Genomic DNA, 57,553 nt, shown 5'->3' with positions numbered 1-57,553 from the left:
AGCATGCGGCCCGGAGACAGCGTGAGCAGTACCGACGCGGTCGGTTGCTTGCGTTCGCGAACAAACAGCGTTTGCTTGGGGATAGCCAAATGCACGCGCGTCGTCTCAACCGAGGTCATGGCTTCGATCGAGCGGGCCAGTTCGCCTTCGATGGCGCGTTGATAAGTCACCTGTTCGGCGAACTGGCTGGCGCCGAACTTCGGGCTTTCCATGAGCTCGAAGCCGACATTGCCACCCTGCGGCAGGCCTTGTTCGGCTAGCTTCATGCGCGCTTCATGCACTTTATCGGCCGGCACGAGTATCGCGCCGCCGTTGTCCGAGAACCGATGGGGGACCTGCAGTTTGTCCAGGGCGGATACGATCGCGCCTCCGTCCTTATCACCCAGGTTAGAGAACAGTACCTTATAGTCAGGCGAACTGAACGCGATCGCCGCGCCCACAAACAGGGCCACCAACGCCGACGCGCCGGCCAGCTGCACGGGCCGAGACAGCTCCGCCACCCGCTTGAGGACGGGAAAACGTTCAGTCAGTTCCTGGAAACGACTCATCGTGCGCTCCCGCGGCCGGGGGCGCCAATGGCCGAGTTCAAATTCTGGTTGGGGTCAGACATACTGCACAGCGGTGGTCAGTGAGCGGGCATTATGCGGTGGCGGTCTAATTTCCCAAGGCCGGAGTAAAGCGGCTTTTTAGTGCCTTTTCATGCCTTTCTCTCGCCATCGCTAAAATCGCCGCGGCGAGCGGATGAAGCGGATAAAAGCTGGAAGAAGGCGCACTTTCCCGGGCTGTTGAACGCAATGGAAAACACGCACCGGCAGTACAGTGCAGGCTGTCTCCGAACCGCTAAGTTGGATATGTCTGCTCCGATCGCCTCCATCCAGTCTGTCCTTTACCAGATGAATCAAGTGGCCTCCATGGCCGCGCCGCGCCCGCTATCCATGCAGCGCACCGACGATGTGACCGGCACCGCGGCACCGGGCTTTGCGGCCGAATTCAAACTGGCTGTCGAACGCGTGTCCGCCGCGCAGAATCACGCCACGACGCAAGCGCGCCACTTCGAGCTGGGTACGCCCGGCGTGACCTTGAACGACGTGATGATCGATATGCAAAAGGCCAGTCTGGGCTTTCAATCGCTGGTTCAGGTCAGAAACAAGTTGGTGTCGGCGTATCAGACGATCGCCAGTATGCCGCTGTAAGGCATCGCGTCCAATGTGACGCCCATGGCTTCTGGCATGGCCCGGGCTGATCGCGCCGGGGCGGCTCTGGCGGCCAGGCCGGTCGTTTAGTCGTCCTGCCGCTCTTGCTGGGCGTCGATGGCATAAACCCAGGCCAACAGCTCCGCGATGACGGCATAGAGCGATTCTGGTATTTGTTGGTCCAGATCCAGCTGCATCAGCAAACTGACCAATTCTGGCGACTGATGCACGAACACGCCGTTGTCGCGCGCAATGCGGATGATGCTTTCGGCCACGGCGCCGTTGCCTTTGGCGATGGCCTTGGGTGCGGCTTGTCCCGCTTCATATTGCAGGGCGACTGCTTTTCGTCGGTCAGGCGTCGTCATGATCCACGCGTTTCAGAGTAATGTCACCCGGGCGCATTCCCGCGGATTCCAGCGTTTCGCGCAGCGTAGAAAGACGCTCTGCGAGTATCGCACCCTCGTCGGTCACATCCAGATGAATATCTACGTGCGGGCCAGCGATTCGGATTCGGGCCGATACTGCGCCCAGCGTCGGCAACTCCAAATCGATACGGGTGCGGCACGTGCGTTCTTCTGTGTCCGGCTCCTGACGTTGAGTCTTGTCGTCGCGCTCGGTGGGCGGTACGAAAATTTCCCACCGCATGGTTGCGCCGGGCCAGACCTGTCCTTGCCATTGAATAGGCTGCCCGGCGAGCAGGTCGAGTTGTTGACGCACCAGCGGGCGCAACTCCTCACGTACCTCGAGGTCATCAGCCTCGGGTAATGGGTGTCGGTGCTGCGGCTCATCCTCTAGAGGCGTGAGATGGGTCGAGCCGGCTTGCAGCTGCTCTAACAGATGCGATTCGTAGAACAACCCCGACTGAACGATTTGCCCCTTCAGTACGACCATCAAGGCCTGAGTCAGCGCGGACGAAAGCGGCTTGAGAAAGCTCGCTTGGGCTGCATTGTCTATGGACGCCGGCATGATGAATGGGGCAGGCGTCTGGTTCGCGGGCGGTTTGCTCGCTTGCGTTTGCACCTCTGGCTCGACCACGGCGGTCGCAACCGCCTGCGCGCGCAAGGACAGCACGGCGGTGACGAATAAGGGTTGTGCCTGGGTCACAGGCCCCGCGCCATGCGGAAACCCGTCGATCAGCGGGAGCAGTGTGCGTCCCACCGTGCTCAAGTGCGTCTTGGCCGACTGCGTTTCGAGCGCAGACTGAGCGACATCGGCGGATGCCAGCTTTATAGAGGTGGGAGCGGGGGGGCGCATGATATGGGTCAGATAGCGCGCGGGAGCGTTGGCTTGCCCCGGCTGCTTGGCCACAATTGTTTGCGCAAAGGCAAGCTTCGCCGTGCTGGATTCGTTGGCAGGTACCGTAGAGGCGGCTGAGGCGGGCGGTATCGCGCGCCCGCGTCCGGCCTTCGCCAGCTGCGTATGTGCGGCTAGGGGAATGCCGAGCGCGGACTCAATACGCTGCACGAGCAAGGTATTGAGGCCGGATAGTTTCACTGCAGCATGCTTCCGGAAGGAGTACCGTAAGCCCGCAACATGCACTTTTGCTTATTTAGCTGGACCAGCATTTGGCCCAGTCGAGCCAAGCCTGGCATAGCCAGGTCGCGTACCGCGGCATCATTGTTCAGTATCTGCCGCAATAGTTGCGCGCGATCCTCCCGGTTTTGCAGAGTTGCGAGCTGTGCCGCCGGGATGCCGCGCAATGTTTCCACGGTGTTGTAATAGGCTTGACCCAGTTCTATCAGGTGGTCCCAATCCTGGTCTTGCGCAGCGATGCGCATCGCACCCGTGATGGTGACGATCTGTTGATAGATCGCGATGACGGAGCTTTCAGATAGGGAGGCGGAAGTGGTTGGCATAGGGGTCGGGGTGCGAGTCTCGGGGGCCTGACTTGGTTGTTGGTTCTTAATAGTCGGCCTTCGTTTTGATTATGTAGACGCTTTGATGCGTGCCTGATGTTGGGGTTATGCCTGCAGTTGGCCCGTCGCCGCGTTCCAGGCGCTAGACAGATCATCCAACATCGCGAGCACAGTATTGAGATGTTCCGCGTTGGCTTGCACATTCGCCAACAGCAGGTGATGGGCCATGAGGTCATAGCTGAGGATAAGGCTTCTGGCGACTTCACCTTGCGACTCGTCGACGCTTGCCTTCAGACCCTGCAGAATGATGTCCAGCGCTTTTGATATGGCTGCGCCTCGCTCGCCCACCTGCCCCGCCTCGAGGTGAAACCGGGCCTTGGTGACGGATGAGCGGGCTGCATCAAACAGCATGCTGATCAGTTTCACGGGCGAGGCGCTTCGGACGGACGTTTCCAACCCCACCGTAGCATACGATTGGGCTAACCGGCGTGAGCCGCGGAGCGGGGTCGTCATCATGATCCGCTAGTTCCGAGGAGAGAAAGTTGTTGAGTGAGATAGGAACTCGTTGTGTTCATCTGCGCGACCAGTGCGTCCATTGCCGCGAATTGCTTGCGATAGACTTCGACTTGCGCGTCAATGCGGGCCTGTGCACTGGTGTATTGGCGTTCCAGATCTTTCAGCTGCTTTGACGCGCCTTCCGAGGCGGTCACCAGCAGACCCGCCTTGGCGTCGGTAAAGGAATCGGCGACGTCTATCGCTCTGGCGGCCACACCGGATTCCCCGCGGAACAAGGCCTGCACGTCCGCCGGTTTTTCGAGCATCGCCTTATTAAGGACAGCGTCATCAATCTTAAGTTGCCCGGATGAAGGGTCGGTGCGGATTCCAATCTGCGACAACATGCTGAACGCACCCGCACTGGACGTATTGTTCAGAATGTCGCTCATGCGGCCTTGAATCTTGCGGGCAAGTGAGTCGCCAGTTAGCGCGCTCGTGGTCTGGCTCTCCACATCGTACGCTGTGACTTGCTTGATTTTCTTCAGTACGTCGTTATAGCGGTCAATAAAGGTCTTGATCGCGTCTTTAACGCCCTGGGCGTCGCCCGATACGCTCAGTGAGTTCGTGGTTTCGCTTGTACCTTTCAAGACAAGCGTGACCCCGTCCAAGACGTTCGTTACGGTATTGCTTTGCGATGAGATGTCCACCCCATTGATTTCCAGCGACGCATTGGAGGCGGCCGATTCCGTGACGGTAGAGCCCGCGGAGCCAAATTGCATCAACGCATCGAGTGCCGTGTTGCCGCTGACTGAAATGTTCGTCACTGCCGCGTCCGAGCCTGTTTTTGTGCTGGTAAGGATCAGCTGGTAGGGGGTGTCGGAACCGTTATTTAAGATCGTGGCCCGTACGCCCAGATTCTCCTGGCCGTTGATGGCCGCGACGATATCGTTTAGCGACGTGCCGGTGGCGGCCAAGTCGAGCTCCTTGCTCTGGCCATCTATTGTGAAACTGATTTTGCCGCCCGAGCCGATGGCTTCTGTACGGCTGGCTTGACCCGTCATCACCAGCGATTGCGCGGTGGCCAGGGCGTTTACCTTGATGCGATAGTCGCCAGCCAGCGCGCCGGTAGTCGCCGTAGCCGTGAAGTCCGAGCCGACGACGGTCGTCTTCATACTGTCGAAGGCGTCTGCCGACAGTGTCTTGGCCGCGGTGCTCATGTACGTCAGTTCGTTCTTCAACTGGCCATAAGCGGTAATTCTCGCGTTGACGCTATCTTGCCGGGTGGTGATCACGGTCAGTTTGGACTCCTCGCTGGTGCGCAAGTTGTCCAGCAGTTCCGCCAGAGGCAGATTCGAGCCCACGCCGATCGATGAAATAGCCATGAAGTTCTCCTAACAGTTGGAATTTTCTCGCGGGCGCATCAAGCATGATCGACACGAAAGCAGTCAATTAGCATGCCAATTCATAGATTCAGTTCGCGCGTATTCGGCGCTATTTCTTGATTACGGCATGGCTTTGGAAAAATTTAGCCCGGGCTATCCGGACAGTGGGTGTAATCGCGCGAATTGCCGGCCAATTAGGGCTTAGCTCTGCCAGAAAGCCCCCTGACACTCGCCCGATAATGCTCGCCGGTATACACGAGTCTCATCCAAGCATGACATCGCCCACCGAAGCGCTCATCCAGGAGCACGCGCCGCTTGTTCGTCGGCTCGCCCTGAAACTGGCGACCAAACTGCCCGCCAATGTCGAGCTCGACGATCTGATCCAGTCCGGCATGATGGGGCTGCTCGATGCCGCGAAAAAATACGAGAAGGGCAGGGGCGCGCAATTTACCAGTTATGCGATCACCCGCATCAATGGCTCGATGCTCGACGAGCTGCGCCGGCAGGACTGGCTGCCACGCAGCGCGCGGGCTCGCTCGCGGCAGATCGAAGCCGCGATGCAGTCACTCGAACAAGAGTTGGGGCGTAGCGCGACCGAGCAGGAGATCGCCGAGCATCTTGGGATCAACACCGAGGACTTTCATAGTCTGCTCGATGAGGCCCAAGGTATTCAGCTGGTGCATTACGAGGACCTCGCTGGCGGGCATACCGATTCGAGCATGGCGCATGGCGGCATGCTCGATAGTCTGGTCAGCGAAGATGCCACGCCGTTGGATGCGCTGCTAGGAGGGGAGTTCCGGCACTGCCTGGCACAGGCTATCGCGAGCCTGCCAGAAAAAGAAAAGCTGGTGCTGCATCTGGCCTACGAGCAAGATCTCAACTTCGCCGAAATCAGCGAGGTCTTGAACCTGAGCCGCGGGCGTATATCTCAGATAAAGACGCAGGCAGTATTGCGCCTGCGCGCCGCGTTAAACGAGATGCATTGGACTGCGATGCCAGAAGAGACGGCGCTCTCGCTGGTTTGTTGAGCGAAAAATAATTCAACGGTTCCCTAAACATTTTTTGGCTGCCGACGATAACCTCCTTGAAGCCTGAATCTTGAGGCTTTCGGATGTAGTCCAAAAATTTTTCTGGAGCCCACCATGGCCGTTATCAATACCAATATTCTGGCGCTGAACTCGCAGACCAACCTGAACCGCTCGGCTTCGGCATTGGGCAGCGCCATCGAGCGCTTGTCCTCGGGCCTGCGCATCAACAGCGCCAAGGATGACGCTGCGGGTCAAGCGATTGCGAACCGCATGACCGCGCAAGTCAAGGGCATGGCGCAAGCCGCTCGTAACGCAAACGATGGTATTTCGCTCGCGCAGACCGCTGAAGGTTCGCTGAACCAAATCACCGACAACTTGCAACGGATTCGTGAACTGACTGTGCAAGCACAGAACGGCACCAACACCGATGCGGATCTGCAGTCTATCCAGGACGAAGTCAACCAACGCTTGCAAGAAATCGATCGCGTGGCCGACACCACGTCGTTTAACGGCAAGAGCTTGCTCAAGAGCGACGCGACGCTGACCACCTATGATGCGGACACGGGTTTTGTCGATCAGGCTGGTACCGCCGCTACGGAAAAGTCCAAGTTCTCCATCCAAGTCGGCGCGAACGATACCGAGGTCATCTCCGTTGAGATCAGCGCTGCCGATACCGCCAGCCTGGGGATTGCCGGCTTCATCGTGGCCGATTTCGAGGACGCCGCCGGTACCGCGCAAACGGGTACTACCGACCCGCTCGCCACGCTTGACGCAGCGATCTCGAAGGTGGATGCCACGCGCAGCAACCTGGGTGCGGTACAGAACCGTTTCCAATCGACGATTTCTACGTTGAACAACACCGTCAACAACCTGTCCGCAGCTCGTTCGCGTATCGAAGACGCCGACTACGCCGTCGAAGTGTCGAACATGACGCGCGCTCAGATCCTGCAACAAGCGGGTACCTCGGTTCTGGCCCAGGCCAACCAAGTGCCGCAAGGCGTTCTGTCGCTGCTGCGTTAATCCCCTGCGGCGTGAAGGGCGTCATGCGCCCTTCCATAGAACGATTAGAACCGCCATCTCCGCCGGAGTGGCGGTTTTTGTTTCCTATCGTAGAAAATCCTTATGAACGCGCGGACTCGGCGCAAAACCGTCGCGGGGAACCCGTAATCCTTACGTTCATAAGGATTTTCTTGCATGATCCCACGCAATCAAGCAAAATCCTCACGAACGTGAGGATGCCATGCAGATAACGATCCCCAACGCCGCCACCATCGGCGCCATCATCCGCGCCACCCGCAAGGTGCAAAAAATTCGTCAGGATGACGCCGCAGGCAGTATAGGCGTCAGCGAAAACTTCCTCGGAAAAGTCGAGCGCGGCAGCGACTCGGTTCAATGGGGCAAGCTATTCCAGGTTCTCGAGGGCCTGGGCGTGCGGGTCATCGTCGACGTGCCCGACGCCGTCGCCGCAGAGCTAGACGGCGCGATTAACACCGGGAAACAACCGTGACGGCGCGATCGCTGATCGCCTCGATCGACCAGCACGAGGTCGGCACCCTGGAGGAAGTCAACGGCCTCTGGTCGTTTCGCTACGCCCGCGCATGGCTCGATGATCCCCGTCACTTCCCGTTAAGCCCGCACCTTCCTCTGTCGTTCGACGCCATCGTCGATGGCGCCTCCGTGCGTCCTGTGCAGTGGTACTTCGATAACCTGCTACCCGAGGAAGGACAGCGCATACTCCTCGCGCAAGACGCACGGCTGCAGGCGGCCGATGCGTTTGGACTACTGGCCTCGTACGGCGCCGAATCCGCGGGATCGCTGACCTTATTGCCGCCCGGACGCACGCAGGATGCTCCCGAACCCTTGCGCCCGCTATCGGATGATGCCCTGTACACCCGCATCCGCCATCTACCGAAAATCCCCTTGACCCAAGGCGCCGTCAAACGCATGTCACTCGCGGGCGCCCAGCACAAGCTGGCGGTGGTGCTTCGTGACGACGCGTTGTACGAACCTGCGGGTGCCACGCCATCAACGCATATCCTCAAGCCAGACCACCCGGACGAAGACTATGCGCATTCGGTCATTAACGAATGGTTCGTCATGCGTCTGGCCCGTCGCCTTGGTCTCGTCGTGCCCGACGTGCATCGGCGCTACGTGCCATCACCGGTGTATCTGATCGATCGGTTCGATCGCGTCGCGGACACACACGGCTGGCACCGGCGCCATGCGATCGACGCGTGCCAACTGCTGGGCTTGGACCGCAGCTTCAAGTATTCCGAAGGACGCGTGGAGAACCTCGCCGCTTTGGCCGCCGCATGTAGAAGTCCCGCCGTCGCGCGCGCCCGGCTCTATGGATGGCTGGTGTTCAATGTGCTGGTCGGCAATGCCGATGCCCACCTTAAGAACCTGAGCTTTCTCGTCTCGCACGATGGGGTGCAGCTGGCGCCGTTCTACGATCTGCTCAGCGTCGCCGCCTACGACACGCCGGCATTCGACAAGACCGGCTGGCCCGACACGACGCAGCTGGCATGGCCCCTGCTGGATGTCCGTCAGTTTGCACAGGTAGACCGAAAATTATTGTTGGAGGCCGGAGCGGCGTTGCATCTGAATCGAGGCACGGCGCAACGCATTATGGATAGTCTGGTGCGCAAGGTGCTGCCCGAAAGCGAAGCCCTCTACGCGGAGACGCAAGCCGAGAATACCCGCCTCATCGCGGCGCAACCCGAGCTCGCGGCGACGATGGCGGGCGAGGCTCGCTGCTTGCGGACCATCATTCATTCCGTCATTAAAACCATGGTGCAGCGCTTGGCGTGATCACATCGCGAGGCCGCAAGCCATTCCCTGTATCATTTCCCCGTCAATCAATGTTGGAGACACCATGGCGGCATCTCGCACCAAGAAACCGGAAGACCCCGAGATCGATCCGACCCAGTTGCTGGCCTATCGCGTGCTGACGCTGAGTCAGCTGCTGAATCGTGGCATCGAGGTGATTCTGGAATCGGACCTGGGCCTATCCGTTCGTCAATGGCGCGTGGTGCTCTGCATCGCCACGCGCGGGCCGCAATCGGTACAAGACATCGCCGATTTTTGCCGATATGACAAAAGCCAAGTCAGCCGCGCGGTGGCCGAGTTGCTCGAAAAGAAGCTCGTGGCCACCGGCGCCAGCCCGACCGACGGGCGCCGCGTACTGGTACGCCTGACCGCGGCAGGGCGGGAGAAATTCAAGCGCGGCATGCCGCTTAGCCTGGCCCGGCAAGAGCGCCTGGCCAGCTGCCTGAGCCGAACTCAGTTGCAAACCTTCGATAAAGCCCTGCAAACGCTGATTCAGCAGGCCGAGGTGATGCTGCAAGAAGCGCACGATCAGCGGGGCTGAGCCCGCTCATCGTACGCCGGCGTCAATCACCAGCCACCGGCGTGACCGTCCTTGCGGTGGTCCGACGCGCCCAGGTAGCCATCCACCAAACGGGCAATCGCCTGCGATCCGCCGAACTCGTCAGAGAAACGGGGCGCCACTTCGATTTTGTGGCCCTTTTCGCGCAGGGCGGCAACCACATCGCTCGGGAAGTTCCATTCCACCAGCACAGTGACGTTGTCTTCCAGAATGCGCCAGCGCGGCGCATCGATCACGGCTTGTGGGTTTTGGCCGTGTGCGATGCGCGCGGTCACCTGCATGTGACCTTGCGCCTGCAAGGATCCGCCCATCACGCCAAAGCTCATCAGCGGCTTGCCATCGCGCATCAAGAAGCCGGGGATGATGGTGTGGAACGGACGCTTGCGCGGGCCGACCTGGTTAGGATGACCAGGCAGCAGATTGAAGCCCCAGCCCCGATTATGCAGCGCGATACCCGTGCCGGGCACGACCAACCCCGAGCCGAAGCCTTTGAAGTTGGACTGAATGAACGACACCATCATGCCGCTGGCATCGGCCGTGGTCAGATAGGTGGTGCCGCCTTTTAATGGCAGCCCGGGACCGGGGTAGCGGGCTTGTGCCGGGTCGATTTCTTGCGCCCGCGACGCCAGATACGCCGGATTCAACAGCGCCTGGGCATCGACTTCATGCATATAGCGGGGGTCGGCGACATAACGATGCATGTCCGCCAACGCCAGCTTCATGGCTTCGATCTGCGCATGGAAGTACTCCGTGGAATCGACCGGCAGACCCGGTGCGCCGAAGGCGTCGAGCATGCCCAGCGCCATCAGCGCGCCAATGCCTTGGCCGTTGGGGCCGATTTCGTGTAGCTCGATGTCCTGATAACGCTGCGAGATCGGCTGCACCCAATCGACCTCATGCGCTTCCAGATCGGCACGGGTGAGGGCGCCGCCTGTTGCCTGGGCATAGGCCGCTATGCGGTCCGCCAAAGCGCCACGGTAGAACGACTCGCCTTCGCTGCGGGCGATTTCCTCCAGGGTAGCGGCCTGGCCGGGGCAGATGTAACGCTGGCCGGGGGCCGGTGCATGGCCGCCGGGCGCAAAGGCCTCGACGAATCCGGGAATGTGTTTGATATCGGCGATCTGGGTTTCCCACTGGCGGCTGGCGATCGGTGTCACGATGTAGCCATCCCGCGCATAGCGGATCGCGGCTTTGAACAAATCTGCGAAAGGCAACTTGCCAAATCGCTTGGATAGCGCCACCCAGCCCGAGACGGCGCCAGGCACCGTCACCGAATCCCACCCGCGCGACGGCATCTGATCGTATTTAGAAAAATACTCCGGCGTCCAAGCCTGCGGCGAGCGCCCGGAAGCATTCAGGCCGTGCAATTGTTCGCCATCCCAAATAATGGCGAACAAATCCCCACCGATGCCGTTCATGCACGGGGCGACCACTGTCATCGCGATGCCGGCGGCCACCGCGGCATCGACCGCGTTGCCGCCGGCAGCCAGGGCCTGCAGCGCGGCCTGCGTGGCTAAGGGCTGTTCCGTGCACGCGACGTTTTCAGCCAGCACCGGCATGCGTTGCGAGGTGTAGGGAAAGGCCCATTGCGAGCCGTTAAATGAAGCCATGCTGATTCCTGAAGTAAATATCGGCTTAGTTGGATGCGGTTCCCAGCTTTTTCGCGAGATTCGGCCACAGGGCGAATTCTTTCGCGAGCTGCGGGCGCAGTTCTTCGGGGGCGGTGAAGCGGGCCACAATGCCGTTGTTCTGCAAGGTGGCGATCACCTCGTCGTTGGCGACGGCTTGACGCACGGCGTCGGTCAGCACATTGAGGTTCGCGGGCGGGGTATTGGCCGGCGCCAGCAGCACGAAAGCGTTGTCGGCCTTCAGGTCATAGCCGAGCTCAGCCATGGTGGGGACGTCGGGCAACTGCGGCACGCGGTTGCTGGCCGCGGTGGCCAGGGGCACCAGCTTGCCGGCGCGAACATGGGGTAGCACCGACGAAACGCTGTCGAACATCATGCTTGTTTCACCGGTGATCAATCCGGGTATCGCTTCGGAACTGCCTTTGTACGGGACATGCGATGCCGACACGCCAGCGCCGTCCAGAAACACTGCTGACTCGATATGGGACAACGATCCGGCTCCCTGCGACGCGTAGTGATAGTGGCCGGGACGGCTTTTCAGCAGTTCCACCAGTTCTTTGACGGACTTCACGCCCAGCGACGGCGGGACGACCAGCATATGCGGTGCGTCGGCCATGCCGGCCACGGCCGAGAAATCGCGTTCGATATCCGGCAGGTCCTTATAGGTCACGCTGGCAATCGCCACGCCCGCCAGCGGGACCAGGCCGATGGTGTAGCCATCGGGCGCGGCATTCGCCAGATTCTTGTAGCCGATGGTCGTCGCCGCGCCGGGCTTGTTCTCGACGATGACTTGCTGATTCAGCGTCTGCGACATGTGTCGCGCAATCGCACGCGCCGAGGTGTCCCCCGCACCGCCGGGCGGGGCGGGGACGATCAGTTTTACGGGCTTGGCCGGAAAATCGGCCTGGGCGCCTGGCGCCTGGGCCATAGCCGGCGCCATACCGGCCGCCAGTCCAAAGCCCACCACACATTGAAGCAGTTTACGCAAAACAGGGGTAACGCCGGTCAGACTCGTCATCGATCGCTCCTGGGCAAAGGGCCCGGCGGCTGCAGGACTCGCGCCGCTTCTATGGTGGCCCGTGGAGCGGATCATATCGATGAGATAGTTGCTACGTCAACTAGATTGACGGCGAGGTGGCACGTTCTTTTCCGCACGTCGTCGTGTGGTGGCGCCGACCGGCAGGCGGCATTTCTGCTGCCACAGACGCACAATCAGCACCGATCCGTGCGGGGACGGGCGACGCCCGTCAGGGTTTGAGTATGTTTCCTTGCAGCGCGTCACGCGCGGCCGTGAGCCCGAGTGCGGCAAGATTGTTTAGTCTTGTCAAATTGGTGGCGTTAAAGGGGTTGGTTGCTAGTTCGAATACCACCGGATACGGATCCAGGCCCGCTTTCAACAGGAATTGCAACTTCGCGCTGACGTCGTCGCGAGGCGGGTTACCACTCAATTCCATTAAGGCATTCTTGCCCGCCTCCGGATGCTGACTCAGTAGCCGTCTTGTTGCTTCCTCCAGCCCCAAGTGGGCGGTCAGCAGCAGCGTCGCGGTGATGTTGGCACCGCGTAACATCAGGCAATCTTGAGCCAGTGCACGGACATAGGGCTCGGTGAGTGCCTTGTACGCCCGCAGCTGTGCATCATAAACCTTGTAGGGCATCCATGACATCAGCCGCGCGGCGGCTTCGTATCGTTTGGTTTGTAGCGCGATGAAAAACGCACGACAGATATCCGCGCCGATTTCATGCAACCGTTTCGCGCGCTCGGCGTCGTGCCTGAGGGCGGACTCCAGCAGCGCCCATGATCCGCAGGTCAGGTTGGGTATGAATTTCGCGGCCAGATCCCATTGGTCCCTCAGCGTCAACGCGAACAACACTTGGTTCTGAAGCGAGTGTCTTTCGGGATCGTCGGTGAGTAGATCGGCTTCAGACTCGTCTGGGTATCTAATGGCTTCACTGGCCTGAATCAAACCCTTGGCCTGCCACCAGTTCGGTTCCGCTACGCTCACTGTCGCTATGAGTGCCTCGGCGGCGTCCAGGCCGCATGTAATAAGCATCGCGGCCACACGTGGCCGCTCTAAGTCGACCAGAGTCTTGAGGGCCCTCACCGCCATATCCGTATTTTTCGGGTCGTGAATGAGCATGCTTAGTTCATCGGCAGCGCTTTCATTCGCAGCGTTAATCATCCGTCTGACGATGTCGTCGCCGCTCGACTGACTGACCCTCTGGATTAGCTTCCGAAAGCCTTGGCGCTGGTCATCGTCAAGCAAGTTGGCATCGGCTCCAGCGAGAACCAGGAGTCGCACCGCTTTGGCGTTGCTCAATCTCCGTGCGGGATCGGAGTCGTTCTGCAGCCGTTCCAGTAGTGCGGCGGTAGGTACGCCGGCTGCCACGAGTTTTTGTGCCAGTGCCAGATTGCCGTGATGGACCACGGTTTCCAGCGCATGTTCGGGCACTACGCCAAGTTTCTGGAGTTCTTTTATCGTGTGAACAGAGCACTGCGCGATATCGCGCAGACTCAGCGGGGTGCTAGGATTCCATTGACGCAATTTCCGTACAGCCGTAGACATACCGCGCTGGTCGAACCAAAACAGCGCTTCTCTTTCCCACCTTGGGGGCAATTTGGAATCTTCTCGACCTTTGCTAAGTGAAGCGAGGGCATAAGTCCTAGCCGAATCAGGTCCGTACCACCCGGGTTGGTTCGTGATCAGCTTCGTCAGTACGCTTGCGTAGTCCACGCCGCTTTGCAGCAAGAACTGCACGGTGCTTGAATCCAGCCTCTCGGCTGCTAGCATCAGCTGTTCGGACCAGTTGTGGCCCACGAGCGCCATCAACTCTACCGCCCGGTGCATACGCTGAGCGATCGCATATTGAAACATCAATGCATTGTCAATTCCCCGACTGCCTAGAAAGGTAACCGCTTCGTGCACATGCGCGCGGGACTGCATGGGTAGGTTGTATAGCCGGGCCATGGCATAGGATGGTTTTGCATCGGCCGCGATCAGTCGTTCACTGATCCGCTCATGGCTTGCTTGCATGACGCAATGCGCGAGCATTTCAGACAGGTCATCCTTGGCCCCGGCGCTTAATAAATTATCGATCAAGTCGACACTGATTCGCGAGGGCGCCTCCACGGCATATCGAAGCGGAGTTCTTCCATGAATATCCCGGTGATTGACTAAACTCGTTGCCCAGCCATTGTTGGGATCGAGCAAAAAGCGCGCGATGGCCATGTGTCCGCCGGCGATCGCCTTATGCAGGCAGTTTTCTTTGTGATCGAAGCGGAGTGCGGGGATACTGGACAATGTTCCCGTCGCGAAGCGCTGGAATTGTTCTGTCGCCCCTTTGGCAATCAAGTCGGCTGCCTGGTTTTCCTGGGCTTTCTGAGTGGTCAGGTTGTTAGGGGGCGAAGCCTGCTGGTCTTTCAGTGCCGGCCGAAAATTAGCAGGTTTCTTTACAAAGCGGCGGGGGATCATTGCGAGTTTCCAAAGAAGCGGGCGTAAAGCCTTGCGGGGCTCCAATACAACACGCCCACTACGCGACGTTTGGGGCCTTCGAAAGAATAGGACGAATGCCATTCGCCCGGTCAGCGAAATATCGGCGCCAGTATCAGGGCTTGAATATTTTTTGCTTTAACGCGTTACGCGCGGCCATCAGCCCGAGCGCATCCAAGTTGCGCAACCGGGTCATGTTCGCGATGTCCTCCCGGTCCCGAGCCAGTTCCTCTACCAGAGGGCTCGGGTCTAGGCCGGCGTCCAGCAGAAACTGCAGCGTCGCGCTCTCGGCGGGGCTGGATGCTCCACGGCTCAGCACCTCCAGGATGGTTATCCCGGCTTCTGGATGTTGTTGCAACAACTGTTTTGCGGTTTTTTCATCTTTCAGTCGGACAGCGTCCTGCAGCCTCAAGGTGAGATCGATGCCGCGCAGCATCAGGACGTCTTCAGCCAGTGCGATGTCATTAGGAAGCGTCAATGCATGCAATGCTCGCAGTCTTGCGTTATCCAGGCTAAAGGGCGCATATGCCATGACTCTGGCGGCGGCTTCGTATCGCTTGGTTTTGATCGCGATGATGAACGCGCCGATGATATCTGCCCCGGCATCGTGCAACCGTTTCACTCGCTCAGCGTCCTGCCTCAGCACGCACTCCAGGACCGCCCAAGATCCGTCTGTCAGTCGCGGTATGAATTTTTTGACCACGTCCCATTTGTCCTGCAGCGTTAACTCCAACAAGACCTTGTTTTGAAAAGCGTGTCGGCCGAACTCGTCATATCGGTCAAAGCCGTCGCCTTGGCCCCGGTTGTTGACCTCATCTGGATAGGTATTGGCGTTAGCCGCCCGAACCAGGCTGTCAGCCAACGTCCAGTCTGGTTCCGCGACGCTGACGGTCTCTTTAAGCGCTTCGGCGGCGTTCAGTCCGCAGTTGATAATTGTCGCGGCCGCCCGCGGTCTTCCCAGCTCGACCAAAGCTTTGAGCATCGCTAATGCCTCGGGCACATTTTCCGGCTTGTCCAGTATCATGGCGAGTTCGTCGAATATGGCCGCACCGGCCCGTTTCTCCCAGGGGAACAAGGCCAGCGATATACCGACGTCTGATGGCGTCATCCGACGCACACGCTCTTTGATCTGCCGATATTCCTGGTAAGCCCCCGGATCCGCGACGCGGCGCGTAAGTAGCTGAGGATCGGCGCCAGCGAGAACCAGTAAGCGTGCCGCCGCGACGTTGTACCGCCTCGCTTTCGGGTTAACGTCGGCCGGCAGCTTGTCCATTGTAGGTGCGGTGGGTACCCCGGCTGCCACAAGTCTTCTCGCCTGGACTAGATGCCCGGTACGAATCAACTCCTCCAGAGAGTCCTTAGGTACCACATGCTGTTCTAGGAGCTCATCAATCGTGGCGACAGAACACCGCGCGATTTCGCGCAGGCTCAGTGAGAGATATGGCGCCCACTGTCCCAATTTACTCACCGCCGTGGACATGCCGCGCCGGTCGAACCAGAACAGTGCTTCTTTTTCCCACGTGGGGGGAAGCTTCAGGTTGCGTCGCTCGACGTGAATGAACGCCAGCGTTATGAAGGTCTTTGAGCCGGAATTATTTGGCACAGAACCGTCTGTTATCAGTTTGGTTATTACCCCTGAGTAGTCCATCCCACTCCGGAGCATGAACTGCACGGTACCTTCGTCACGTTCCCAGGCTGCTCGCGTAAACTGTCCGGACCAGTCATGGCCGAGAAGCGTCATTAGCGCTACTGCGCGATGCAGCCGGTGCTCTATTGCGTATTTAAATATCGGTGCGTTGTCGAATCCCTGGCTTCTGAGAAAGGACATCGCCTCGCGCGCATGCTCGCGGCAATGTATGGGTTGGTTGTAGAGCCAGGCCATGGCGTAGGATGGGTGCGCGTTGGCCGCGATCAATCGTTTGCTGATCGGTTCGTGATCCTTGCGCATGACGCAATGCGCCAGCATTTCAGAAAGATTATCTTCGGCCCCGGCATTGAGCAGGGCATCGACCAACTCAGGACCGAGTGCCCACGGCGTCTCTACCGCACACCGCAGCGGCGTTCTGCCCGCAATATCTCGATGATTGACCAAACGCTGCGCCCAGCCATTTACGGGATCGAGCAGAAAGGACACGATGTCCATGCTTCGGCATGCGATGGCCTTATGCAGGCAATTGTCTTGCCGATTGAAACGAAGGGCCGGGAGATCGGCCGATATCCCGGCCGCGAAACTCCGAAATTGTTTCGCCGCCCTTCGGCCAATCAAGTCGGCTGCCTGAGTTGCCAGGGGGTTCGTTGTCGCATCATTGCGTAGCGCCAGTAAAAGCTGGCAATCAGCAGAATTCTTTGTTGTAGATCGGGCGGGTATCATTCGCAGTCTCCGAAAAAGCCGGCGTAAAGCCTTGCGGGACTCCAATACAACATACCCACCACGCGGCGCTTGCAGCGTTCGGTGGAATAGGACGAATGCACTTCGCCTGGGCAGAGACTGATCAGTGCTTGGCGATTTTTCGTTTCAAGCCGTCAAGCGCGTGCGGGATTCCGAGCGCGGCCAGGGTCTGCAACCTGCTGGTGTTGGGCTGGTTTTTCCGGTCCCGAGATAATTCAGTGACGATAGGTTTGTAGTCCAAGCCCACTTTCAGCAAGAATTGCAACGTTGCTCGCTTGTCATCGTTGGGTAATCCCCTTGTGAGCTCCTCTAAGATAAATGTCCCTGCCTCCGGACGCTGTCGCAGAAGTTGTGCCGCGGTTATCTCGTCTCCGCGACTGATGACATCCTTCAGTATTGAGGTGATTTGAGCGCCGCTGACGATAAAGGCGTCTCGAACCAATGCTTTGAGATCGCTATCGAGTGTGGACCTCAACATCCGCTGTTGCATTTCGTTGGCCTTGTGCGAGGCCCATGACATGAGTGTCGCTGCGGCTTCGAAGCGCGCCGTCATTAGCGCGAGGACGAATGCGCTACAGCTGTCTGCCCCGGCATTGTCCAGCTGCTTCGCGCGCACAGCGTCGCCCCTGAGGACACATTCCAAGACAGCCCACGATCCGTCGGTGAGTCGAGGCACCATCTTCTGGACCAGGTCCCATTGGTCCGCGAGCGTTAACTCTAACAGCACCTGGTTTTGAAGCGTGTTTCGACCCAAGGCGTCGTCTCGGCCGAGGTTGGCGTGTCGGTAGGCGACTGTGAACTCGTCGCTATAGCAAATGGCGGCAGCAGCCTCGATCAAGCTCTGTGCCATCGACCAGTCGGGTGGCGTTGCGCTCACTGCTGCCTTGAGCGCTTGGCCGGCATTCAAGCCGCATTTAAGGAATGCAGATGCCTCCCCAGGCAGATTCAATTCAATCAGAGTCCTCAGGCGCGCTAACGCGTGGCTTGTATTTGTCGGCTCGTTAAGAAGCGCGGCTAGTACGTCGAGTTTTTTTACCGGAGCATTGAAGTTTGAGGGGAAGTCGGCAATCCATGCTTGCCCTCTGGTGGGATCCGACTCACCCACGGAATGCGCCAGCCTCTGATATTCGAAGAGATAATCTTTGTTGAGGCGTTCTGGATCGACTCCGGCGAGAATCAGCAAACGGGCTGCGATGACATTGGGCCAATTCAAATGCGCATAGGGATGCACGGCTTGAATTTTTTTTAATAGCGCCGCCGTGGGCGCGCCGGCTGCAACCAGTTTTTTGGCCTGGACAACATTCCCGTCACGAATCAGCGTATCCAGGGCATCATCGGGAAGCGCGTTTACTGATATGAGCGATTTAATCGTTTCAACTGAGCAGTGCGCGATATCACGCAGCCGCAGCATTGGAGCAAGAGGCTCGCGTTTTGCCAATTCCTGCAGCGCCCCAGGCATACCGCACTTGGCGAACCACAACAGCGCCTGTTTTTCCCCCGTCGGCGGTTGAGCCATTTCTTTTCGCGCGTTGATAAGACAATCGACGGCCCGGTTACTGGGCGTGTCAGGATGGGGTTGGCCATGGCAGGCTGGGATCAGCCTCGTCAATACTTGTGTATAGTCGATGTCAGTACTGATCAACAACCGCAGGGCGTTCATGTCCCCTTCCGCGGCGGCTTGCGTGAGTCGTTCTGACCAGTTATGGCCTAGAAGCGTCATTAGCTTTATTGTTCGGGACAGACGGTTAGCTACTGCATACTTAAACATCAACGCGTGGTCAATGTTGTAGCGGCTGAGAAAGCACACCGCTTCGCGCCCGTGCCCCGTTGGCAGTACGGGTTTGTTGTACAGCAGGGCCAAAGCGTAGGAGGGATTTGCCTTGGCCGCGATTAATCGTTCGCTAAATAATTCGTGCTTATCGTGCACGACGCACATTGCCAGTATTTTGGAAAGGTCGTCCTTGGTCGCGTGCAGCAGTGCATCGATCAACTCGGACCCGGTGTGTTCGGGGCGCGTCACTGCATAGTGCAGTGGTGTCATTTCCCAGTCATCTTTGTGGTCGACTAGACTCTGCGCCCAACCATTGGCGGGATCGAGTAGAAACAGTGCAATGTCTGTCCGTTCGTATATAAGCGCCTCATGTAGGCAGTTTCGCCTATTGAAGCGCAGGCCTGGAATATCGGGCGATGTCTGTGCAACAAAATCCCTGAATTCGTCGATCGTCCCGTTAATGATTAAGCCTAGCGCCCGACCTTCCAGGGAGCGAGTTGGCGCATGGTTCTGCTGCGGGAGTAAAGGCTGGCGACTAGCGGAATTCGTCGTCGTTGAACGGGTGGGCTCCATTGAAAGTCTCCGAAAAAGCGGGCGTAAAGCCGTGCGGGACTCCAATACAACATACCCACCGTGCCACTTTTTGAAGCCTTCCGTGAAATAGGACGAAGGTACTTCGCCCAGGGCTACGGCGCCGTGCGTATGCGCCGTATCGTTGCTGGCGGACGGGCTTTCTTACAGGCTTACCTGTTTAGTTTATTGTCGCCGTCCGCTGCGCACATCAGAGAAATATCAGTGCCAATATTCCCAACACCAATGCCCACTTCATTGCGTAGTACAAGGGTTTGCTGCGCTTTTTCACGCGTTTGCCAAACCGTCGCACCGCGTAAACGGTACCGAATATCCGGTTAATGCCGCCGGTACGATCGCCTTCCTGGTTTGGCGAGGCCGCGGCACGCAGCAGCAAGGTGCCGAGGAAATGGTTGACCGCTTGCGCCCAGCGGTAACGCATGGGCCGTTCGATGTCGGCGAACAGAATAATCCGGTTGGTATCGGCACGGTTCTCTGCGTAGTGGATGAACGTCTCATCGAACATCACGGCTTCGCCATCGCGCCAGTAGTAAGTCTGTCCGTCGACGTCGATGTAGCAGTCCGGGCTATTCGGCGTGATCAGCCCCAGGTGAAAGCGCAACGATCCGGCATAGGGGTCGCGATGGCGGGGCAGACGGCTACCGGGAGGCAAGGCCGCGAACATGGCGGCCTTGACGCTGGGCAGATCCGCCACCAAGCGCGTGGTGAGCGGGCACAGCGCGACGGCCGAGGCGGGATCGCTGCCATACCATTTCAAATAAAACCTTTTCCAGCCGCTTTTGAAGAACGAGTTAAAGCCCGCGTCGTTATATTTGTCGGAGGCGCGGATATGACCCTCGCTGAACAACTGCTCGGCCTCGGCGCGGATTTCCTGCCAACGGTCGATCAGCACCTTCAGTTCGGGAAAGTCCGCGAGATCCAGATAGGGCTTATTCGGTACGCGCGAAAACGCGTACATAAAGCAATTGATCGGCGCGGTGAAGGTGGAATGATCCAGCGCTTGCCGCGAAAACCGGTGTCGGACGCGGCCGCGGAAATGCACCGCCAGCGCACAGACGACAAATACCGCCAATATCCACCATTTCATAATGCACCCAAGTTCCCCATCGCGGACGCGATGGGGTCAGTTTACCAATCGCCGGGAATTTACGACGATGGGAAACAATGCGCAACTTGATGCACGTATTTTTTACCGGTGTAGCAAGAAGTTCCGTCGCCTGCCTCGAGCGGCCAGGCGGGCGGCGATTTGACGACCAGGGCGCCCGGCGCGATGCGCCCTACGAAGCCGGTTATCCGTAAACAGGCTCGCCGTTCTGCCCGACGGCCTTCACCTGGCGCAGAATCCGATGGGCAGCCTTTTCCGCCTCGTCGAGCTCGAAATAGGACGAAGCGTGAGGCGGATGCCAGACGCGTTCGGTGCCCACTGGCCCGGCGCCTTCGGGACGAGTCGCTACCCGTATAGCGAAACTTCCCTCAGTGGCCATAACCACGTCGCAGAAAACTCGGTAGCCGTTACGGCGAACTCCTGTAGCGATGTTCATTATGTTTCTTCCTCGAACTTTATGAAGCACGATTGCTGGAAACGCTACAGCAAGTACCGTGCCCACGACTGTTCAAGGAGGAGTTTCTCGCTGAAGCGGACCGTTTCCATCGCCCGCTGCGGGTGGGAAAGCCTGGCTTTGCCTGGACTACTACGCCGTCGATACCTTGGCGGCAGGCTTTTCGGCGACAAAATGCCGGCGCTGAGTCGCCAAGGCCAGCCCGACGAACAGGGCTGGCAAGACGATCAATATAAATGCAACCCTGTAGCTCCCCATTAGCGTAGCCATCGCGCCAAATATAGGAGGGCCGAGCACCACGCCTAGAAAGGTACATGTCAGGGCGCCGCCCGTGGCAAGGCTGGCCCGGCCAACCGGTGCCTGTCGCGCGATTTCCGCAAGGTACACGCCATTCCACCCGACCGCCGCCGCGCCCAGCACCATCAGCGAGAGTGCAACGAGAATGGCGGGCGCGTTGCCGGGCAGCAATGCCAACACCAACATGCCCAGCGTCATCAAGAGGGCCAGCACGGTGAGCGTCTTGACCGGTCCAAGGTAACGGTCAGAGCACCATCCCCAAAACAAACGTCCTGCCACGCCGGCGACCTGGCCCAGCGACAACATCATCCCGGCGGCCACGAGCGTATAGGCCAAATCTTCATGCAGATAGGTCACGACATATGCGCTATACGACCATTGCACGGCGGAAAAGCACAAGGACACAATCGCCAGCAGGGCCAACGGCCGCCGCGAAAAAATCAGCGCAAGCGGCGCGCGCAGGTCGCCCAACAATGCGCTGCGCCCCGGTCGGCGGTCGGCATCCAGCTCCGCGCGCACCAGTTGAGCCAGCGCCGCACAGGCCAGGCAGGCGATAGCTGTGACCAGTAAGGAGCCACGCCAACCCACGGCGATCTCCAGCTTGGGCGCGAGCATACCCGCCAGCACGCCTCCCAGCGGCACACCGGTTTGCTTGACGGAAAATACGAACGACATGCGGTGGGGCGGCGTCGTTCGAATCAACAGGTGTGAGCTGGCCGGCGTGATGGGCCCGTACCCCAAACCCAACAACAGCGCGCCCACGGCCAGCAGCGCCACCTGACCGGACAGGCTGCACAATAGGCCCGCCGCACACAAGGCCAGTCCGCACTGGCTGGCCCGGATTGCGCCCAGCCGTACTACCCAGTTGCCCGCCGTTAAACTACCCGCCATCGCGCCGACATAGATCAGCGCAACATACAAACCCACCATCTCGGCGCCAACCCCGGTCGATGCGCTCAGCACTGGCGCCAGCACGGGGACGACCAGCGCAGCGGCCGACACCAGCGCCTGGACCGCCAGCGTAATGCCAAGGACCGCGGAGGCGGGGGCCTTCACGTGGACACCCGCCAGTCGCGTCGGAATGACTCCCGATAGCTGAAGCGATCCGCCGGATGCAAGCTGATTGCCAATTCCACCAGCGCGTCGCGCGCGTCGACGTAGCGGCGCTCCAGGCGCAAGCCAGCCGATCCTGGCTTGGCATCCAGACGCCGCGCGGTCGCCTTGTCCAGCACCACGGCGCGGATGTCCTGATGCACGGTTTTAATCTGCACATCGAACTGCTCTTCCAACACTGCATAAAGTGCACGCGTCATCCGGCCACGCAATCCGGAGACCGCGCGAAACGCCGGTGCGATATAGGCGTCGGTCATGCAGATCGGGGCATCGTGGGCCTCGGTATAGCGCAGACCCCAAACATGCAGCCAGGTTTCGCCGGTCGAGGCATCCAGCGTATCCGCGAGTTCGCCATCGACCTCGAGAAGCTCCTGCCCCTCGATTTCCAGAGTCGTCTCATAAGCGTATTGCCGCAGGTCCGTGATGCCGGACATGGTCTGTGTATATTGCGTGACCGGCGTGCTGGCCAGCACGCGGCTGCCCACGCCCGGTTGGCGCGTCACCATGCCCAGCTGTACCAGCTGCTTGACGGCTTCACGCACGGTAAATCGTGACACGCCGAACTGATCGCAAAGCTCGAACTCGGTGGGCAGCAGACTGCCCACCGGATAGCGGCCCGTGCGGATTTCATGGACCAGCGTCGTCGCTAACTGCAGATAGCGCGGCCGGCCGCCGGGCGCTTCGATTTTCAAGGTCATAGAACTGCGGTTTTCCTCAAACTGGCGATCTGGTCGGGACTGTACCCCGCCTGCGCCAGCAGCTCGTCGGTATCGGCGCCCATGGCGGGTGCCGCCCGCGCCAGCGGTGACTCTCCGGAACAGCGGATCGGCGAGGCCACGCTTTTCACGGCGCGGCCAGCGGCATCGTGGGCATCAAGCAGACAACCATGCGCGTGGACGAACGGATTTTCCAATGCCTGGGCCACATCATAAACCGGCGCGGCGGGCACTTTCCCGGCAAAGCGTTCCATCCAGCGCGCGGTGCTATCGGTCATAAAGACGGCTTCCAGTTCTTGATTGAGCTTTTCCCGGTTGCGCAGACGATCGGCAAAGCGGTGGTAGTCGGGGTCCTCGGCCCATTCCGGATGGCCCATCGCCTGGGCCAGCAGGGGCCAGAATTTTTCTTTATTGCACATCACGAAGATCCAGCTGTCGGCGGTGCGGTACAGCTGGCTGGGCACGAGCGACGGATGACCCGACCGGGGCGCGCGCCCGGTTTGGTGCCCGCCATTCAGATACCAGGTCGCCACATAGCAGAGGTTATGCAACGCAACGTCAAACAGGCTCACGTCGACATCGCGGCCCACGCCGCTCTGCCGCGCGCCGAGCACGGCCGACACCAGCCCCAACGCGGCGGTGGTGCCGGTCATCAAGTCAATGATCGACAGGCCAAAGCGCGCGGGCGGACCGTCGGGCTCACCAGTCAGTGACAGATAGCCGGCTTCGGCCTGCATCAGGTAATCGTAGCCCGGCCAACTTGCCCGTTCACCGTCCCGGCCATAGGCCGACAGGTGCACGCACACGATGTCAGGCCGGACTTCGCGCAGGGCTTCGTAGGTCAACCCCAGGCGCCCGGGCAGATCGCCGCGCAGATTGTTAAACACGGCATCGGCGTGTTCGCACAAGCTGTGCAGGACCTGCTGACCTTCGGGCTGCTTCAGATCCAGCGTGACGCTTTTCTTATTGCGGTTAAAGGCTTGATAAAAGTGGCTGTCGCCGGGCCCGAAATAGTGCGGCCCGACCGCCCGGCCTACGTCTCCGCCTTCGCGCGGATTCTCTATTTTGATGACCTCCGCGCCCAGGTCGGCCAAATGCTGTGTCCCAAAGGGGCCCGCACCATACTGTTCGACGGAAATAATGCGCAAGCCAGTCAGCGGCAAGGTCATATGGGGTTCCTTTGCACCAGTTGCTTGGCGATGATGATGCGTTGCATCTCGTTCGTGCCTTCCCCAATCACCAACAGGGGGGCGTCGCGATAGAAGCGCTCGACGAGATATTCTTTTGAATACCCATAGCCGCCATGGATGCGCATGGCCTCCAGGCTGTTTTCCACGGCGGTTTCGGTGGCGAACAGCTTGGCCATGCCGGCTTCCATATCGCAGCGGTCGCCACGGTCGTAGGCTTCGGCCGCCCGTAGCGTGAGCAGGCGAGAGGCCTCCGTGCGGGTGGCCATGTCACCGAGTTTGGTCTGGATGGCCTGATGTTCGCAGATGGGCTTGCCAAAGGTCTTGCGTTGCTGCGCGTATTTGACCGCCTCGCGCAACGATGCCTGGGCCACGCCCACGCCGCGCGCCGCGACATTGATGCGGCCCAGCTCCAGGCCATTCAAGATCATCTGCAGGCCGCGACCCTCGACGCCGCCGATGAGCCGATCCGCCGGCACGCGGTAGTCCTCGAAAACCAGTTCCGTGGAATCGATGCCTTTGTAGCCGAGCTTCTCCAGCTGCCGGCTCACGGTGAATCCCGGACCTTTCTCGGCGATGAACAGGCTCATCCCTTTATGGCGCGGCTCGGCCTGCGGATCGGTCTTGACCAATAACGCGAAGCAGTTGCCATGGTAGCCATTGGTGATCCACATCTTGCTGCCGTTGATCACGTACTCGTCGCCTTCGCGTCTGGCGACCGTGCGTATCGCCTGCAGGTCCGTCCCACAATCGGGTTCGGTCAGGCCAATGCCCCCGCGCAGTTCCCCGGTGGCAAAGCGGGGCAGATAGGCGCGTTTCTGGGCCTCGGTGCCGTTACGTTGGACGGCGGCGGCCATGATGATGTGCGAATTCAAGATGCCCGACAGCGACATCCATTCTTCGGAAATGCGCTCGATGATCTTGGCATAGGTCACGGTCGATAGCCCGAGCCCACCATATTCGGGCGCGATGAGGCAGCCAAAGAGCCCCATCTCCTTCATCTTTTCGACGATTTCGGTGGGATAGATGTCGTCGTGTTCGAATTGCCAAACATGCGGGCGCACCTCTTGTTCGAGGAAACGGCCCACCATATCCAGGATCAATCGTTCCTGGCTGTCATCATGTGCGGTCATGCGGGTTCTCCGTGAGAGCAGGGTGCGTCAGTGTTGGGTCAACTGGTCGGCAAGGGCGCGCGCGGTCCCTTGTTCCAGGCCCAGCACGGCTTGTTCGATCGCCGCTGCGCGCTCGGCCGAGATCTGCCGCAGCGCGTTATCGCGAAACTTGGCCTGAATGTCGGCAGCAGTCAGGGGGCGGTCTTCCGCGCCACGATTGATGGCTTCGCGCTCGCGCAGCTTGCGGCCGTCTGTCAGTTCCACGATGACTTCGCCGCCATAGTGCAGCGGGAAGTCGCTATCAGGATCGTGTTCATAATCGGTGATCGCGGCCAGCGCCAGTACGGCCGGGTCGCGGAGGGCGGCCTCTTCGAGGTCGTCCAGCGTGAGCTTACCCTTGCACAAGGCGGTGCTGACGAGATAGGGGATGCTGAATTGCGCCTCATAACTGTTAGCCGGCTTGCGCTTGGACGTCTCGGGTTCACACACGGTTTTTACGACCTCGGCGGGCACCAGCACGGTAATGCGCCGGATCTGATCGGCGCGCACACCCTGCGCATGCAAACGCGCGGCCGCGTCGATTGCGGCATGGGTGAAGTGGCACGCGGGCAGCGGTTTGACCGAGACGCGCTCGACCTCCCATAGCGTGCCCAGTTGCGCGGTGGCGAGTTGCAGATCATAGTCACGCTCACCGAGATGGCTGGCGTACAGACCGAATCGCCCTTCGTACGCCAAGCGTGTTCCGGTATAGCCATGTTTGCCGAACGTGGCAGCCGTGATCCCCGCGTTAGCAGCCCAACCAGGATGCAGCCGTTTGTTCCACGCGCCATCATTCAAGAATTCCAGGCTGCCGGCGGCCAGCGATAGCGCGATACCTTGTGCGTCGACCATCTGTTGAGCATTCAACCCTAGCAGCCAGCCCGCTGCGAGCGTGCATCCAAATGTGCCGATCAATCCCGTCGGGTGAAAGCCCACTTGGTGAAAGCCACCTTTGGCCACCGCGCCCAGCCGCGTGGCCGCCTCCATGCCCAGGACATAGGCCGCCACCATATCGGAGCCGCTGCGATCGTCGCGCGCGGCCAGCGCCAGCACGGTCGGCAGAATCGACGCCGTGGCGTGAATCACGCCCCGGGCATGGGTATCGTCATAGTCCAGGCCGTGTATCAGCACGCCATTAGCAATCGCCGCATTGCGCGGGTCCATGCGTTTGCCGGATCCAATGACGATGCTGTCGCCGCCGCTGTCGAGCTCGCCGATGGCCGCCAACGCGCGCCGCGAAAACTCGTAACCGTGCGAGGCCAGTGCGATGCCGATCGAATCCAACATCAATAGCCGGCCGCGTTCACGCGCCGTCACCGGAATGCTTGCTGCATCGAAGTTCGCGGCGAATTGGGCCAGCGTTTCGGATAAAGCCAACGTGGCGGGGGTGTCTGCATGATCTTTCATTCCGTCTCTCCTTGTTTTCAGTTCAGCAGCGCCAGCGATATCGCCGGTACAAACGTGATGAGCGCCAGCGAGAGCAAACGCGTCATATAGAAAGGCAGCACGCCGCGCGCGACCTGCTCGACGGGGATACGCGCGATCCCACTCATCACAAACAGGTTCAGCCCGATAGGCGGGGTCAGGGTGGCGATCTCGACGTTGGCCACCATGATCACGGCGAAGTGCACCGGATCGATGCCCAGATGCGTGGCCATCGGGAACAGCAGCGGGGCGGTCAGCACAATCATCGCAACGCCATCGAGGAACATGCCCAGCGCCAACAGCACCACGTTAGCCAACAGCAGAAACTGCCAGGCCGACATGTCCATGCGTTCCATGAATCCGATCAGCGACGCGGACACCCCCATGCGGGCCAGGATGAAGCCGATCAAACTGCCGCCCATTACCACCATGAAAATCATGGTGGACTGCAGTACGGATTCCTGGGAAACCTTCCATACCGCGCTCCAGTTCATGGTGCGATACACCACCACGCATAGCAGCGCCGCGTAGCCCGCAGCGACCGCCGAGACTTCCGTCGGCGTGAAGATACCCAGGTAAATACTGCCCAAGACGAGCACCGGCATCGATAGCGCGCCGGCGGCTTTAGGTAGCCGACGCGTGAATCCCGCGATATCCGGCTTACCTGTCGTGGCGCCGTAGCCATGTCGTCGGGTCAGCCACACGGTGGTGATGAGCAACAAGGCCGCTTCCATTAAGCCGGGCAGGATGCCTGCAATGAACAGCTTGTCCACGGGAAGGCCCACGATGGACCCGATCAGAATGAATCCCAGCGACGGCGGTATCATCAAGCCCAGCGTTCCGCCCACGGCCACCAGGGCAGCCGAGAATCGCGGCGGATAGTTTTCGCGTTTGAGGCCATCGACCGTGGCCGCGCCGATGGCTGCGGCCGACCCCACGCTGGAGCCCGACACGGCCGCGAAGAACACGCAGGCCAGCATCACGGTCAATGCCAATCCGCCGCGCACGCAACGCACGAGACTGCCGATCAGCTCGATCATCACAGCCACGATATTGCCGCGCATCATCAGATTGCCCATCAGCACGAACATCGGGATGGCCATGAGCGGATAGCTGTTGATCGACTTGAATGCCGTTTGCGCGATCACCGTGAGCGGCACGCCATTGACGGACATCACCATGGCGCTGGACATCAGGCCCATGGCTGTTCCGACATGCGCACCCAGGGCCAGCAGGACCAGCAAACCAATAACAGAGAGTCCCAGGGTCATAGCAGTGGCTCCTGTCGGGCGATGGCCTCGGCCACACTGGGATCGGGGTTCTCGTCCACGGCCTGCGGCGCGAACGGATCGCCCCACCGCCACGCGTACCAGGCTGCGCAGGCGTAATACGCGAACAGCGCCAATCCACCTACCGGCATGGCCAAAAACAGCAGCCACATGGGCAGCTCGAGCGACGACTCAGACACCATGCCCATGGTGTAGAAGCGATGCACCTGAGGGATCGAAGAATAGGCGAGGATAAAGGCGAACAACATGCCCGCCACGCATGACACCAGCCACACCACGCGCTGCACCGGGCGTGGCAGACGCTGTACGAGCAATTCGGTTCGGATGTGATAGTTGCGAAACCCCGCGATGCCCAGCGTCAGGAAAAACGCCCACACCATCAGGAACCGCACCGATTCCTCGGCCCAGAAGTAACTGACATCCAATGCGTAGCGGCTAAAGCCCTCCAGAATCATGATGAAGGTCGCGGCCAATGCCATGATGGTGGCCAGACCCAGCACAAGCCGTGATATCCAACCCAGTTTGCCGAATTCGGGCGCGACGGCTGCCACGGGACGCTCCCTTGCTGAGCTGCGGGGCAAGCGCGCTGATTTCAGTTCACTTGCCATCATGGATGCACTCCTTGCGGACTTTTTCCAGTTGCGCGAGCGTGGCCGCCTGTTTGTTGCGAAAGCCTTCGCCCGCCGCGACGAAACGCGCCTTCAGTTTTTCGACCTCCTCCGGCGCCATTACGCGGTAGTGCCCACCCTTGGCGACCATTTGATCGATCAGCTCGCGATCTTTAGCGACGGTCTCTTGCCATTGGCGGGCCGAAATATCCGCCACGGTATCCACGATCGCTTTGCGCTGTGCCTCGGGCAAGCTGTCCAACCAAAGTTTGTCTACGGTGATGGCCGAGGTCGCCAGGCCCATCCCTGGAGGCAGCGTGGCGTACTTGGCGGTGCTGCCTAGCACGTCGGCCCAGCCGGCCGGCGAGGTCATGGCGCCGTCGATGGCTCCCTGTGACAGGGCCGCCGACATTTCGGATGCCGACATGGAAACCGGGCTGGCCTGGACTGATTTCATCGCATCCAACATGATCTGCCCGCCGATCACGCGCACTTTCTGGCCCTTCAAATCCTCGACCTTCTGGATGTCGCGATTCTTCATCAGGAAAATCAGATCGGCGGTGCGCAGAAAGCCCAGCACCTGCATGCCGCGCGGTTCGAGGTAGCCCGAGATCATCTCCGTGAAGCCCTTGGCAAAGCACGGATTAGTCATTTCCTCGGTGGTCAGTGCAAAGGGCAGGCTGGCCACCCCCACGCGCGGATCGAACTGCTCCAGCCGCGAGGAAACCGGCCACACCATATGCACCGCGCCCGTCCCCAATGCCGCCAAGCCATCGCGGTCGTTATAGAGCTGCGAGGCGGGGAAATACTTGCCCTGTATGGCCCCGTCGGTGCGTTTGCCTACCTCCTCGATGAATTGCTGGATGTAGGGGCTGGGATTGGTCGCCAGCGGAATTTCGCTGGTGATGATCATCTCGGCAGCGCCTGCGGCGCCGCTGCAACCGATCACTATGGCGCTGAGCCATGGTGCGGCTTTGTTCCAAACCATTTTCATTTTGTCTCCTCCTCGGCTCAGCGGCCGGATAGTGCGTAGCTAGCGGGGCGGCGCGTGTGCCATGTCGTGGTTTGCTGATAAAGACGCCCTAGCGCCAGTACGCGGTCTTCGCCCAAAGGTGGGCCGACCAACTGCATCCCCAGCGGTAAGCCGCCAGCGCCCTCACCCACGGGAACCGTCAGTACAGGCAGACCGAGGTAATTGATGCCTCGTGTCCAGGTCGACAACTGCGAGAACTCGCGTTCCAGACGGGCCTGGTCGCCGTCCACCGTGGTTTCGACGAGAGGGGCCACATCCGGCGTGCAAGGCAGCAGCAGCGCGTCGGCATCACCCTGTATCTCGCGCAGGTAACGTTGCAGGAACGGCGCGCGCAGACGCTGTGCGTCGCAATAGTCCACGCCGGATAGCAACAGACCTCGGCTGATACGCCGGCGCACTTGGTGGCCGTAGTCCTCAGCGCGTTCGCGCAACCAACGCTGGTGCATGGCCGCCGCCTCGACCGCGAGGAGGATCGACGCAAGCTGACCCGCGCGCTGCAAAAAGGGGTAGGGCGACTCAATCGTTCGACATTCCACGCCTGCGTCTTTCAATGCCCGCACGGCTTCGTCCAGGGCGTGGCGCATCTGCGCCGACATGGGGTCGTCGTCGCGCCAGCTTGGAACGACGACTCGGAGCTGGCCTGTCGGCTCGCCCAGCGTGGACGGTACATTGAGGCATGAAGGGTCTGACGGATCGGCTCCCGCCAGTGCCTGATAGGCGTGCCCGCAGAGTTCCGCCGACCACGCCAGTGGCCCGATGCAATCCAGGCTGGGAGACAGCGGCATGGCGCCCGCCACGCTCACGCGGTGTTGCGTGGGCTTTAATCCCGTCAGTCCGCACAACGCCGCAGGCAGACGGATCGAACCGCCGGTATCTGAACCGATGGCCAACGGTACGTGACCGGCGGCGACCGACATGGCCGCGCCACTGGAACTGCCGCCCGACACACGCGTGGTGTCCCAGGGATTGCGGCCCGGGCCATAGGTCGCATTCCAGCCCGTTGGCGACATGGCGAGTTCCGCCATATGCTGAGTGCCCAGCACGATAGCGCCCGCCGCGCGCAGGCGCGCCACGATGGTGGCGTCCGTGCTGGCCGGCGAGCTGCCCCGACGCAGCGGCGATCCCCAACCCGCTGTGTGGCCCTGGCGGTCGAACATGTCCTTGATGCCTACCGGCATGCCGTGCAAGGGACCGCGTATCCTGCCTTGTCGCCTCTCATCGTCGCGTTGCCTCGCCTCGGTCAAGGCCGTGTCCGCATCGATATCGACCCACGCCAGCTTGCCGGGTGCTACTCGTTCGATAGCGGCCAGACTGGCGCGGACCAAGGCCTCGCTATCGATGCTGACATCCGCGTCCGGCGCTGGCGCGGGGGCTAATGGCGCGGGAGCCCGTTGGCGTAGCACCTCGCCAAACGGCACAGCGACCTGAGACATGTCCATCGTCGCCGTCTCTTGCGCCAATGCGGCACTGAGGCTTGCCGTTGCCTCGGCCAGATCCGGCAAGTCCTGCTCGTCCAGCGGCAACTCACGAGCATCGACCCAGTCACGGGTGGATTGAATCAAGGCGCTCATTTGACACCACACCGCTGGGAGATCGACTCGACCTGTTTAACCACGTCGCCGTACTTATCGGTATAGGATTTCTTCGCGGCGTCTGCGCGGGCTTTCCATTCCGCGGCGCCTGCATCATCGGCCACGCGATACACGGAGCCTTGCTGCTCCATCTTCTTGACGGCCTCGGCATCGGCCGCGCGCGCTTCCTCCCATTGGCGCTTGATGATGGCGTTCATGCTGTCAACAATCGCCTGGCGTTGCTGATCCGTCAGCGCATCCATCCAGTTGCGGTCAGCCACCACGGCGTAGGTGGCGAGCGACATACCCGGCACGTGAAAGGCATACTTGCCGGTCTTGCCTATCATCTCGGACCAACCGGCCGGAGAACTGAGCACCCCATCGATCGCGCCCTGCGCCAGGGCGGTACTCATCTCCGATGCCGCCAGAGAGACCGGGCTGGCATCAAAACTGCGCACCATGTCCAGGAAAATGCGCCCGCCCGTCACGCGCAGCTTCGCACCGCGCATATCCGCTAGCGACTTCACGTCCCGGTCGCGGAAGATAAAGAACAAGTCAGCCGTGCGCAGCAGTCCCAGTACCTGCAATTGCCGGGACTTCAAGCGTTCCGACATCATCTCAGTAAGCCCCTGGGCAAAACATTCGTTGGCCATCATCTCGTCGGATAGGCCAAACGGCAGGTTGATATAGCCCAGCGCCGGATCCAGTGTTTCCAATCGCACCGACACTGGCCAGACCATGTGCACGGCGCCTGTGCCAATGGCGGCGAGGCCGTCCTGATCGTTGTACAACTGCGAGGCCGGGAACACCTTGACCTGCACTTCGCCGTTGGTGCGCTTGGCGACGTCGGCGGCGAATTCGTTCATATATCGCGTTTTCCAATGCGACGCCGCTACCTCGGACGTCAACACCAGTTCGGTGGCGGCCCCTGCATGACAAGAAATCGCAAGTGCGAGCAACGCCGCTCCACGCCGGATCAACTGGTTAAACATGGCAATACCCTCCTTGGGCTAGTACTGCGATGTCGCGCGGGCCGCGCCCGCACGGAGAGACCTGCGACTATTGATCGCCTACGCCGTGTCCACGCTTGGGCACGAGGCACGAGCGGACGAAGTTCATTACCTCGACGCCGTCCTGGTTGAACGCGCGCGTGCGCGTGGTGACGATGCCTTGATTTGGGCGGCTGCGGGATTCGCGCAGCTCCAGGACTTCCGATTCAGCGTACAAGGTATCGCCGGCGAAGACGGGGGCGGTCAGGTTGATCTCTTTCCAACCAAGGTTGGCGATGGCTTTACCGCTGACGTCATTCACGGTCATGCCGAGCACGATGGCGACAGTCAGTCCGCTATTGACGAGTAACTTGCCGAATTCACTTTGACTGGCATACGCCGCATCGCAGTGCATGGGATGAAAGTTCATCGTCAGCAGTGAGAACTGAATGTTGTCGGCATCCGTCAGCGTGCGGCCCGGGCGATGCTCGTAAACGGCACCGACTTCGAACTCTTCCAGATACCGCCCGAAACTGAAGCGATAACGCTTGGGACTCACGTTGGTAACCTCCATGTCTCCTCCTTTGTCATGTTTGATAGTTTGTCTGGACAAAGTGATGGTCGTCCTGGAGCGTGGGGCTTGTCAACGACTTTTCGTTGCGCGCTGCAGCAGGGCTGGCGATGGCAGCCTTTTTTCAGTGGTTAATGAGTGCCAGCGTGCATAACGGTTGCCATGCGCGCTCGGCAGTGGCGTCTGGGTGCGGCGGTCGCCGGTCGACAGTGGGCTTCAGCGGGCGCTGCGGTGCAATGGGAGTTACGGCCGATACCCCGATAGCTGCTGCGCGACTTTTCGCAGCGCTGGCACGACGCGGTCGCGCAGCACATCGGGGGGCAGCAGCGACGCCGGCCCGCCGCAGCTCACGACGAATGTGCCTTCCCCGGTCACCGACTCGAACGGGACGGCGACGGCGTTAATGTCGCTGCGCCAGCTGCCCAGCGCGAAACAGCATCCCGTGCTCGCGAAATCCGCGCAGGCCTGTTGAATCACTGACTCGGCGGGCGCGGCTTGGCCCAGGCGATTGAGCAGCTCTGCGCGCTTCGAAGCGGGTAGCCGCGCCAGGTAGGCCCGCCCCATGGCGCTATTGAAACTCGCGCGGTAACCCACCGGCAGGCGCAAGTACAAGTCAGATGACCCATGTATCGCTTCGACATAGACCATCGCGTCACCATCGAAGGTGCCCAGCGCGATCGCGCCTCCGGTGTCCTTCGCCAGCTGCTGCATGCAGTCGCGGGCCATGGCACGCACTTCCAGCCCGGCCAGCACGCCGAACCCCAACGCCAGCACGGCAAAGCCTGGCGAATACTTACCGCTTTCCGGGTGATAGCGCAGGTAGCCCAGCTCCGTCAACGTATAGGTGATCCGGCTGATCGTGGGCTTGGGCAGCCCGGTGAGACCGGCCAGATCCTGGTTCCCGAGCGTGCTGGTGTCCTTGCCAAAACAGCGCAGCACGTCAAGACCGCGAGCCAACGCCTCGATGAATTCGGGCGCAGCGCGCCCTTGCCCCGCGCCGCGTCGACGGCGCGCGGGTCCGCTCAGCGCCGGGGACGTGTTGGACGGATCAGCAGGGGGGAGTTCAGAGGGGACTTGCATCGAGGGCCATTCGTTTTTATAGTAGATTTCGCAAAGCAAAATTAAATTTCGTATTTTGAAATTTACTCCAAGCAAAACGCTTCGTCTAGGACCGACACAGGGGAAATTATGTTGAAACGAGCCTATACCTTCGCCGCCGCGCTAACCTTGTCCGTATGCGCCGGGCTGGCCCATGCGGCCTATCCCGAGCGGCCCATTACCGTCATTTCGCCATTTCCGGCCGGTGGCGCCACCGATGTGTTGACGCGCATCCTTGCTGAACGCATGGGCCGCGCGCTCGATCAAACGCTGATCGTCGAGAACAAGGCTGGCGCCGGTACGACGATTGGCGCGGGCTACGTCAGCCGCGCGAAACCCGACGGCTACACCTTGCTGATGGCGACCAACTCGACGCTGGTGACCAATCGCTATCTCTACAAATCGCTGCCGTACGACCCCGATGGTTTCGCGCCCATCGGCATGGTCGGGATCGGTCCGCTGATCCTGCTGGCAAGCAACAAGAACGACTACAAGAGCACCGCTGACGTGGTGCAAGACGCCAAGGCGCGTCCCGGAAAATTGACGTTCGCGACGTTCGGTCCGGGAACCTCGTCGCATTTGGCCGGCGAGCTGTTCAAGCAGGAAGCGGGCATCGACGTGCTGCACGTGCCTTACAAAGGTGCCACCATGGCGCTGCCGGCCGTGATCAACGGCGACGTGGATTTGTTCTTTGACATGGTGGCGACCGGGATGCCGCAGGTCGAAGCGGGCAAGCTCAAAGTGTTTGGCATCACCAGCAAATCGCGACTGTCCACGCTGCCCGATCTGCCAACCATGGCCGAGCAGGGCTATCCGGCATTTGATCTGAGCGCGTGGTTTAGTTTTGTGGCGCCTCCGGGGACGTCTCCCGAGGTGTTAGAGACGCTGCAAAAGGCGCTGGTCACGACCCTCGAAGACCCGCAAGTACGCGAAAAAATGCTGTCGCTGGGGATTGAGCCCCGCTCCGGCACCGCGCAGGAACTGACCCAGCAAATCAAGAACGAACAACCCGTGATCGAGAAGCTGGTCGATCAAGCTGGGCTTGAACGCCAGTAAGCAATGACTTTGTCGCCATCCGATAGAGGATGGCTGAATGACCGCAATATGCCGTGGGACAACCACGCATATTGCGGTTTTTTTGGGCGGGGGTTAGGTGGCGCAAGCGGGCCGGTAAACGGCTCGCCGTGATCGCTGTGAATGCTCCCCCAATCGTCGGCTGCACACAAGCCGGCCTGCGGCGGCCGCCACGCCCACACTCACCGGCTCGTATACGCCGAAATCAGCGCCACCTGCTCCGCCTCGCCAATACCAAGCGCCTGAGAAAAGTAGTTCTCTACCGTGCCATGGTTGCGCGTAAGCGCATCAAAGGCGATATCGAGATATTCGCGACGAACCCGTAGCAGGTTTTCCGCTACAGTTGCTTCCCCACCTCCAGCCACGAATGCCTGAATCAACGGTTGCGAGCCGGATATCAGCTGATCATTACTCGCCAGGTAATCCGCCACGATGTCGTCAAATCCCACGCCCAACAAAGACAATAACAGCGCGGCCGCCCAGCCGGTCCTGTCTTTACCAGCCGTGCAATGAAACAGTTTGGGCGAGCCCGGATCCCGCAGCAACGAAGAGAAGAATGCAGCGTAAGCCGCGCACGCGCTGGGCAGGGTGACCAGATCCTCGTAGATGCTCCGATAGAGCGTTTGGATTCTGCCGGGCGTGAGCTCTTGCGTCGCTTTACGAGGATCCTGCAGCATCAGGTGCAAGGTGGCAGCCAGTGAATCTGAGGCGTCACCCAAAACATTCAGCCATACATTGCGTGCGCCATCTATTTGGACGTCCGGGAATTGTTCTCTCTCTTGAGAAGTACGGAAGTCATATACGATGCGAACACCCACGTCTTGAAGCGTTCGTAACGCCTCTGTCGGCAGGTTCGACAATTGGCTCGAGCGGAATAGGCGACCCGGTGGGACCGTTGCGCCACTAGCCGTGGCATGACCGCCCAGGTCCCTGAAATTGCAGATGGTTTGGCTTATTGTTGGGGCTTTTTCTTCTATGATATTTATAAATCCATCAACCAAGAAACTCCACCCTATGCGCCTCACGCGGCTGCAAGATCACCATAGATGGAACAAATCTGACCATGAAAATTCGCGCTAGTTCAGTCTTTCTCATGACCGCTCTGTTGTCCGCATGCGCACCTGTCCCGCAGACCGGCGCCGCCTTTGACGCCGAGCATAATGCGCGCACCGCCCTGGACTGGGCCGGAACTTATCGGGGCGTCCTGCCTTGCGCTGATTGCGAAGGCATCGACACCGTCGTGACGCTCGAGGACGACGGATCGTACCAGACAATTGCCAAGTATCTTGGCAAACGCAACGCCGTATCAGAAGAACGCGGACGATTCGGTTGGAATGCTGCAGGCAACACCGTCACACTCGGGCAGCGCGAGCCCGTACAGTATTTCGTCGCCGAGAACCGGCTGATTCGCTTGGCAACAGACGGTTCCCGAATCAATGGGCCGCTAGCCGACAGCTATGTGTTGACCAAAGAGTAGCCACATCGATGGATCATGCGCATCGGACGGTGCCGGACACGGCACCACCAGCGTAAACAGTCAAGGCCTTCTCTCCCCACGCGCCGCTCAGGGTTTCCCACAGTGTTAGCGCCGAATAAGACCGCGTATTTTATTCGTAGGTTAATCGTACAAACAAACGAAACCTCCAACGTAGAACAGGGGAATAAAAATGAAACGACGCAGTGCGCTCAAACTTTTGGGTTCCACGGCGGCACTGGTCGTGGCCCGACCGGTTTGGAGCCAGACCTCGGTACCGTATCCCAATCGTGCGATAAAGATTATCGTGTCTTCCACGCCGGGTAGCGCCACCGACGTCGCGGGGCGGTTGGTCGGGGACTTGCTGGCTACGCGCTATGGGCAAAGCATTGTCATAGAGAACAAGCCGGGCGCCGGCGGGGTCATTGGGATGACGGCCGCTGCAGCCGCCACGCCGGATGGCTACACGATTACCACCGGCGGCCTGGGCCATAACGTGCTGCCGCCCGTCACGTTGCGCGGTCTGCCGATCGATATTCCGAAGGCCTTGTTGCCCGTCGCGCAGGTGGCCGAGTTCGTGAACGTGCTGGTGGTCCGTCCCGACCATCCCGCCAACACCGTGCAAGAGCTCATCGCCTATCTGAAAGACCGTCCCGGCAAGCCTTTGTATGGCAGCAACGGGGTGGGTAGCTCGTCGCAGATGACCACGGAGTTGTTCGGCATTCAGGCGAAGCTGCCGCTCGATCATGTGCCGTACAAGGGCGCGAGCGAGGCGCTGGTGGGGACTTCCATGGGAGACCTGGACCTCTGCTTCATGAACTTGCCGCCCACGTTGGCGATGTTGCGCGCGGGCAAACTCAAGGCGCTGGCGGTGACGAGTTCCTATCGCGTGCGCCAACTGCCCGATGTGCCGACGATGCAGGAACAGGGCATGCCTGACTTCGACGTGACTAGCTGGTTGGGTATGTACGTCCCGTCAAAAGTCGATCCGGCCATTGTTGCTCAACTCTCGCGCGATATCGTGGAAGGTTTGTCGAGCCCGGAGCAACAACAGCGACTCATTGCGGGCGGCCTCGAGCCGAAACTGCGCGACGCCGAGGCCTTCCAAGCCTTTACCGCCAGTGAGCTCAAGCGCTGGGCCGCCGTGGCCCAGGCTGCGAACATCGTTGTCGATTACGGCGGTAAAAGCTAAACCGGATCAGGCGGCGGCATACGTCGTCTTGACCGTGGTGTAGAACTCCAGCGCATACTGGCCTTGCTCGCGCGGGCCATAGCTGGAGCCCTTGCGCCCGCCAAACGGCGCGTGATAGTCAACGCCCGCGGTCGGGCAATTGATCATCACCATGCCTGCTTGCGATTCACGCTTGAAGTGCGCGGCGTGCTTGAGCGAGGTCGTGCAGATGCCTGAGGACAGGCCGAACTCGGTATCGTTGGCGACTTCCAGGGCTTCTTCGTACGTGGCCACGGGAATGACGGCGGCGACCGGGCCAAAGATTTCCTCGCGGCAGATGCGTTGAGCATTGTCGCAATCGACGAACAAGGCGGGGCGCATGAAGAAGCCTTCCGTGTCGGCCTTCACGCGATCGCCGCCATAGGCCAGTACCGCGCCTTCTTCTTTACCGATTTGGACATAGCGTTCGTTTTGCGCGAGCTGTTCCGCGTCGACGACTGGGCCGATATCGGTGCCGGCTTGCAAGGCATGGCCGATCTTGAGGCCTTCCAGGCGCTTTTTGACGGCTTCGACGAAACGCGGATAGATGCCGCGCTGAACGATCAGACGGCTCGACGCGGTGCAGCGTTGCCCGGTTTGGAAGTAGGCGCCGTTGACCGCGCATTCCACTGCCACGTCCAGGTCGGCGTCGTCCAGAATCACCAACGGGTTCTTGCCGCCCATTTCCATCTGCACTTTCGCCAGGCGGCCGATGGCGGCTTCGGCGACGCGACGGCCGGTGCCGACGGACCCGGTAAAGCTGATCGCATCGACGCGGCGGTCTTGCAGCATCGCCTGACCGACGACAGAGCCACGGCCCATCACGAGGTTGAACGTACCTTCCGGCAGGCCGGCGCGGCTGATGATCTCAGCCAGCGCCCAGGCACTGCCAGGCACGAGATCGGCGGGCTTGAACACCACGGCATTGCCATAGGCCAGCGCGGGCGCGATTTTCCACGCAGGGATGGCGATGGGGAAGTTCCACGGTGCGATGATGCCGACCACGCCGACCGGTTCGCGGGTGATCTCGGGGACAATGCCGGCACGGTTGGCGGGCAATAGTTGACCCGGCACGCGCACGGCTTCGCCAGCGAAGAACTTGAAAATCCCGGCCGCGCGATCCACCTCGCCGCGAGCATCAGCCAGGGTTTTACCTTCTTCACGCGCCAGCAGCGTCGCGAGCTCTTCTTTACGCGCGAGGATCTCGCTGCCAATCGCATCGAGCGCGTCGAATTTGCGTTGGCCGGTGGTATGCGCCCAAGTGTGGGCGGCGTCGCGCGCGGCGGCGATGGCTTCGGCCGTTTGCGTGGCGTCGGCTTGCGCGTATTGACCGACCACGTCAGACAAGTCGGAAGGGTTGATGTTGTCGCGATGCGTGGCGCCGCCTACCCAGCGGCCGCCAATAAAATTCTCATGCATGATGTCGTAACCAAGAAAACAGGGAAAGTTTGACGAAAACGGCAGCTCAGAAACGAGGCTGCCGGACAGGGGCTAACCTGCCGGCAGCATGGCCTCGGATCGCGCTGGTATTCAGGGAAGTACAGCCTCGATCAAAAAAGGCGCTTGCTGAGCCAGTGCTGCCAGGTAAAGGCGACGCAGCTCGCTGGTTGTCGTTGCCTGCGCTGCAGGCACACCCAGTGAGCGTGACAATGATACCCAGTCCACGGCCGGATTAGACAGGTCCAACAGCGATTGCACATCCGAGCGCTGCAGATGATGGCCGGTTCGCTTCATCTCGTTCTGCAGGATCTGATAGCGCCGGTTCGCCGCGATCACGACCACTACATTGGACCCTTCGCGCGCCATCGACCATAGTGCCTGAGCCGTATATAGAGCGCTGCCATCCGATTGCAGCGCCACCACTTTGCGCTCGGGGGCGGCCACGGAGGCACCGAAAGCCGCTGGCAACCCCTGCCCGATCGCGCCGCCCGTCATGACGATCGTGCTGTGACGCGCGGCGCGACTAGCCAAGGCGTTGAAGGGAAAGCCCAGCGTGCCACCTTCGACGGATACGATGGCGTGTTCGGGCAAGTGGGCCGCGATAATCTGCGCCGCGGTTTCCGCGGTCAGCGACTCCCCCAGATTTGCATCGATCACCGGCTCGGGTGTGGGTAAGCGAGCCGGTGCGAGCCCCAGGCTGTCGGCTAACTGCTCCAAGGCTTGCGCGCCGCCTTGGTTGGGTTCCGACACGGCGATCATGCGAGCGGGATCGCCCAATCGGCTGGGGTATCCCTCTGCGCCAAAGAACGCCACGGGCTGCAAGGCATCCACGAGCGCTACGCGATCGAACTGCAGCAGGTACGGGTGACCCTGTTCCGCGAGGTAGGAAAACCGCCTGATGGCAGGCAACCCGCCGCCATGTTCACTGCGCGCCGGGAAAGTCTCACCAATCAGCTCGACGTTGGACAGCGTCGTGAATCGCGCGGCCTGGGTCAGCGCGGTTTCCGTCATGGCGCTCGCGCCCAGGAACATCAGGACACGCTTGCCCTCGCGGATCGCGCAGGCCAGGGTGTCGAGGGCGGCGGCGTCATACCCCGCATCGCGTGGCTCGGCGAGTACGCGCAACGGCTCGAACGGCGCATCGCCTTGCTGCATATCCATGGGCAGCACCAGGCTAGCGATGCCGCCACCCGGCGTCAGGACCTCGCGCAGCGATGCTTGTGTCGCGTCCTGCAGACCGGCCATGCTGTTGCCACGCCAGACGCCGGCGGACACGGGCCGCGCCAGCGATTCGATGTCCGAGTTCAACGGCGGGTCCGCCTGCACGTGCCAGGACATATGCTCGCCGATCACGTTCAGGATGCGCGAGCGCGCGCGTCTGGCGTTGTGCAGGTTGGCAATGGCATTGGCAAACCCGGGACCGAGGTGAGTCAAGGTCATTGCCGGCGTGCCGGAGATACGGAAATAGCCGTCAGCGGCACCCGAACATACGCCTTCGAACACGCTCAGAATGGGCCGGACCTCGGGCACGGCATCCAAGGCGGCCACGAAGGGCAGCTCCGTGGTGCCGGGGTTGGCGAAGCAGACGCGCAACCCGGATGCCGCGGCCGAACGCAGCAACCATTGCGCCCCGTTTTGCGCGGCGGCGCTCCCGGCTTGCGAGCTTGTCGTGGTACCGGTCATGATCCGAAGTTCAGCGAAACGCCGGCATCGCGCGCAACCTTGCTCCAACGCTCGAGCTCGGCGCGGTTAAGCTTGGCGAAATCCGCCATGGACGCTGGTTTGGGTTCGAAGCCCGCGCTCGCGAGCGTATTCATCGGTCCGGCTTCGCTGACACCTTGCACAATGGCTTGCGACAGACGCTGCACGATCTCGGGGTTCATGCCCGCGGGGCCATAAACGCCCAGCCAGCTGGTGACCGCGAAATCTTGCAGGCCGAGCTCTTGCAACGTCGGGACATCGGGCAGCTCGCGGCTACGATAGGGGCTCGTCACGGCGATGGGCCGAACGACGCCTTTCTTGATCAGGGGCACCACGGGCGGCAGGTTGCTGAATGAAAAGTCCAGGTTGCCGTTGGCCACGTCGATCAACAGCTCTCCACTGCCTTTATAGGCGGCATGCAGGCACTTGATATCGGTGCGCATGCAGAAGAACTCAGTCGTCATGTGAGCCGATGCGCCGGTTCCGTTCGAGCCATAGCTCAAACCCTTGTCACCATTGGCGCGTGCGCGGGCGAGCAGGTCGTCGACGCTGCGGATGTCCGAATTCGCGCCGACGACTAATACGTTAACGAACTCCGCCATCTGCGCGATGGGCGTGAGCGCGGTCGTATAGTCGATGGGGTAGCCTTTCAGCGTCGCCGGCGGCAGGACAATACCCCCCAGACCGTTGAGTAGCAGGGTATAGCCATCGGCAGGCGCACGCGCGACGGCCTGGCTGCCGATCAGGCCATTGGCGCCGGGACGGTTTTCGACCACGACCGGCTGGCCAAACTTCTTGGTAATGATTTCGCCGACCAGACGCCCAGCCAGATCGGTCACGCCGCCCGGTGGGTACGGCACGATGAGACGGATAGGCTTATCCGGCCAAGCGGCATCGGCTGCGAAGGCGGCGGGGGAATGAACGGCGAGCGCGCACAGGCCCGCGCCGACTGCCCCGAGAAAGGCACGACGTTTCATGAGTGGACTCCAGGTATAACGGGGGCGCAATGCGCCCCGTTTCAAACGGATCTATCCGGTAGTGGTATTAGCGTCCCTGCGGCATCAGCGCATCCCAGCTCAAGCCATTCATGAACTGAGCCCAGCGCCGGTAATAGGCGCGCGCGTTCTCTTCGGTGTACTCACCGTTTTCCACGCCACCTTGCAATTCTGGTACGGGGCGGGCATGACCCACACCCATTTGATAGTTGAAATACAGTTTGCGCGATTCGGTGCCCATGCAGGCTTCGGTGGCCCCGGTCCAGTTTTCCATATCGTCGGACTCGGTCATGCCGCCAGGGCCGGAATAGCGCAGGAAATAATGGCGCGCGGCGTCCTTGACGGCCTCGGGCGCGTCCTCGTCCACCAGATACATGCGCCACATTTCCATCTCGGTGGGGCTGATCGGATGGAACACCGCCAGCGTGCGAGGCTGACGTCCATGGAACGACATATTGGGGAAAATCGTGCCCACGCTCAGTTGCACGCGCATTTGCGAGCCCAGGGTACGGACGCGCTTTTCGTGCACTTCCCGGTAATAGGCTTCGACCTCGGGGTAACGCGCGTACGTGGCCACATACGGAGGCTCTTCGTAATAGGGCAAGCGTCCTAGCAGACCATGGCCGAGTTCGGGAAAGCAGATGGCCGAACGCGTCACCGACGGGTCACGGCGCCCTTTACCGCCGCTAGGCCCAATGCCCACGATATCGACCGACCGATGGCTGATATCGTGATAGAGATCGCCGATGAAGTTCTCGGGAGCGAACTTCCAGTTGCAGTTCACGCGCCATTTCTGCACGCCGCCGATGACGACGGAGCCGCCGGGGCTGCCATCGCGATGATCCAAGGCGGCATCGAGGTACAGACGCATACCGCCGAGGTATTCCTCGAACGGTGGCGCGTTCGGGTCCCACGTGGCAAAGATCGCACCCTTGTAATTGCATACCTGCGCCACCGTTTTCAGGCCCCAGGCTTTCTTGTCCAGTTCGCCTTTGTAATGCGTCGCATGGCCGGGCACACCCACCAGTTCGCCAGGACGTTCGACCAGCTTTCCGTCGGTCGAAAAGCTCCAGCCGTGGTAGGGGCAGGTGAACGTGCGATTGTTGCCATGGTCATAGCGGCACAGCTTCATGCCACGATGCGCGCAGCTATTGAGCATCACCTGAATGCGGCCCTGACGATCGCGCGTGAGGATCACCGATTCGCTGCCCATGCGCGAGACGAAATAATCGTCCGGCTTGGGCACCAGACTCTCGTGGCCTACAAAAAGCCAGGCACGCGAAAAGATCTGCTCCATTTCGCGCTTGAAGATGTCGTCGTCAACGAAGATGGAACGGCTAACCATTCCTTCATCGGCGCGGACCAGGGTATCGATGCTACAGACAGACATGGGGTTCCCGACACGATGCAATGGGGGCCTCGGAGGGCCATCCGTACTGCGGGCGCAACTCGATTCCGAGGGTGGCCCGAACATCAGTACGATAATAGTACAAAGTACTCATATACATTGGGGGAAGTACCGATGTCATCCAATGCACTGCGCGCTCCGTCCCCCGGCGGAGCGCGCTTGCGGCGCCGTTAAGCCGGCTGCGCTTCGCGAGCCAGCGGCCACGCCTCCGCGTTGACTATGGCCTTGGGCTGATTGCCAGTCATGGCGTTGACCAGGTTGTGGACCGCGAGGTCGATCATGGCGCGGCGAGTTTCCACCGTGGCGCTGCCGATATGCGCCTGCAGTACGACGTTTGGCAACTGGGTGAGCGGGCTGTCGGCCGGCAGCGGTTCGGTCGTCATCACGTCCAATCCCGCGCCCGCGATGACGCCATTCTTGAGTGCGTCGATCAGCGCGTCTTCATCCACCACGGCGCCGCGTGCGGTGTTCAGGAAGATCGCGGTCTTCTTCATCATGCCGAACTCGCGCGCGCCGATGCTTTTGCGCGTTTCGGGGGCCAGGGGAATGTGTACGCTCAGCACGTCCGATTGCGCAAACAACTCATCGCGCGACACATAGCGGGCGATTCCTTCGGCTTCGGCCTCGGTGTCCTGGCGGCGGTTGTGATAAATCACGTCCATGTCGAACGCACGGGCGGTGCGCGCCACGACACGGCCAATGCGACCCATGCCCAGCAGACCCAGGGTTTTGCCGCGAATGTCCGTGGCCAGGGGGAAGGCACCCTTGGTCCAGGCACCCGAACGCACGAACGCGTCGCCGGCAACGAGGTTACGCGCCACGCACAGCATCAGACCAATGGTCAGATCGGCCACGGCGCCATCCAATACACCAGGGGTGTTGCAGACCAGCACCTTGCGCTCGTTGGCCGCATTCATGTCTACGTTGTCGAAACCGACCGCGAAGTTCGACACCACTTTCAACGCCGGCATGGCATCGAGCAGGGCGGCATCGACGCGCGTTTTCACCGTGCAGACCATGCCGTCGATCTGGCTCCATTGTTCTTGCGGCAGAACTTCCAGCGGGCTCTTGCCCATGGGTACATCCACCGTATCGCAGGAGGCTTCGAGCAACTGGCGCAGATCCGCGGGGACCGGTGCGCTGACAATGATGCAGGGTTTCTTGGTCATGAAAACAACTCCAGAGGAAAAGAAGGGGAGAGCAGTGCGATCAGCCCTGCACGCTCTCGATATCGGTGGCGAACACTTGGACTTCCTCGCCATTGACGGCGCTCGGGTCGCTGGGGTGCTCGAGATAGCGCACGATTACCCAGAAGCCATCCTGGGGGTTTTCGACGACCTCGGCGATGGCACCATCGGCCATGCGCACTTTGTCGCCGGTGTCGAGCTCGACAAGGTTTACGGTTTTCCAATCAGCCATGTGTGGACTCCCTATACGGACCTGTCAAGTCCGAGCCTTACATCGACAATTGCTCTGCGGGCACGCGTACCCGTATGCCATCCAGCGCGGGCGTCATGATGACCTGACAGGACAGACGGCTGGTCGGCGAGCGTTCGGGCACGACTTCCAGCAGGGCGTCTTCGGTCGGGCTGGCAGGCTCGATTTGATCGAACCATTGCTCGCCCACATGCACATGACAGGTCCCGCAGATGGCGCCGCCGCCGCATTCCGCGACGATGCCTTCGAGACCATCGCGACGCGCTGCCTCCATCAGGGACCAATCCTCCGGCACGTCGGCGGTGTGCTCGGTGCCATCCGGCAATTCAAATATCGCTACGGGCATGATGCTTCCTGCTCAAAAACGAGGGTAGAAAATTCACTAAGCCATTCAGGCCGCGACGGCTTGCGGCGCGTTCAGTCGCTGGACGGCACGCACGAATTCGGCCGGGCTATCGACGGCCTCGACGGCGACGAGGCGGCCATCTTGATGGCGTTCGACCACCCAGCCACGAGCTGTCTCGACGACGGTATCCTCGCAGGGCTTATCGGGATCGACGATGCCCGCCATTTGCAACCGGCGGCCTTGTTGCTCGGACCAGAAGGTCGGGGCGCGAGTCGGCGCCGCTGCTTTGCCTGCGATCGCACTCGCGGCGATACGCGCTTGCGACATGGCGTTTTGTACGCTCTCGATACGCATGGCGCGCTGCAGCTCGGGACGCACAGCAATCGCGCAGTCGCCAATGGCGTAAATATTGGGTGCGGAGCTGCGGCAATTTTCGTCGACCACAATGCCACCCTGGCACTGCAGACCGGCCTGCTCGGCAACGGCGATGTTGGCGGCCGCGCCTATCGCGACCAGCACGGTCGGAGCCGAGAACACACGGCCATCGGTCATCTCGGCGTGCCATTGGCCGTCACCATACCGCCATGATTTCACCGCGATGTCGTGAACCAGCTCGATGCCAGCGCCGCGGTGCATTTGCGCAAAGCGATCCGCAGTGATCGCGGAAACCTTGCCCGGCATGATGCTGTCGGCTACTTCCAGCACGACGACTTCAACGCCTAGCTTGGCGGCGGTCGAGGCGGCTTCCAATCCCAGATAGCCGCCACCCACCACCAGCAGGCGGCTGCCGGGCACCAACGCGGCTTGCAGCGCGAGGCTGTCGCCGACATTGCGAATCGAAAATACGCCCGGACCCGAGAGACCCGGCAGGCCGCGCGCGACGGCACCCGTCGCGAGCACGGCATGTTCGAATTCGATCGCCTGACCAGAGGCCGTACGTAGGGTCTGGGTCGCAGGGTCGAGCTGCGTCACCGCATCGCCTTCGATACGCAACAAGTCGAGCTTTTCGAACACGGCGGGACTACGCAGCATAATGCGCGTGATGTCCGTGCCGCCGTGCAGCAGCGCCTTGGACAGGGGCGGACGCTCGTACGGCGGGTGAGACTCGTCGCTGATCAAGGCAATCGGCGCCGTGATACCCATGCTGCGCAACGCACAGGCACATTCCACGCCCGCGTGGCCCGCGCCGATGATTGCGGTATGTACCCGGATGCTGGACATCATGGCTCCCTTGTGGACTTATTCAGATCAGAAGAACGTCGTCAATGCTTTAGCCAGCAACACGTTCTGATCGAGAAAGATTTCGCGCGACAGAATCTTCCAGCCCGCGCCGCTGCGGCGCAGCACATCCTGACGTTTGCCGACGAACAGCGACACCTCGCCCTGCAGACGGTTTTGATAAACCAGAAAACGCGATCGCACCGACACCTGTTCGCCGCCCTCGGCCTCTGTATCCACATTCATGATGCGAACATTGCTGACCAAATGCGAAATACGCGAGGCAGGTTCTTCCGCCCAGTGAATGCCGGTATTGATTTGCGCCACGCGCTGGCGCAGGGTCTCGATACCTTCATCGAACCATGCGGTTTCGCCCGGCCGGGTGTACTCGGTGGCCACGGCGTCGCGGCGGACGTTACGCGCCAGCGGCATGCGGTAGACGATCTGCTCGTCCAGCAACGTCAGCCATGTGTCAAACGACCGACTGTCCAGCAGGTCCGCCTCATAGTGCAGGAACTGCTGCACTTCCCACCATAACTTGGGATCTGCGTTCAAGTACTCGGGCACGGTATCGGGTTGGACGTCGAGTACGGCGGACGGGGTTTGCATGACGGTATCCTCGGAAGGAAAGGGCGATGATTGCAAAGGCTTAACACGCCGCAGCGCGGCACTAATAGTTCAGGAGCGACGCGCTGGCACGCTTCGGATGGCCCTAATGCCACTCCGCTGCCTGGGTCGAACGCAGGCGAGCCTCGGTATGTTCGACGTGTGTGCGCGCATGATCGCGAGCGGCCTCGGGATCACCCGCTTCGATGGCTTTGAACAGCGTCTCGTGCTCGCGCTGCGCTTGGCTCGCCCGGCCTGCCAGTTTTGCCGATCGGGAACGTGAAACTCGTAAATTCTCGGCCAGCAGTCCAGCCAGGAAATCAAAAAAATTCAGATAGTGCTCGTTCTTCGTGGCCAGTGCGACCGCGCGATGAAAGCCCAAATCGGCATCCACCCCGGCGGCCACATCGCCATCGGCGATCGCCTGCTCCATGGCGGTCAGGGCGGCTCGCATCGCGGCCAGATCCTCATCGGTGCGGCGTTGAGCCGCCAGCGTCGCCGCCTCGATTTCAAAACCCCGGCGCAGTTCGACAATGCGCAGCACCTGTTCGGTGTCACCCTCTTCGGCCGCCACCATCCGCAGCACCGAAGGGCGTGTGGTCATCATGACGGTTAAACCCACCCCTTGCTTGCTTTGCACGAGGCCTTCGGCCTTCAGACGCGAGACCGCCTCGCGCAGCACGGTGCGCGACACGTTGAGACGGTCAGCGATCACCTGCTCCGGCGGCAATACTTCACCCACCGCATACTGGCCGCCCGTGATCTCCGCGACCAGGAGATCAGTGATGCGATCGGTCAGGTTGGCGTCGGCGCGCAACGTGGGAATGGGTTCTTTTTTCAGAAAAGCCATGAGAATCTTTGCTTGTACAGCGTATAGAAATGAAGTGTGAGGCAGTTTATCGTATTTTCGTACTAGTACTTTCCCGACCCTGGTTTGCGTCCCGCTGCACGGCACGGGATGTTCGCGTAAACACTAACTTGTCGAGCGTTTGGACCGAGTCATAGCATAGCCCGCCGACTTTATAGTATTTATGGAGCGTACTATGCGTAGCGTCGAAGAACTCGTCCAAGCCGATGCCGGACTGGTCAGCCGTGAGATATTCGCCAGCGATGAGGTCTATCGCCTCGAGCTCGAACGTATCTTCTCGCGTGCCTGGTTGTTCGTGGGCCACGAGAGTCTGGTGCCCAAGCCGGACGATTATTTCGTCTCGCGCATGGGCAGCGAGTCGGTGATCCTCACGCGCGATCGTCAGGGCCGCATTCAGGTGATGCTCAATAGCTGTGCACATCGTGGCATGAAGCTGTGCCGTTACGACCATGGTAACAATCGCACGTTCACCTGCCCCTACCACGGCTGGAGCTTTTCGACGGATGGAAAACTGGTCGAACGCCCGGGCGAGCTGGTGGGCGTGCCGGGCCACGCCACGCATTACAAAGGCGAACTGGACAAGAAAGCCTGGGGCCTGAAAACGGTGGCGCAGGTATGCAATTACAAGGGCGCTATCTTTGCCACTTGGGATCCGAACGCGCCACCGTTCGAGGAATACCTCGGCGATATGCGCCTGTACCTTGACGGCGCCTTGGATCACCGTGACGGCACTCCCGGCGGGTCCGAAGTCATCGGCGGCGTGCAGAAATGGCGCGTCAAATGTAATTGGAAGCTTGCTCCGGAAAACTTCATCGGTGACAGACATCACGATATCAGCCATCGTTCTGTCGACCTCGTGGGCATTGGGCCCAGCGCGGGCAAGGGCCGCCGGGACTTCACCGAGGGCCGGGTCTGTGTGGCCTTCCCGCAGTTAGGGCATGGCACCATAGGCCGCTTGCCCGCATTCGAGGAGCCGCCGTTCAAAAGCCAGTTCCAAAACCATCCGGTTGCCGAAGCCTATTTCAGGCAAGTCTACGACGCCCGCGTCAGGAATCTGGGCGACAGTCTACGCGTGACGCCACATGCTGTCGGGACGATATTCCCGAACATGTCCTTCCATTCTCACCAGCCGCGTTCGCTCGCCGTATTTCATCCGATAAGCGGCACGGAAATGGAGATGTGGCGCATGTATCTCATCGACAAGGACGCGCCCGAGGAAGTCAAGGAAGCGGCGCGCCACTACTATCTGCGCTACTCCGGCCCAGGTGGGCTGACCGAATCCGACGATATGGAAAACTGGACAGGCGCCACCGAGGCCTGCGTTGGCACCGAATCGCAGAAACTGTATTTCAACTATCAGATGGGCCTGGGGCACGCGCAGCCCGTGCCGCACATCACCGGTGCCGTGACGGCCGACTATACCGAAGAAAACGCACGCGCTTTTTATCGCCGCTGGGGTCAGTTCATGAGCGGTGCCGAGTGGGATGCGCTGATGCCGGACACCGTGCGCGCCGACGCCGCATAGCGATACACCGAAAAGCAGGGCGCCGCATCGTTGCAAGATGGACCGCGAGGCTTCACCTCAGGCGGGCGGCGAGTCGTTGTCCAACGTAATAGAAAAGGGGAACAATCATGCATCGTCGTACCGTCGTCAAGGCGCTCGCCGCCTTGCCCGCTTTAGCCGTATTGCGCCATGCCCACGCCCAGGGAGCCTATCCCGCAGGCCCGGTGCGTGTCGTCGTGCCGTTTCCACCCGGCAGCGCCGTCGATATTGTGACGCGCATCACCGGGCAAGCCATGGGCGACCTCAAGAGCTACAACATGGTGATCGAAAACAAGGCCGGCGCCAGCGGGGTGATCGGCTTGCAGTACGCCCTGACCAAAAAGCCCGATGGCTACACCTTGATCGGTGGCGGGCTCGGTACCATCTTGCCGATTGCCACCATGACGAATTTGCCGATGGACATTGCGAAGTCCATCGTGCCGATTGCGCAGGTGGCGGATTTCGCCAATGTCATCGTGGTGGGGCAGAACTCGCCCTACACCAGCCTGCAACAATTGCTCGAAGCAGCGAAGAAGTCCACGGATCGTCCTTTTACCTGCGGGGCGAACGACCGTGGCAGCTCGCCGCACCTGGCCACAGAGCTTTTCATGCTGCGTACTGGCACGAAGATGACCTATGTGCCTTACCGCGGTCCCAACGAAATCATCGTCGATCTCGTCAATGGGGGGTTGGATCTGGGGATCAGCAGCCTGCCCTCGTATGTATCCATGATCCGAGGTGGCAGGCTGCGCGCTCTGGCGGTGACCAGCAGCCAACGATCTAAACATCTGCCTGACGTTCCCACGGCAGAGGAGTGCGGCGTAAAAGACTTCAATGTCACCAGTTGGCTCGGCCTTTTCGGCTTGCCTGGCACGCCGCAGGACGTACTCGACAAGCTGTCGGGGGATGTGGTTGCCGCGATGAGCGCCCCTGAGATGGCTGCCAAGATCGAAGGCGCTGGCTTTGAGGCGACCGTGCTGGGTAGCGCCGATTTCTCCAAACTTACCCAGTCGGAGATCGAGCGTTGGAGTGAGCTGGCCAAGAAAATCGGGCTACAGCGCAGCTACGGGAACGTGTAGCCCGTCTGACGGCGGTGCGGTCAGGCCGGGTGCGGCAGCCGGCTATGGCCGGCGCAGCGCCTCGACTTGAATTTCCAACTCGACTTCGGGCTTAAAGCCCATGTCCAGCGCGAAATTCAGCCCATAGTCACCGCGATTGAACGAGCCGGACACATCCGCCCCGCACGCTTCGCGCTTTTCCATCGGATGGTCGATGCATTTAAAGTCGTCAATCTCCAGCTCCAGCGGGCGGGTGACGCCGCGCAGCGTGAAGTCGCCCTTCGCTGTTTTGGGGCGGTCACCGTCGAACTCCGTGAAGCGGCCTTTGAACGTGGCCGTCGGATACTTCGCCGCATCGAAGATGTCGGGCGCTTTGGCATGCGCATTCATTTCGTCGTGCCCAAAGTCGATCGAATCGATATCCACCGTGATGTCGATCGTGCCGCTACGGGCCTCGCGGTCCAGCACGATGACGCCTGAAGTCTTGTTGAATTTGCCACGCCAGGTCGACAGGCCTCCCATGTGATCCGCCTCGAAGCTCGGGTAGGTGTGCGAGGGGTCGATGTCGTAGGTGACGGGTGCCGCCAGGGCAGACGAGGACAGGACTGCATACAGCATGAGGGGTAATACTATTTTCATCGTCAATCTCCAGGTTGAACATCAGTGAATGTGGCGTCGCGCAGCACCTCGGCACCGGCCGGTGCCTGCATAGGCGGCGCAAAGCGATCCAGCGCGTTGGGCTCGTAGACACCCGATGTTTTTAGCAGGGGCTGAAGCGAGCGCGCAATGACTGCGACGTCGGCGAGGTCAGGCAATGCATCCGTGCCCGCGATGATGACGCGATTGCTCTCCTTCAGATTGAAGAAAGGGCCGAATACGGCTGCATAGGTCGCGGACTCGCTGGCGTAAAGTTGGCTGTTGGTAAACGTGTTCGCGACGACGATGCCCCGAGGGGAAAGTATTCCGCGAACCGTCTGCAGAAACTCCAGCGTCATCAGGTGACGCGGAACGTAGTCCACGTCGAATGCATCAAGCATGATCATGTCGTACTGTTTACCTTCCCGCTGCGCCTTCTCGATATACGCGCGGCCGTCATCGATAAACAGCCGTTGCCGTGCTCCGGGCTGGTAGTCGAAATACGTCTGCGCGACTTCTGCCACGGCCGGGTCGATTTCCACGGTGTCGATCACTGCGTCGGGCAGCAGTCGTGCCAGCGTTTTCTGCAGGGTCGCGCCGCCTAAGCCCACGATCAAAATTTTTTTCGGGTTCGGGTGGACATACAGCGCGCTTATCATCATGCGGGTGTAGACAAACACCAGCGCCTCGGGATCATCAAGACTCATGCAGGTCTGCCGTCCGAAGTCGACCATCGTGTTGAAATTCAGGCATCGTTCGCCGTTCTCTTCGAAGACAAGGACTTGGCCGAATTGGGACGGCTCGCTGTGTAATAAGCGAGGTTCGCCGTGAGCACCCGGGGTGAATATGGCCGCAAATCCCAGCAGGGCGGCAGCACAGAAGGTATTTGGTCGCATCGCGGGTCTCGAGAGAGGTGACCCTCGTATCATAAAGCGTGGAACCCAGCGGATTGATTGGTTACTTATTTTGGCTCTGTCTGGAGCCCCTTTTGTTTGTGATTCGATTATCGCGACATCCAATCGCAATAAGCCAGCCAGATATCAGGTCACGGTCAGACGGCCGTGAACTTCCACCCCGATTCCTAGAATATGGAACTTGCGATGCTGACCTTGGGCCCCAGTCTTACTCCGATCCACCCTCCGGCCTCGATAGCCACCATACCCTCGATTGCCCAAGAGACCCGCTCCGCGCTGGAGTGCTACTTGGTGGACGCGATCAAGTCTAATGATATTGAAGTCTTCCAAAAGCTCGTGGCGTTGTATGCCATCAACATCGAAGACCATAAGTTCAAGACGGGAGAGAACTTCCTGCACTGTGCAGTTGCGGCGGGCAGCGAGAAGATCGCAATGTATCTCACGGGTTTCTCGCGTGACGAGGTCGGCTTACCTGCCTCCACCGTTCAGACACTGGTCAATGGCAAGAATAACGCTGGCGAAACTCCGCTCTTGTACGCGGCTTGCTTTCGATCTCGTAATCCCGTGTGGGCAAGAGCTCTGGTCATGCGAGGGGCGATCGACGCTGACGGACGTGCCTTGGTGCACGCTGCCAAGAACGGGCTCACGGGTATCGTCCGGGCACTGTTACGAAACCATCTGAATGACTATCTCGACGCGAAGCTGGGCCCGTGCGCGCCGCATGTGCGCGAGTATATCCACGGCGCAGAATATAGCGGTGCCTTACCCAAGGCTTTAGCATATGCCGCAGAGGCGGGCCACCTGGACGTCGTCCGGTTATTGCTCAAGGTCAATGCCCGCGACGAGCTCGCCGCCGGCCTGAAGGCGGCGATCCACAACGGGCATTTTGCCGTCGCGGGAAAGTTGCTTGAACTGCACGACCACACGCGCGGGGATCTGCGCGAAGCGTTAAACACCGCTGCGGGCGATGGTCATGCAGCAGCCGTCGAATGGTTGCTTAAAACGGCGAGTTACACCTCCATGGATCTACAAGTGGCGTTGACAATCGCCGCCCGCAGTGGCCATGGGGATACCGTGAAGTGCCTGTTCGCGAAAGGTGCCAATGCCGTACAGGCACTGGCGATAGCCCTGCAGCCGCCCGGAACCAACGACGAAATAGACGTCGACGTCATAAGGGGGTTGAAGGTGCTCGGGGTACTGGGTCCGGCTGTGCTGACTCACGCACTAAAGTATCGGTCCGCGATTGATCTACCTATGCTGGCCTTGCTCGGCGCCAATCTTTCGGAAGCGACGCAAGCGGCGGCGATGCATAAAGACGCATCCTCGTTGCACGCATTGTTCCGCAAAAAGGTTCTGCCATTGAAAGCGATCGCGGCGCTCGCAGAATCCGGCGAGGTGGAGGCCAGAGATTTTCTGTTGGACGAATGGCGGCGATATACCGGCCATACAGACCAGGAGCATGCCCTGGGAATGCGACTCGCGGCAGTCGCCGACTCTTTCGTCAAACGGGTACTGAGTCGGCCGGAAGATGAGCAACAATTCCAACTTGGTTGGGACAAACTGGCTAAAGAGGGATATTGGAAAACGCTTGCAATATTAAGAGATGCGAACCAGTTGAATACCGAAGCGATGGGAATTTTAGTTCGTGACCAAGATCTGAGAGCAGTACGAACTTGTATTGACGCGGGTTTCCCGATCACGGAGTTACTGCACGAGCTGCTGGCTGAGTACACCACGGCGTTCGACGCTGGTCTTGATGAGGGTGGGCGTGGATTAGCTTTATTTACGTTACTAAAGCTGGCTGGTGCGGATCTATCGGCGCTACCCAAACCCCTGAATGACCGCATACTTGAGACCCTCAGCCAGGTTGAGAGCGCCATTGCGGGTTTGTCAGAGGACGATCGGGACGAGCACTTGCACTTTGCTCTGCTGGGGGCGCCCGTGACGGAGGTCGCCCTGTTGCTAGCGCGCGGTGCAGACCCCGTCGTTGCACTGCATATGCTCGAGCCGCAAAGCCGCGAGAATGCCATCCAAAAATTGATCAAGGCTGGCATGGTTCCCTCTGCAGCCCTGATCAACTGCGTAAAAGGTGGCCTCATGGAACTCGCTAACGGTCTGATCGAGGCGACCCGCCCAGGCAAGTCTGAGCATCACGCGTATCAGGGTGCTGACTCGCTGGCAACGGCCGCGTTAAAGACGCTTATTGCGGAAAAGGATTTACGCACAGCCCAGGTCTTCATTGATGTTTTCACCGATGGTGTACAAGCGCTGACTGAGTTTTTCGAAGCAAACGATACTGGTTCGGCCATAACGTTGATGCAGCTCGGTGTTGATCCTGAACCTGTACTGCTTAATCTACTCTCCGGGCGCGATTTCGATTCGGCCGCTAGATTGATTGCTTTGGGAGCCGACGTTCATATGGCGTTGATGTTGGCGTTTTCCGGTCCGGAGCATGATAGTGTGCTCGGGCCGCGCAATTCTGAGGTCAAAAAGGCGTTGGCGATCGCCGGCGCGGAGCCTCCTATCGCGCTACTACGGGCGGTCGAGCATGGCGACGGTTCAGCGGCGCGTAACCTGATTCGTAAAAATATGGCGACTGGAGCCGAGGCATTATGGCGTCTGATCTGGGACGAGTCACTGACCGATGACCTCAAACATCGAAAGCTACAATTCCTCCGTAGCGCGGGTCTTGATATCCGCACCGTCTTGGAGATGTATGCCGGAGACGAAAGAGGCGCTATCCTCAGCCAGTTTCTCGAAGTGGAATCCCCATCGAGTGCAGCGTTGACAACGCTGCTAAATCATTTGGCCTGAGGTTGTTCTGCGCAGCCCGTACGAACAGGCCATGAGAGATAGCAGGCGTAATGCTGCAGCAATACGACGATGCTGCCGCGCGTCCGATTTTTTATGGCCCTACGCCAACGGCAGTCGCATTCGTTTCTTATTAATGATGCCGCACATGGCCTGAGGATCGGCTCCGAATTCATGCGAGCCGATCTCCGTGACCTGAGGTGTCAGGGGCGAGCTTGAGGACGTACTGATTGGGCTCCGCAGGTCAACATCCATCCGTCTGGCGGCCTTCTGATAAGGAAAACTGTGATGTTCCCCATGCAATCCCCGTCCCGATCCCATCTTGCGACTAACCAGGGAGTGACACAGCTAGGCGAAATAAACACCGCACGAGCGGATACTGACGAGGCGCTGTCCGCGGTTATCCAATCTAATGACATAGAAAAATTCAAAAACTATGTGGATGAGCACTCGCTCGATATCCGCACATATCGGTCCAAAGAAGATCTCAGGAATGTTTTGCATCTCGCGATTGAATCCGGAAGCGGTAGCATCGCAATGTTTCTTCTGGGCCTAGGCGGTGAGGCTAACGGCTTAACATCAAGGGACGTTCAGAGGCTGGTTAATGCCAGAGATTACCGCGCAGATACTCCGCTCATGCGCTTGATAGACCGGCATCCCGATAAGCCGAGTTGGGTAGAGGCGCTGATCCAGGCCGGGGCGATTGACGACGATGGCTCGGGATTATTCTGGGCGGCGAAATATGGGCATGCCTCTATAGTCAATGCGTTGATTCACAGCCATTTGGAGACTGTTCGTGACAGGGGTTTGGCCGACATCGCCAGGGACGTCAGGGAATATGCCAACCCCTTCGATTATCGGGAAGCCGTATCCCATGCGCTGGTCTACGCAGCCGCTCAAGGTCATATGGAGATCTTCCGGAAATTGATCGAGGTGGACACACTCGGTCAGTTCGGCACGGCCTTGCAGGGCGCCGCGCTTAACGGCCATCTGCCGATAATCGATATCTTGCTCCAAAAGACCTCGTATGACCGGCAAACGCTAAGTGTCTCACTGATGTACGCCGCTGCAAATAATCACGTGGATCTTGCGAAACGACTGAGCGATGCGGGTGCGGATGCGTCGCAAGCCCTGGCGAGGGCCCTTCAGCTCCCGCCCTCGCTCACAGACTCTCGCAACCGCGCTATGGGTCAGGTGCACATTACACAATATCTGCGCGCGGCAAACCCCATGTATCTCGATGGCTCCGGCACGACCGTGGGCCCCATGGGAGAATTGTCGTGGCAGAAGCAGGCTGCTGCCATCCAATGCCTGAGGGCGCTGGGAGCAGACGCTCAGGCCGCCTTTAGGTTCGCAGCGGAAACGCAGAAGCCGATCTCGGCACCTGTCCTTCACTTGCTCGGTGCCGACGGCGCAGACTGGGTGGCGTCCGTGGCGTTGGCTAAAGATAAAACAGCATTGAATTGGCTGCTCGATAGCGATGCGTCATTCAATTCTGCCTTTCGGCGCCTCGCACGAAGTGATAACGCGACGGCAGTGGACTTTGTGATTGACCACAGTCGTACGCGTAAGGGTTACCGCGAAGACGGCCTGTCTACGCTGACTCGACAGGCGTTCAGGACTGCGAATTTCGTGTCCTGTCGGGCACTGGAGAGAATGCGGTACGGTCAGTACAAGGAAGAATGGATTTGGTTAGCCGTAGACGGCCAACAGCAGGCATTGCGTCTGCTGAATGATGCAAATTTGCTAAATCCGAAGTTGCTGAAAAAACTCGTACGGCAACACCATCTTAGCGCGATCAAGACCGCAGTCCAGGCCGGTATTCCCACCGAAGGTTTGCTTCTCGACCTGTATGGGGAGCATATGCTAACCCTGGTCATGAACGACGAGAGGGAAATCCCACAGGAACAGCGCAGGGAAGATAAACGGCGTAGTGCGATAGCGCTATTGATCCTTGCTGGCGTTGACGTCTCGCCCTGGGGCCAGAAGATGGGGCTACAACAGATCCACCAATCCATCATCGACCGACAAGACCTCTTTGCCAGTTTATCCCCCGCCCAGAGGGATGAGCGCCTCTTCGACGCATTAACGCGCGCAGACGTAACGGACATCGCCCTGTTGCTCGGGCATAATGCCAACCCGATCGTCACGCTCGCGATTGAGGACCGTCAGACCCGCAGAACCGGCCTCGCGAACATGATCAAGGCGGGCCTGGATGCCTCCGAAATCTTGATCGATTGGGTAACAGCGGGCCGCATGGAACTCGCTGAAGATTTGGTCGAGGCAAGCAAACTGGCCAGTCTTTGCAATGAGCAGTGGACGGAGCCAGGCGCTGTAGTGACCAGAGCGCTAAAGAGGCTGATTGCTCGGAACGATATGCCTGCAGCAGCGCGATTAATTCCCATCTTCACCGATGGGGCAGAGGCGCTCATTCACTTTGCGCAAGAATCTGACGAGAGCGCGGTGAAGTTGCTCATGCAGCTCGGTGCAGCTGATTCAGCCGCATTATTGGGCCTGTTGGAGCATAACGATTATGGTGCAGCCGGCCGATTGATCGAATGCGGCGCTGACATACATGCCACGCTCATGATGACATTTTCCGAGCGGCAGCCAGTCACCCAAGCGGCAGTGTCGCGACGAAAGATACGTCGAGAGCTGCAAATCATCGGGGCGGAGGTCACGATCGCCCTGCAACGTGCTGCTGAGCGAAACGACATGTCGGCGGCAAGGGGCTTGATCGAGTATGACCCCGCGGGCGCGAAGAAAGCGATAGACCGGCTCGTCGACGAGAACGCGATCAGCGACGCAGTCAAGACCGAGATGCTGCAATGTTTGGGTAACGTCGAGGAGACAACGGTTTTTGCCTGATTCAATGGCACGCGGCCGGAGTGCGCGTCGGGGGTGTCAGAAATTCCGTGTTTAAGGCGGGTTAAAAATCAAATGGAAGGACGGACGAAGCGATCCTCATAGAGGATAGCAAACTGGATCATGGCCTGTT

General features: G+C 60.1%; 51 protein-coding genes (1 of these 51 cut by a window edge). 13 read left to right on the top strand and 38 right to left on the bottom strand.

Translation table 11 applies throughout. The features are described 5' to 3' along the window. On the bottom strand, positions 1-548 hold the start of the coding sequence (gene fliF, locus GOQ25_RS00255; RefSeq protein WP_160348431.1) for a flagellar basal-body MS-ring/collar protein FliF. 1,039 nt of this gene lie to the left of the window's left edge; the window shows 548 of its 1,587 coding nt (coding positions 1-548); its start codon is at positions 546-548; its stop codon lies beyond the left edge, outside the window. A gap of 303 nt (positions 549-851) precedes the next feature. Between fliF and fliE the strand changes: the two genes are divergently transcribed. Beyond that, positions 852-1,193, top strand: a complete 342-nt coding sequence (fliE, locus tag GOQ25_RS00250; RefSeq protein WP_160348430.1) for a flagellar hook-basal body complex protein FliE — start codon at positions 852-854, stop codon at positions 1,191-1,193. A gap of 86 nt (positions 1,194-1,279) precedes the next feature. Here fliE and GOQ25_RS00245 read toward each other — a convergent pair whose 3' ends face one another. The 5 genes from GOQ25_RS00245 to fliD form a co-directional block, all read right to left on the bottom strand. After that, positions 1,280-1,558 carry an EscU/YscU/HrcU family type III secretion system export apparatus switch protein gene (locus tag GOQ25_RS00245; protein WP_160348429.1) on the bottom strand — a complete coding sequence of 93 codons (279 nt, stop codon included), beginning with the start codon at positions 1,556-1,558 and terminating at the stop codon, positions 1,280-1,282. Beyond that, positions 1,545-2,687, bottom strand: coding sequence for a flagellar hook-length control protein FliK (locus tag GOQ25_RS19725; RefSeq protein ID WP_160348428.1), 1,143 nt, complete (start codon positions 2,685-2,687; stop codon positions 1,545-1,547). The genes GOQ25_RS00245 and GOQ25_RS19725 overlap by 14 nt, the downstream gene beginning before the upstream one ends. Continuing rightward, entirely contained in the window at positions 2,684-3,049 is a 366-nt protein-coding gene (locus tag GOQ25_RS00235; RefSeq protein WP_160348427.1) for a flagellar protein FliT, read from the bottom strand. Before GOQ25_RS00235 ends, GOQ25_RS19725 begins: the two co-directional genes overlap by 4 nt. A 105-nt stretch (positions 3,050-3,154) precedes the next feature. Beyond that, complete coding sequence (gene fliS / locus GOQ25_RS00230) at positions 3,155-3,562, bottom strand: flagellar export chaperone FliS (RefSeq protein ID WP_255448201.1); 408 nt, start codon at positions 3,560-3,562, stop codon at positions 3,155-3,157. Beyond that, entirely contained in the window at positions 3,562-4,926 is a 1,365-nt protein-coding gene (fliD, locus tag GOQ25_RS00225; protein WP_160348425.1) for a flagellar filament capping protein FliD, read from the bottom strand. The genes fliS and fliD overlap by 1 nt, the downstream gene beginning before the upstream one ends. 272 nt (positions 4,927-5,198) lie before the next feature. Between fliD and GOQ25_RS00220 the strand changes: the two genes are divergently transcribed. The 5 genes from GOQ25_RS00220 (at position 5,199) to GOQ25_RS00200 (ending at position 9,324) form a co-directional block, all read left to right on the top strand. Then, the gene (locus GOQ25_RS00220; protein ID WP_160348424.1) at positions 5,199-5,954 is read left to right on the top strand and encodes an RNA polymerase sigma factor FliA; all 756 of its coding nucleotides are present in this window, start codon (positions 5,199-5,201) and stop codon (positions 5,952-5,954) included. A gap of 114 nt (positions 5,955-6,068) precedes the next feature. Then, positions 6,069-6,974, top strand: a complete 906-nt coding sequence (locus GOQ25_RS00215; RefSeq protein ID WP_160348423.1) for a flagellin — start codon at positions 6,069-6,071, stop codon at positions 6,972-6,974. A 220-nt stretch (positions 6,975-7,194) separates the two neighbouring features. Beyond that, complete coding sequence (locus GOQ25_RS00210; protein ID WP_160348422.1) at positions 7,195-7,461, top strand: helix-turn-helix transcriptional regulator; 267 nt, start codon at positions 7,195-7,197, stop codon at positions 7,459-7,461. Continuing rightward, a complete protein-coding gene (locus GOQ25_RS00205; protein ID WP_160348421.1) occupies positions 7,458-8,765 on the top strand; it encodes a HipA domain-containing protein in 1,308 nt (435 codons plus the stop codon). The genes GOQ25_RS00210 and GOQ25_RS00205 overlap by 4 nt, the downstream gene beginning before the upstream one ends. A gap of 64 nt (positions 8,766-8,829) precedes the next feature. After that, the gene (locus GOQ25_RS00200) at positions 8,830-9,324 is read left to right on the top strand and encodes a MarR family winged helix-turn-helix transcriptional regulator (RefSeq protein ID WP_160348420.1); all 495 of its coding nucleotides are present in this window, start codon (positions 8,830-8,832) and stop codon (positions 9,322-9,324) included. Between the two features lie 26 nt (positions 9,325-9,350). On the opposite strand, the gene GOQ25_RS00195 is transcribed toward GOQ25_RS00200, so the two are convergent. The 19 genes from GOQ25_RS00195 to GOQ25_RS00105 all read right to left on the bottom strand — a co-directional run bounded on the left by GOQ25_RS00195 (position 9,351) and on the right by GOQ25_RS00105 (position 33,798). Then, entirely contained in the window at positions 9,351-10,952 is a 1,602-nt protein-coding gene (locus GOQ25_RS00195) for a gamma-glutamyltransferase family protein (RefSeq protein ID WP_160348419.1), read from the bottom strand. Between the two features lie 25 nt (positions 10,953-10,977). Beyond that, positions 10,978-11,988, bottom strand: coding sequence for a tripartite tricarboxylate transporter substrate binding protein (locus GOQ25_RS00190; protein WP_236844423.1), 1,011 nt, complete (start codon positions 11,986-11,988; stop codon positions 10,978-10,980). Between the two features lie 229 nt (positions 11,989-12,217). Then, a complete protein-coding gene (locus tag GOQ25_RS00185; protein WP_160348418.1) occupies positions 12,218-14,440 on the bottom strand; it encodes an ankyrin repeat domain-containing protein in 2,223 nt (740 codons plus the stop codon). A gap of 133 nt (positions 14,441-14,573) precedes the next feature. Continuing rightward, positions 14,574-16,829 carry a hypothetical protein gene (locus GOQ25_RS00180; RefSeq protein WP_160348417.1) on the bottom strand — a complete coding sequence of 752 codons (2,256 nt, stop codon included), beginning with the start codon at positions 16,827-16,829 and terminating at the stop codon, positions 14,574-14,576. Between the two features lie 121 nt (positions 16,830-16,950). Continuing rightward, positions 16,951-19,191, bottom strand: a complete 2,241-nt coding sequence (locus tag GOQ25_RS00175) for a hypothetical protein (protein WP_160348416.1) — start codon at positions 19,189-19,191, stop codon at positions 16,951-16,953. A gap of 208 nt (positions 19,192-19,399) precedes the next feature. Further along, positions 19,400-20,296: a lipid A hydroxylase LpxO gene (lpxO, locus tag GOQ25_RS00170; RefSeq protein ID WP_160348415.1), complete on the bottom strand. Its 897-nt coding sequence runs from the start codon at positions 20,294-20,296 to the stop codon at positions 19,400-19,402. Between the two features lie 202 nt (positions 20,297-20,498). Next, on the bottom strand, positions 20,499-20,750 hold the full coding sequence (locus tag GOQ25_RS00165) for a hypothetical protein (RefSeq protein WP_160348414.1): 252 nt from the start codon (positions 20,748-20,750) through the stop codon (positions 20,499-20,501). Between the two features lie 150 nt (positions 20,751-20,900). Then, positions 20,901-22,121, bottom strand: a complete 1,221-nt coding sequence (locus GOQ25_RS00160; RefSeq protein ID WP_160348413.1) for an MFS transporter — start codon at positions 22,119-22,121, stop codon at positions 20,901-20,903. Continuing rightward, positions 22,118-22,876: a GntR family transcriptional regulator gene (locus GOQ25_RS00155; protein ID WP_160348412.1), complete on the bottom strand. Its 759-nt coding sequence runs from the start codon at positions 22,874-22,876 to the stop codon at positions 22,118-22,120. The genes GOQ25_RS00160 and GOQ25_RS00155 overlap by 4 nt, the downstream gene beginning before the upstream one ends. Next, positions 22,873-24,063: a CaiB/BaiF CoA-transferase family protein gene (locus GOQ25_RS00150; protein WP_160348411.1), complete on the bottom strand. Its 1,191-nt coding sequence runs from the start codon at positions 24,061-24,063 to the stop codon at positions 22,873-22,875. Before GOQ25_RS00150 ends, GOQ25_RS00155 begins: the two co-directional genes overlap by 4 nt. After that, complete coding sequence (locus tag GOQ25_RS00145; protein ID WP_160348410.1) at positions 24,060-25,214, bottom strand: acyl-CoA dehydrogenase family protein; 1,155 nt, start codon at positions 25,212-25,214, stop codon at positions 24,060-24,062. The genes GOQ25_RS00150 and GOQ25_RS00145 overlap by 4 nt, the downstream gene beginning before the upstream one ends. A gap of 27 nt (positions 25,215-25,241) precedes the next feature. Beyond that, positions 25,242-26,639 (bottom strand): MmgE/PrpD family protein, encoded by a 1,398-nt coding sequence (locus GOQ25_RS00140; protein WP_160348409.1) that lies wholly within the window; start codon positions 26,637-26,639, stop codon positions 25,242-25,244. A gap of 17 nt (positions 26,640-26,656) precedes the next feature. Then, positions 26,657-27,928, bottom strand: coding sequence for a TRAP transporter large permease (locus GOQ25_RS00135; RefSeq protein WP_160348408.1), 1,272 nt, complete (start codon positions 27,926-27,928; stop codon positions 26,657-26,659). Next, entirely contained in the window at positions 27,925-28,557 is a 633-nt protein-coding gene (locus GOQ25_RS00130) for a TRAP transporter small permease (protein ID WP_160348407.1), read from the bottom strand. The genes GOQ25_RS00135 and GOQ25_RS00130 overlap by 4 nt, the downstream gene beginning before the upstream one ends. Further along, positions 28,544-29,548: a TRAP transporter substrate-binding protein DctP gene (gene dctP, locus GOQ25_RS00125; RefSeq protein WP_160348406.1), complete on the bottom strand. Its 1,005-nt coding sequence runs from the start codon at positions 29,546-29,548 to the stop codon at positions 28,544-28,546. The genes GOQ25_RS00130 and dctP (GOQ25_RS00125) overlap by 14 nt, the downstream gene beginning before the upstream one ends. 17 nt (positions 29,549-29,565) lie before the next feature. Beyond that, complete coding sequence (locus GOQ25_RS00120) at positions 29,566-31,158, bottom strand: amidase (protein ID WP_160348405.1); 1,593 nt, start codon at positions 31,156-31,158, stop codon at positions 29,566-29,568. Beyond that, positions 31,155-32,150: a TRAP transporter substrate-binding protein DctP gene (gene dctP / locus GOQ25_RS00115; RefSeq protein WP_160348404.1), complete on the bottom strand. Its 996-nt coding sequence runs from the start codon at positions 32,148-32,150 to the stop codon at positions 31,155-31,157. Before dctP (GOQ25_RS00115) ends, GOQ25_RS00120 begins: the two co-directional genes overlap by 4 nt. 67 nt (positions 32,151-32,217) lie before the next feature. Continuing rightward, the gene (locus GOQ25_RS00110) at positions 32,218-32,721 is read right to left on the bottom strand and encodes a MaoC family dehydratase (RefSeq protein WP_160348403.1); all 504 of its coding nucleotides are present in this window, start codon (positions 32,719-32,721) and stop codon (positions 32,218-32,220) included. 240 nt (positions 32,722-32,961) lie between these two features. Further along, complete coding sequence (locus GOQ25_RS00105; protein WP_160348402.1) at positions 32,962-33,798, bottom strand: IclR family transcriptional regulator; 837 nt, start codon at positions 33,796-33,798, stop codon at positions 32,962-32,964. A 108-nt stretch (positions 33,799-33,906) separates the two neighbouring features. Between GOQ25_RS00105 and GOQ25_RS00100 the strand changes: the two genes are divergently transcribed. Then, positions 33,907-34,872, top strand: coding sequence for a tripartite tricarboxylate transporter substrate binding protein (locus GOQ25_RS00100; RefSeq protein ID WP_160348401.1), 966 nt, complete (start codon positions 33,907-33,909; stop codon positions 34,870-34,872). A gap of 200 nt (positions 34,873-35,072) precedes the next feature. Here the strand turns inward: GOQ25_RS00100 and GOQ25_RS00095 are convergent, their stop codons facing one another. Continuing rightward, positions 35,073-35,891 carry a tyrosine-protein phosphatase gene (locus tag GOQ25_RS00095; RefSeq protein ID WP_160348400.1) on the bottom strand — a complete coding sequence of 273 codons (819 nt, stop codon included), beginning with the start codon at positions 35,889-35,891 and terminating at the stop codon, positions 35,073-35,075. A gap of 92 nt (positions 35,892-35,983) precedes the next feature. On the opposite strand from GOQ25_RS00095, the gene GOQ25_RS00090 reads away from it, so the two are divergent. Together GOQ25_RS00090 and GOQ25_RS00085 are read left to right on the top strand one after the other, a co-directional pair. Then, positions 35,984-36,367 (top strand): copper resistance protein NlpE, encoded by a 384-nt coding sequence (locus GOQ25_RS00090; RefSeq protein ID WP_160348399.1) that lies wholly within the window; start codon positions 35,984-35,986, stop codon positions 36,365-36,367. Positions 36,368-36,557: 190 nt separating this feature from the next. Further along, complete coding sequence (locus GOQ25_RS00085) at positions 36,558-37,556, top strand: tripartite tricarboxylate transporter substrate binding protein (protein ID WP_160348398.1); 999 nt, start codon at positions 36,558-36,560, stop codon at positions 37,554-37,556. A 6-nt stretch (positions 37,557-37,562) separates the two neighbouring features. Here GOQ25_RS00085 and GOQ25_RS00080 read toward each other — a convergent pair whose 3' ends face one another. The 10 genes from GOQ25_RS00080 to GOQ25_RS00035 form a co-directional block, all read right to left on the bottom strand. After that, entirely contained in the window at positions 37,563-38,993 is a 1,431-nt protein-coding gene (locus GOQ25_RS00080) for an aldehyde dehydrogenase family protein (RefSeq protein ID WP_160348397.1), read from the bottom strand. A 111-nt stretch (positions 38,994-39,104) separates the two neighbouring features. Continuing rightward, entirely contained in the window at positions 39,105-40,697 is a 1,593-nt protein-coding gene (locus GOQ25_RS00075; protein ID WP_160348396.1) for an acetolactate synthase large subunit, read from the bottom strand. Next, complete coding sequence (locus GOQ25_RS00070) at positions 40,694-41,692, bottom strand: tripartite tricarboxylate transporter substrate binding protein (RefSeq protein WP_160348395.1); 999 nt, start codon at positions 41,690-41,692, stop codon at positions 40,694-40,696. The genes GOQ25_RS00075 and GOQ25_RS00070 overlap by 4 nt, the downstream gene beginning before the upstream one ends. Positions 41,693-41,759: 67 nt before the next feature. Continuing rightward, complete coding sequence (locus GOQ25_RS00065) at positions 41,760-43,100, bottom strand: aromatic ring-hydroxylating dioxygenase subunit alpha (protein ID WP_160348394.1); 1,341 nt, start codon at positions 43,098-43,100, stop codon at positions 41,760-41,762. Positions 43,101-43,288: 188 nt separating this feature from the next. Next, positions 43,289-44,287, bottom strand: a complete 999-nt coding sequence (locus GOQ25_RS00060) for a D-glycerate dehydrogenase (protein ID WP_160348393.1) — start codon at positions 44,285-44,287, stop codon at positions 43,289-43,291. 40 nt (positions 44,288-44,327) lie between these two features. Further along, positions 44,328-44,537, bottom strand: coding sequence for a hypothetical protein (locus tag GOQ25_RS00055; protein WP_160348392.1), 210 nt, complete (start codon positions 44,535-44,537; stop codon positions 44,328-44,330). A 37-nt stretch (positions 44,538-44,574) separates the two neighbouring features. Next, on the bottom strand, positions 44,575-44,901 hold the full coding sequence (locus GOQ25_RS00050) for a 2Fe-2S iron-sulfur cluster-binding protein (RefSeq protein WP_160348391.1): 327 nt from the start codon (positions 44,899-44,901) through the stop codon (positions 44,575-44,577). A 45-nt stretch (positions 44,902-44,946) separates the two neighbouring features. Continuing rightward, on the bottom strand, positions 44,947-46,125 hold the full coding sequence (locus tag GOQ25_RS00045; protein WP_236844422.1) for an NAD(P)/FAD-dependent oxidoreductase: 1,179 nt from the start codon (positions 46,123-46,125) through the stop codon (positions 44,947-44,949). 24 nt (positions 46,126-46,149) lie between these two features. Further along, complete coding sequence (locus tag GOQ25_RS00040) at positions 46,150-46,728, bottom strand: 3-phenylpropionate/cinnamic acid dioxygenase subunit beta (RefSeq protein WP_160348390.1); 579 nt, start codon at positions 46,726-46,728, stop codon at positions 46,150-46,152. A gap of 103 nt (positions 46,729-46,831) precedes the next feature. Further along, positions 46,832-47,575: a FadR/GntR family transcriptional regulator gene (locus GOQ25_RS00035; protein WP_202109269.1), complete on the bottom strand. Its 744-nt coding sequence runs from the start codon at positions 47,573-47,575 to the stop codon at positions 46,832-46,834. Positions 47,576-47,768: 193 nt separating this feature from the next. On the opposite strand from GOQ25_RS00035, the gene GOQ25_RS00030 reads away from it, so the two are divergent. Together GOQ25_RS00030 and GOQ25_RS00025 are read left to right on the top strand one after the other, a co-directional pair. Continuing rightward, complete coding sequence (locus GOQ25_RS00030) at positions 47,769-49,118, top strand: aromatic ring-hydroxylating dioxygenase subunit alpha (RefSeq protein WP_160348389.1); 1,350 nt, start codon at positions 47,769-47,771, stop codon at positions 49,116-49,118. A 107-nt stretch (positions 49,119-49,225) separates the two neighbouring features. Beyond that, positions 49,226-50,215: a tripartite tricarboxylate transporter substrate binding protein gene (locus GOQ25_RS00025; protein ID WP_160348388.1), complete on the top strand. Its 990-nt coding sequence runs from the start codon at positions 49,226-49,228 to the stop codon at positions 50,213-50,215. Between the two features lie 42 nt (positions 50,216-50,257). Here GOQ25_RS00025 and GOQ25_RS00020 read toward each other — a convergent pair whose 3' ends face one another. Both GOQ25_RS00020 and GOQ25_RS00015 read right to left on the bottom strand, forming a co-directional pair. Next, positions 50,258-50,833, bottom strand: a complete 576-nt coding sequence (locus GOQ25_RS00020) for a YceI family protein (RefSeq protein ID WP_160348387.1) — start codon at positions 50,831-50,833, stop codon at positions 50,258-50,260. A 2-nt stretch (positions 50,834-50,835) separates the two neighbouring features. Next, entirely contained in the window at positions 50,836-51,726 is an 891-nt protein-coding gene (locus GOQ25_RS00015; protein ID WP_160348386.1) for a spermidine synthase, read from the bottom strand. Between the two features lie 309 nt (positions 51,727-52,035). On the opposite strand from GOQ25_RS00015, the gene GOQ25_RS00010 reads away from it, so the two are divergent. After that, positions 52,036-54,558, top strand: a complete 2,523-nt coding sequence (locus GOQ25_RS00010; RefSeq protein ID WP_160348385.1) for an ankyrin repeat domain-containing protein — start codon at positions 52,036-52,038, stop codon at positions 54,556-54,558. Positions 54,559-54,843: 285 nt separating this feature from the next. Continuing rightward, positions 54,844-57,423, top strand: a complete 2,580-nt coding sequence (locus GOQ25_RS00005) for an ankyrin repeat domain-containing protein (protein WP_160348384.1) — start codon at positions 54,844-54,846, stop codon at positions 57,421-57,423. Positions 57,424-57,553: the final 130 nt, after the last annotated feature.

It is taken from the genome of Bordetella sp. 15P40C-2 (assembly GCF_009763235.1).
In the GTDB taxonomy this organism is placed as follows: domain Bacteria; phylum Pseudomonadota; class Gammaproteobacteria; order Burkholderiales; family Burkholderiaceae_B; genus Bordetella_A.
This window is presented reverse-complemented; position numbering and strand designations above follow the sequence as displayed.

What these genes read in the sequence shown, in the direction of transcription:
- fliE (WP_160348430.1), top strand. Translation starts at nt 852, where the DNA reads ATGTCTGCTCCGATCGCCTCCATCCAGTCTGTCCTTTACCAGATGAAT.
- GOQ25_RS00245 (WP_160348429.1), bottom strand. Translation starts at nt 1,558, where the DNA reads ATGACGACGCCTGACCGACGAAAAGCAGTCGCCCTGCAATATGAAGCG.
- GOQ25_RS00235 (WP_160348427.1), bottom strand. Translation starts at nt 3,049, where the DNA reads ATGCCAACCACTTCCGCCTCCCTATCTGAAAGCTCCGTCATCGCGATC.
- fliS (WP_255448201.1), bottom strand. Translation starts at nt 3,562, where the DNA reads ATGACGACCCCGCTCCGCGGCTCACGCCGGTTAGCCCAATCGTATGCT.
- fliD (WP_160348425.1), bottom strand. Translation starts at nt 4,926, where the DNA reads ATGGCTATTTCATCGATCGGCGTGGGCTCGAATCTGCCTCTGGCGGAA.
- GOQ25_RS00220 (WP_160348424.1), top strand. Translation starts at nt 5,199, where the DNA reads ATGACATCGCCCACCGAAGCGCTCATCCAGGAGCACGCGCCGCTTGTT.
- GOQ25_RS00215 (WP_160348423.1), top strand. Translation starts at nt 6,069, where the DNA reads ATGGCCGTTATCAATACCAATATTCTGGCGCTGAACTCGCAGACCAAC.
- GOQ25_RS00210 (WP_160348422.1), top strand. Translation starts at nt 7,195, where the DNA reads ATGCAGATAACGATCCCCAACGCCGCCACCATCGGCGCCATCATCCGC.
- GOQ25_RS00200 (WP_160348420.1), top strand. Translation starts at nt 8,830, where the DNA reads ATGGCGGCATCTCGCACCAAGAAACCGGAAGACCCCGAGATCGATCCG.
- GOQ25_RS00195 (WP_160348419.1), bottom strand. Translation starts at nt 10,952, where the DNA reads ATGGCTTCATTTAACGGCTCGCAATGGGCCTTTCCCTACACCTCGCAA.
- GOQ25_RS00190 (WP_236844423.1), bottom strand. Translation starts at nt 11,988, where the DNA reads ATGACGAGTCTGACCGGCGTTACCCCTGTTTTGCGTAAACTGCTTCAA.
- GOQ25_RS00185 (WP_160348418.1), bottom strand. Translation starts at nt 14,440, where the DNA reads ATGATCCCCCGCCGCTTTGTAAAGAAACCTGCTAATTTTCGGCCGGCA.
- GOQ25_RS00180 (WP_160348417.1), bottom strand. Translation starts at nt 16,829, where the DNA reads ATGATACCCGCCCGATCTACAACAAAGAATTCTGCTGATTGCCAGCTT.
- GOQ25_RS00175 (WP_160348416.1), bottom strand. Translation starts at nt 19,191, where the DNA reads ATGGAGCCCACCCGTTCAACGACGACGAATTCCGCTAGTCGCCAGCCT.
- lpxO (WP_160348415.1), bottom strand. Translation starts at nt 20,296, where the DNA reads ATGAAATGGTGGATATTGGCGGTATTTGTCGTCTGTGCGCTGGCGGTG.
- GOQ25_RS00165 (WP_160348414.1), bottom strand. Translation starts at nt 20,750, where the DNA reads ATGAACATCGCTACAGGAGTTCGCCGTAACGGCTACCGAGTTTTCTGC.
- GOQ25_RS00155 (WP_160348412.1), bottom strand. Translation starts at nt 22,876, where the DNA reads ATGACCTTGAAAATCGAAGCGCCCGGCGGCCGGCCGCGCTATCTGCAG.
- GOQ25_RS00150 (WP_160348411.1), bottom strand. Translation starts at nt 24,063, where the DNA reads ATGACCTTGCCGCTGACTGGCTTGCGCATTATTTCCGTCGAACAGTAT.
- GOQ25_RS00145 (WP_160348410.1), bottom strand. Translation starts at nt 25,214, where the DNA reads ATGACCGCACATGATGACAGCCAGGAACGATTGATCCTGGATATGGTG.
- GOQ25_RS00140 (WP_160348409.1), bottom strand. Translation starts at nt 26,639, where the DNA reads ATGAAAGATCATGCAGACACCCCCGCCACGTTGGCTTTATCCGAAACG.
- GOQ25_RS00135 (WP_160348408.1), bottom strand. Translation starts at nt 27,928, where the DNA reads ATGACCCTGGGACTCTCTGTTATTGGTTTGCTGGTCCTGCTGGCCCTG.
- GOQ25_RS00130 (WP_160348407.1), bottom strand. Translation starts at nt 28,557, where the DNA reads ATGATGGCAAGTGAACTGAAATCAGCGCGCTTGCCCCGCAGCTCAGCA.
- dctP (WP_160348406.1), bottom strand. Translation starts at nt 29,548, where the DNA reads ATGAAAATGGTTTGGAACAAAGCCGCACCATGGCTCAGCGCCATAGTG.
- GOQ25_RS00120 (WP_160348405.1), bottom strand. Translation starts at nt 31,158, where the DNA reads ATGAGCGCCTTGATTCAATCCACCCGTGACTGGGTCGATGCTCGTGAG.
- dctP (WP_160348404.1), bottom strand. Translation starts at nt 32,150, where the DNA reads ATGTTTAACCAGTTGATCCGGCGTGGAGCGGCGTTGCTCGCACTTGCG.
- GOQ25_RS00110 (WP_160348403.1), bottom strand. Translation starts at nt 32,721, where the DNA reads ATGGAGGTTACCAACGTGAGTCCCAAGCGTTATCGCTTCAGTTTCGGG.
- GOQ25_RS00105 (WP_160348402.1), bottom strand. Translation starts at nt 33,798, where the DNA reads ATGCAAGTCCCCTCTGAACTCCCCCCTGCTGATCCGTCCAACACGTCC.
- GOQ25_RS00100 (WP_160348401.1), top strand. Translation starts at nt 33,907, where the DNA reads ATGTTGAAACGAGCCTATACCTTCGCCGCCGCGCTAACCTTGTCCGTA.
- GOQ25_RS00090 (WP_160348399.1), top strand. Translation starts at nt 35,984, where the DNA reads ATGACCGCTCTGTTGTCCGCATGCGCACCTGTCCCGCAGACCGGCGCC.
- GOQ25_RS00085 (WP_160348398.1), top strand. Translation starts at nt 36,558, where the DNA reads ATGAAACGACGCAGTGCGCTCAAACTTTTGGGTTCCACGGCGGCACTG.
- GOQ25_RS00080 (WP_160348397.1), bottom strand. Translation starts at nt 38,993, where the DNA reads ATGCATGAGAATTTTATTGGCGGCCGCTGGGTAGGCGGCGCCACGCAT.
- GOQ25_RS00075 (WP_160348396.1), bottom strand. Translation starts at nt 40,697, where the DNA reads ATGACCGGTACCACGACAAGCTCGCAAGCCGGGAGCGCCGCCGCGCAA.
- GOQ25_RS00070 (WP_160348395.1), bottom strand. Translation starts at nt 41,692, where the DNA reads ATGAAACGTCGTGCCTTTCTCGGGGCAGTCGGCGCGGGCCTGTGCGCG.
- GOQ25_RS00065 (WP_160348394.1), bottom strand. Translation starts at nt 43,100, where the DNA reads ATGTCTGTCTGTAGCATCGATACCCTGGTCCGCGCCGATGAAGGAATG.
- GOQ25_RS00060 (WP_160348393.1), bottom strand. Translation starts at nt 44,287, where the DNA reads ATGACCAAGAAACCCTGCATCATTGTCAGCGCACCGGTCCCCGCGGAT.
- GOQ25_RS00055 (WP_160348392.1), bottom strand. Translation starts at nt 44,537, where the DNA reads ATGGCTGATTGGAAAACCGTAAACCTTGTCGAGCTCGACACCGGCGAC.
- GOQ25_RS00050 (WP_160348391.1), bottom strand. Translation starts at nt 44,901, where the DNA reads ATGCCCGTAGCGATATTTGAATTGCCGGATGGCACCGAGCACACCGCC.
- GOQ25_RS00045 (WP_236844422.1), bottom strand. Translation starts at nt 46,125, where the DNA reads ATGATGTCCAGCATCCGGGTACATACCGCAATCATCGGCGCGGGCCAC.
- GOQ25_RS00040 (WP_160348390.1), bottom strand. Translation starts at nt 46,728, where the DNA reads ATGCAAACCCCGTCCGCCGTACTCGACGTCCAACCCGATACCGTGCCC.
- GOQ25_RS00035 (WP_202109269.1), bottom strand. Translation starts at nt 47,575, where the DNA reads ATGGCTTTTCTGAAAAAAGAACCCATTCCCACGTTGCGCGCCGACGCC.
- GOQ25_RS00030 (WP_160348389.1), top strand. Translation starts at nt 47,769, where the DNA reads ATGCGTAGCGTCGAAGAACTCGTCCAAGCCGATGCCGGACTGGTCAGC.
- GOQ25_RS00025 (WP_160348388.1), top strand. Translation starts at nt 49,226, where the DNA reads ATGCATCGTCGTACCGTCGTCAAGGCGCTCGCCGCCTTGCCCGCTTTA.
- GOQ25_RS00020 (WP_160348387.1), bottom strand. Translation starts at nt 50,833, where the DNA reads ATGAAAATAGTATTACCCCTCATGCTGTATGCAGTCCTGTCCTCGTCT.
- GOQ25_RS00015 (WP_160348386.1), bottom strand. Translation starts at nt 51,726, where the DNA reads ATGCGACCAAATACCTTCTGTGCTGCCGCCCTGCTGGGATTTGCGGCC.
- GOQ25_RS00005 (WP_160348384.1), top strand. Translation starts at nt 54,844, where the DNA reads ATGTTCCCCATGCAATCCCCGTCCCGATCCCATCTTGCGACTAACCAG.